The sequence below is a fragment of the Pseudomonas sp. MSSRFD41 genome, from assembly GCF_014230245.1.
Lineage (GTDB): Bacteria > Pseudomonadota > Gammaproteobacteria > Pseudomonadales > Pseudomonadaceae > Aquipseudomonas > Aquipseudomonas piscis.
Genome location: NZ_JACKZK010000009.1, coordinates 1 through 54,399 on the forward strand (window position 1 = coordinate 1; position 54,399 = coordinate 54,399).

Here is a 54,399-nt window from a genome sequence, read left to right on the forward strand (position 1 = left end):
CGCAGCCTCGCTGCGCTCGACAGCGGCTACAGGCTTTGTGCGGCCGCTGGGGTGGAGGGTCAGTCGCGGTAGTCGGGGGCGATGCGCTCGAGCAGGCGCAGCAGCGCGGCCCAGGCCAGCGCCATGGCGTCCGGGTCGCTCAGCTCGCCCTCCTGCAACGGTCGGCCCGGGTCGTTGAACTGGCGCTCGGTATGGGCGCAGACCGCGTCCGGTGGCAGCACGATCTCCCCCGCCGCCTGGGCCGCCAGTTGGATCTCGCAGGCCTTCTCCAGGTAATACATGCGCAAAAATGCCTGGCTGACGGTTTCGCCCACGGTGAGCAGGCCGTGGTTGCGCAGCATCAGCACGCTCTTGTCGCCCAGGTCAGCCACCAGCCGCTGCTGCTCGGCCAGGTCCAGGGCCACGCCTTCGTAATCGTGGTAGGCCACCCGGCCATAGAACTCCATGGAAATCTGGTTCACCGGCAGCAGGCCGCACTTGGGCGCCGCCACCGCGCAACCGGCCTTGGTATGGGTGTGCAGCACGCACTGGGCATCGTCGCGGGCGCTATGGATGGCGCCGTGGATCACGAACCCCGCCGGGTTCACCGGGTACGGCGAAGGCTCCACGGCCTGGCCATCGAGGTCGATCTTCACCAGGTTGGAGGCAGTGATTTCCTCGAACATCAGCCCGTAGGGGTTGATCAGGAAGTGATGCTCGGGCCCGGGCAGGCGCACCGAGATATGGGTGAAGATCAAATCGGTCATGCGAAAGTGCGCGATCAGGCGGTAGCAGGCCGCCAGCTCTTCGCGCAGGCGCTGCTCGGTGGCGCTGCGCGTGGTCAGGGCGTGGGGGCTGGGCACGTTCTTATGCATGATTGGAGTCCTCCAGGCTGTTGGGCTGGCAAACGATAGGGCCGCACATCCGCCGACGTCCAGCCCGTTGGGCTACTTGCTGGCCCAGGCGTTGAAGCGCTCTTCCAGCTCCTCGCCATGATCGACCCAGAACTCCACGTTCATTGCCAGGGCGCCCTTGAGGTTCTGTTCCGAGGTGGGCACCCACTGGGCCAGCGCCGGATCGAGCCGGGCCGCGGCCAGGGTGTTGGTGGGGCCGTAGGGAATGGCGTGCACATAGTCGACCTGGGCCTCGGGGCGGTTGGCGTAGGCGATGAAGCGCTTGGCCTGGGCCACGTGCCTGGAGCCCTTGATGATCGCCCAGTAATCCATGCCATACAGGCTGCCGGGCCAGACCACGGCCAGGGGTGCGCCGTCCTGGGCGGCCGCGGCGATGCGACCGCTGTAGGTCGAGGTCATCACCACATCGCCGGCGCTGAGCCACTGCGCCGGCTGCGCCCCGGCCTCCCACCACTGGATGTACGGCTTGAGCTGGCTGAGCTTGGCGAAGGCCCGCTCCACCCCCTCCGGCGTGGCCAGGACCTGGTACACGTCCTCGACCTTGACCCCATCGGCCAGCAGCGCGAACTCCAGGTTGTACACCGCGCGCTTGCGCAGGCCGCGCTTGCCGGGGAACTGCTCGACGTCCCAGAAATCGGCCCAGGAGGCCGGGGCCCTGGCCAGTTTGTTGCGGTCGTAGGCGATGGCCACGCTCCACACCAGCACTGCCGAGCCACAGGGCTGGGCGGCATCGGCGATCAGTTCGTCGGCGTGGCCCAGGGCCTGCCAGTCCAGGGGTTCGTACATGCCTTCGTCGCAGCCGCGCATCAGGTCCGGACCTTCGATCTGCACCACGTCCCAATCGACGTTGCCGGTGTCGACCATGACCTTGATCCGCGCCATCTCGCCGTTGTACTCGCTCTGGATCAGCTTGCTGCCATCGGCCTTGGCAAAGGGTTGGAACAACGCCACATCCTGGGCTTTCTGGCCGGCTCCGCCGTACCCCACCACGACCATGTCGGGGGCTGCCCGGGCACTGTCCAGGCCCAAGGTCAGGGCGAGGCTCAGGGCCAGGAACGAACAACCATGCTTGCGGGTGAGCGCTTTCATCGGTGATTCCTCGTGACGGTGCCCTGCCGGACAGCTCCGGCACGGCCCTTTTTTATTGTTGTGAGGGACGCCCCGCAGGCTGGGGCGCCAATCGAAGCTACTGCAAGGATCAGTAAAAAAACAAGTTGATTTTTTACTAACGGTAAATTTTTATAGGAAAACAATAACAACGCCAAGGCAGCGCCCTGCCCTTGGCCAGCCTGGAGCCCGCGCCATGACCACCGCCTTCCCGCACCTGTTCGCGCCGTTGCAGATCCGTGGCAAGCGCCTGAAGAACCGCATCATGTCCAGCGGCCACGACACCTCGATGCCCACCGACAACCTGGTCAACGAGCAGTTGATCGCCTATCACCGGGCCCGGGCCGAAGGCGGGGTCGGGCTGATCGTGTTGCAGGTGGCCGGGGTCCACGACAGTGCGCGCTACACCAGCCATGTGCTGATGGCCACCGACGATGCCTGCATCGACGGCTACCGGCGCCTGGCCGAGACCTGCCATGCCCACGGCACGCTGGTGCTGTCCCAGGTGTTTCATCCGGGGCGCGAGATCATGGAGTCCAGCGACGGCCTGCTGGCGGTGGCCTATGCCCCCTCGGGCGTACCCAACGAGCGCTTCCGGGTCATGCCCCGGGCCCTGGACCAGGAGATGATCGACGCGATCATCCAGGGTTACGCCGACGCTGCCCGGCGCCTGCACCAGGCCGGCCTGGACGGCGTGGAGCTGGTGGCCAGCCACGGCTACCTGCCGGCGCAGTTTCTCAACCCGCGGGTCAACCGCCGCAGCGACGGCTACAACGGCGAGCTGGAGCAGCGCCTGCGCTTTATTCGCGAGGTGCTGGCGGCCATGCGCGCCAGCACCGCCGACGACTTCATCATCGGCCTGCGCATCAGCGCCGACGAACGCGACCCCGAGGGCCTGACCGAGGACGAGTCCCTGGCCGCCGCCCAACACCTGCAAGACCAGCTGGACTACCTGCATATCGTCGCCGGCACCTCGGCCTCCCTCGGCGGCGCCGTGCACATCGTCCCGCCCATGGCGGTTGAAGCGGCTTACCTGGCCCGCGAAGCCGGGACCTTCAAGGCCGCGCTGCAGATCCCGCTGTTCGTCACCGGGCGCATCAACCAGCCCCAGGAAGCCGAGGCCATCCTCGCCAAAGGCCAGGCCGACGTGTGCGGTATGACCCGGGCGCTGATCTGCGATCCGCAAATGCCCAACAAGAGCGACAGCGGCCGGGTCGACGACGTGCGCGCCTGCATCGCCTGCAACCAGGCCTGCATCGGCCACTTCCACAAGGGCCTGCCGATTTCCTGCATCCAGCACCCGGAAACCGGCCGCGAACTGCTGTACGCCCAGGCTCGGCCGGCCCGACAGCGCAAGCGCATCCTGGTGGTGGGCGGTGGCCCGGCGGGCATGAAGGCCGCTGCCGTCGCCGCCCAGCGCGGCCACCAGGTAACCCTCTACGAAGCCGGCTCCCAGCTCGGTGGTCAGGTGCTGCTGGCGCAACTGCTGCCCCGGCGCAGCGAATTCGGCGGCGCCAGCACCAACCTACAACGGGAAATGCAACTGGCCGGGGTCGAGGTGGTGCGCAACACTCGGGTCGATCGTGCCCTGGTGGAGCGCGAACAGCCCGATCACGTGATCATCGCCACCGGCGCCCGCCCCTACTGGCCCCCTTTCGAGCGCGCCGGCGAGCTGCAAGTGGTGGACGCCTGGCAAGTGCTGCGCGACGAGGTCCAGCTCGGGCGCTCGGTGGTGGTGGCCGACTGGCGCTGCGACTGGATCGGCCCGGGCATCGCCGAGCGCCTGTTGCGTGCCGGGCACCAGGTGCAACTGGCGGTCAACGGCACCCATTGCGGCGAAAGCCTGCCGCTGTACGTGCGCGACCAACTGGCCGGCGAACTGCACAAGCTGGGGCTGCCGATCATCCCCTACGCCCGCCTCTACGGCTGCGACGACAACACCGTGTACCTGCAGCACACCGCCAGCGGCGAGCCGATGCTGCTGGAAAACGTCGACAGCCTGGTGCTGTGCCAGGGCCACCAGCCGGTGGACGACCTGGGTGAGCAACTCAAGGGCCTGGTGGCCTTCCAGCGCATCGGCGACTGCCTGGCCCCGCGCACCGTCGAAGAAGCCATCCATGAAGGCTTGAAAGTCGCCTGGGCGCTTTGAGGCTGCTTTATACTCCAGGGCTTTTGCAGGACGGGTGCTCGGACGCGCCCGCCTTCCAGGCCTGGAGCCCGCCATGAACAACCGCAGCAAGACGCCGCCCGCCGCCCCGTCGCCCGAGGCCCTGCCCACCAGCGACAGCGACGCCCTGGGCGCTCCCGGCGGCCCGCAGTTTCTCGGCACGCGCATCCGCGGCCTGCGCAAACGCCGCGGCCTGACCCTGAGCGAACTGGCCCAGCAGAGCGAACTCACCGCCGGCTACATCAGCCAGCTGGAACGCAACCTCGCCTACCCCTCCATCCCCGCCCTGTTCAACATCGCCCGCAGCCTGGGCGTGACCATCCAGTGGTTCTTCGCCAGCGAAACCCAGACCGCCCCCGAAGACCAGGGCTACGTGGTGCGCAAGAAACAGCGACTGCAGGTGAACTACGAAAACGGCATCGTCGACCAACTGCTGACCCCGCAACCGACCCAGCAACTGGAATTCTTGCACTCACGCTTTCCCCCGGGCACCTACAGCAAGGAAAGCTACAGCCATGAGGGCGAAGAAGCCGGGTACGTGCTGTCGGGGAGCTTCGAGCTGTGGGTGGGGGAACGGTATTTCCAGCTGAGCGAGGGGGACAGCTTCAGGTTCTCCAGCCAGGAGCCGCATAAGTATGGGAACCCTGGGGAAGAGGATGCGGTGGTGCTGTGGGTGATCACGCCGCCGACGTTTTGAGGTGGGTAACCGACGGCTGTTGCCGGCCAGAAGCAGCCACTCGGCCCACAGCACCAAACGGTCCATTGAGCTCAAAGGTGATGATGAAATCTCGGTTGAGAAAGCCAATTAGCTCGGCAATCAGACACTGGCTGCTCGAAAGCACATTACTACCCAGCATTGAGAAGGCATACTGCCGCTCTGAGAAACTGCTTAGATGGCTAGATGGCATCTGAAAGACAGTTCAATAGAGGTCAAGGAAGGTAGAAATGAAGCTATTGAAATCGGTACTTGCACTGCTCAAAAGCACTTTGTTTTTTAAAATGCTGGCACGTCGATTTCAAACTGAACGATCTCTTCGCAACGATTTTTTTGATTTAGCCCCTATCGATGCTGCTGATCAAGATGGCCTCTATCAAGCAGCGCTTGAGTTTGCCATGCGCAATCCAACGGTGCGAAACGTCGCCATCACAGGTCCTTATGGGTCGGGCAAGACCAGTGTCATCAAGACCTTCGAAAAAAACTCTTCATACCGCTTTCTGAATGTATCCCTAGCGACATTCAGTGATCCCAACGCGTTGAACGCTCAAGATCAAGATCCGGAAAAGGATGTAACTGTAAGGGTCGAACGCAGCATCCTCCAACAAATGCTATACGGTGCCGGGGCCGGAACCTTACCGTATTCACGATTCAAAAGAATTTCCAGACCTCGATGGATTGAACTCAACGCCATCCTATTTGTAGGCTGGGCAGTGGCTATCAGTTTACTTTACAAGAATCATGATGAGTTACTAAAAGCGTTCAGTTCTAGCACGTTAGCTTGGCCTTGGATTTTTACTGTTGCCTATACCTTATTATACTTGGCAAGGTTGATTTCAAAAGCTTTGAGAGCTTCACACTCAATATCGGTAAAGAAGTTGTCTCTACAAAGTGGCTCAGTGGAGCTGGACGGAATACCCGAGAGTTCAATACTTAATAAACACCTTGATGAAATCATCTACTTCTTCGAAGAAAATCATTACGACCTGGTGGTTTTTGAAGATCTGGATCGATTCGGAAATCCCGAGATATTTATAAAGCTACGGGAAATAAATAAAATAATAAATGATCGACCACAACAGTCACCCTTGTTCTTCCCTTCCAGAAAAAGTCAACCGCTGAAGTTTTTTTACGCAATCAAGGATGATATTTTTTTCAATAAAGATAGAGCTAAATTCTTCGACTTTATCGTCCCCATTATCCCGGTAATCAATAATTCTAACTCCCGTGAGATTCTTAAAAAATGCATTCATGCAGCAGGAAATGCTGAGGGTGTAAGCGACAGATTTATCGGAGAAGTTGCGCTGTATCTAGATGATGTGCGTCTAATTAAAAATATAAGCAACGAATTTTTTATCTATGAGAAAAAAATTGGATCAAACAAGCTGAATTTCAGCAAGCTTCTGGCAGCGATCATTTACAAAAATGCTTATCCCAAAGACTTTGAAAACCTACATTATGGAAACGGTGCGCTGTTCGAAATCGTCCAGCAGCGAACATGTATCTTGACCCAGTCAGTAAAGAAAATAGATAGTGAAATTGAATCTTTGAGGAATCTTATTGCAGACTCTGAAGAAGAAAACTGCAAAGACATCATAGAGCTAATCAAGATATTTTGGGGGCACTTGTGTAGCACTTTCACTGAATTTGACATTATTAGCGTGTATGCTGGTGATACCATCTTTACGGCCCACCAAATACTTGAATGGAATAACTTTGAGCAACTTTTCAAAGAGACAAATCTAGCCATCCACGGTAAGGCTAGGAACAGCTATTATAATAACGAGCAAAAATTTCATCTGTCATTGTCGTTTAGAGCGCTTGAAGAAACCATTACACCTGGCACCACCTTTGTCGAGCGACACAAAAACATCATCAACAAGGCCGTTAAAAACAGGATCGAAATCAACTTAAAAATCGAAAATCTGAAAGAGCAGAGATCTTCTCTGGCTCGACAGCCACTATATCAGCTTCTGAACTTAGTAGAGTTTCAGATAGGTAACATAACAGAGTCACACCAGATTATAGATAGCCGCCTACTTAATTACCTGATTCGAAACGGCTATCTTGACGAGACGTATCACCTCTATATATCCATTTTTCACGAAGGTCGGATGTCCCGTAACGATTGGGATTTCATCCTGGCAATCCGCGACTTCAGAACATCTGATCCAACACTGATGATCGATAACCCATCAGAAGTTATAGAAGAGCTTCGTGAAGAAGACTTTGGTTCAGGAACCACTTTAAACGTCAATCTCATTGATTACCAACTTGACGGAGCTCCGGATTCACCAAGAATGCAGTTAATCATCAACTACTTGTCGAAGCACCTGCCGGAAACCAACCAATTCTTCGAGGCGTACTGGCTCATCGGCAAGCACTCGTCGTTATTGACTCAGGCCGTAGCTACACATTGGCCAGGTTACGGAGTAGGGTCTATCGACACGCCCCTTGCAACACAGCACATCGCGCGAATAATTGCCCACCTCGATCCGTCTTATATCTCTAGCCAAATGAATGCTGATTTGGCGTTAACCAACTACATCTCCGCGCAAGCTGCAGTAATATTTTCTGAAAACTTGGTTTTCGAACAAGGGTTCCAGGCACTTGGATCTCTGGGCGTAAAAATTGAGCAACTCAAAGATATTTCGGGCCTCATCGAGCTTTTTGAATATGTTCATCAAAAAGATCTTTATCGACTGTCTGTAGATAATGTCAGATTTTTGCTGACTCATGCTTTCGCACCAACTACTGAGCACAAAGAAAGCACTACTCGCTTCGATCCTGAAAAATCAAACTATACTGCGATCAGAACTTTCGGGAGCGCCTATTTAAAGGCTTACGTTGACAGAGAAATCAATAATTATTTGCGTGATGTCGCATGCGTAATAGAAGGAAATGTACAAGAATCTCCTCAGGCGATACTTAGCTTGGTCAATCATCCAAAAGTTGATGAAAGTCTAGCGATTCAGTTTATCTTACAGCAAGATCACATTTTCTCGACCTTCGATGACTTACCGACCTATCTGTGGGACGACCTTTTGTATGACGAGCACATTGCCATAACGTGGGTCAACATCCTACGCTTCCACGCTGTTGAAGGATTCAACGAATACCGACTCAATGAGGTTCTTAATCGTGAAAATGTCTTTCAAGCACTTTCTGAAAAGAAAATCCCACAATTAAGTGACACTTCCGAACAAACCAAAAATTTGAGCTGGTTCATAGTTTCCAATACAGTGCTGAGCGACAAAAGTTATCGGCACCTTTGTAAAAGCATCCCCTTTAATTATATGAGTTTTCCAAACGACCTTCCTGAAGAGCGGCTATTAGTTTTGGCTGACTTGCTCATTGTCCGCCTTAATGAAAAATCTTTTGCGATGAGCGAGGCTTCAACAGCACTCAGAAAGACGCTAATCATAAAGAATTTCGAGACCTATAAGGGTGGAATAAGCCAGTATCCTCTAAGCCCCGAAATTAAAGGGTTGCTTCTGGCATCCCCTCTCCCGCTAGACCAGAAGTGTTATTTGTTAATTAATTTGACCGTGGATGAACTCAATGCAGATGCATCGCTCGTCCAGTACGCCGGGCAAGTACTTGGGCGAGAAGATCTCAATGAGAGAGCGTTCGATCTCTCATTAATCTCCTATTGCCTCACCCATGTCAAAGAAAAATCTAAACGCAAAGATATCCTTTATAACTTTGTTGACATATTGTCCGCCGAAGAAATTCTTAGCGCATTGTCAGGCTTGGACTATCCTTATTCGGATTTATCACAGCGTAAAAAACGACCCAAACTGGAAAACACCGAACAAAATAGACGCTTTGCAGAGTCTTTAAATAGAAGAAATATCATTTCATCTATAAAGGATGAAGGCTCAGTCATTAGATTAAACACTTATCGGTAAGCTCCGGCCATTAGTGGCGGAAACCTACCTCCTCAAATCAAAAAACGCCGCTTATCAACCACCAACAAGCGGCGTTTCCATCAACTCCCTACCATGCGGCACTAACTCAGAATCACGCCCTCACTTTCTCCATTCCCCAACCCCAAACACACATCATCAATCACCGCCTTCCCCATCTCCGCCAAAAAATACGAAGCCCAGGCATAACGCTCGCCCTGGTCTTCCATGGCGGCATCCAGCGCGAGTTTCTTGGCGTAGTACAGCAATGTCGAGGCCTGCTCCAGTGCCTGTTGCAGAGGCACTCCGGCATTGACGCAAAACAGGCTGTGGTCGGTTTCAGGGCAGTTGCCGAAGGTGACAAAACCTTGGGTCTGGATCGGCTTGCTTGAGTTCAATGGGCACCTCCGGCCATGGGCTGGCGGAGGTTGCGCTTGAGCGCTGGGAAGAGAAACGAATGGCAGAATAAATCGGGCAGATGACCGGCAAACATGATTGAAACTCCTGATCGACAATGTGCCTGCATCTGATCGGGTTCTCAGGCCCGGTCGCTGATTTTGCAGCGACCGCAGCAGGCTAGGCGGCTGTGCCTACCAGGGCAATGCTCAAAGCGTCGCGGGTTATGTCCATCGCGCAAAGCCCCACGCGAACATAGGGCCCGATCCACGACTCAAGCCGTCGAGCAAATGTCGTGCGGTCAACCGCCCCCTCACTCTCCGCGCCCATGGGCCACGGCCAGTGCCAACAAGCGGGTGAAGTGGGCGATGGCGAAATACAGGTCATCCAGGGTGTCGCCATCCCACTCCTCCACCGCTTCGCGCTGGGCGGTCAGCGTGGCGATGCGCGCCTCGATCTCGACGATTTCCGCCTCGCCACACTGCCGGGCGATGGCCTCCCAGGCGGCCTGGGGGATGTTCTGCTGCACAGAGAGGCCAGCCTTGGCCTGAGCGATCAGCGCAGTCAATTTGCTCATGGTTCATCATCCTCAAGAGACTAGGGCTTGCCGCGTTCCGCCCCTGGCGGGTGGCCGAAGTGGGCTTTATAGGCGTGGTTGAAATTGGCGGGGTTGGCGTAGCCCAGGCGATAGGCGATCTGTGCCACTTGCCATTTGCCCTGGCGCAACAGGGTGCGGGCCAGTTCCATGCGCTGCTGGCGCAGGTACTGCAGCATCGACTGGCCGAAGACCTGGACGAAGGCCCGGCGCAGGGTGGTTTCCCCCACGCCCAGTTGCTGGGCCAGGGCCTGGCTGCCGGGCGGCTCGATCAGCTGGGCGTCGAGCAGGCGCCGGGCTTCGTGGGCCAGGTCCAGGCGGCCGCGCACCGTTGGCGGTGGTCCGGGGCGCTGGCCTTGCAGGTGCGCCGCCAGCTCCACCAGCACCGCCAGGCTCAGGCTCTCCTGGTGCAGGCGCTCCAGGGCGCCCTGGTACGGCGACTGGTATAGCCGTCGCAGCAGGTTGCCCAGGGCCTGGCAGCGCTGGAATTCGCTGAAGCACATGCCGTCGTCCAGCAGGCCGAGCAAGGGTTGCAGGCTGGAGTCTTCCTCGGCCAGTTCGCGCAGGTAATGCCCGGCGATGCGCAGCCCGGAGAGGCAGGCGTGGCTGCCGGCGGGCAGTTGGTCCACCGCTTCCATGGTCTCGCTCAGGCCCAGGGCGTGGGGCGCGCCGGGGGTGTAGTGGTTGAGCTGGCCATCGACCCGGTGCCGCCACTGGCCGTCGAGCACCTGGACGATGCACAGGCTGTCCGGCAGCACCTTGTGGATGCGCAGCGGCTCGGGAAATTGCAGGTTGCAGTCGAAGTACTGCACATGGGCGCGCACGGTGCGGGCGCGGTAGTGGCCGATGGCGCTGCCCATCACTCGGCGGGCAGTGGGATCGAAGACCCCGGCACGGGCCAGGGCGCCGGGCCGGTCGAAGCGAAATTGGGTGTCGAGATAGGGGTTCCAGCATTCCATCGGTAAAGCGTGTCCATGACTGCCTGGTGTGCGGGGGGGCAATGGTAACCCACTCACACTTTGCCCATCGCCACTTGTGAGCGACGGCATTTTTAGTGTGCGCAGCGGTCACAGTGCTTGGCAGCGCGGCCAGCGCCGACTTCAATAGCTGCCCCTTTTCAATTTCTCAGGAGCGTGAAGGATGCACTTGTATAGCCGATGGACGGCCGCATGGGCCATGGCGTTGGCCCTGGTGGCCGGGATGGCCCAGGCCGAGGAACGTCCGCAGGTGGCGGACAAGATGGTGGCCTACAACGGCCCGCATGGGGTGAAGGTCTGGACCCTGCGCATCGGCGAGCGCAGCGCCAACCAGGCGCTGGTGCAGGTGGAAGACGCCGACCACGACTGGAACATGCGCATCCAGAAGATGAACGTGGAACAGACCGCCCGCGACACCCGTTATTCCACCCAGGTCGACGGCCAGAAGTTCGTGGTGCTGGTGCTCCAGGATGGCTATGGCGAGCTGCACCTGCCGGGCCAGGCCAAGCCGCTGAAGGTGGGTTATAACGACAACCTGTCCAGCTACGGCAATGCCCAGGCCTTCCTCAACGACTACCTCAAGGCGCAATGACCCTCGAGCGGGCGAGCGCTCCTGCGCGCCGCCCGTGCTTGTTCCCTCCCCTGATCCAAGGCTCCCCCATGACCGATGCCCAACACCCCGACTCCACCCTCCCGCCCATGGCCGAGCATCCCCAGGCCGCCCAGCGCCAGCGAGTGATCGCCGAGCTACAACAGGTGATCGAGCGCGTGCCCGAGCAGAGCGAGTTCACCAACACCCGCCGCTACCAGGTGTTCGGCCCGTTGCTGACCCTCGCGTCCCTCGGCGCCCTGGCCCTGGGCCTGCACCAGGGCAAGACCGGCCTGCTGCTCTGCGGCCTGTTCCTGACCCTGCTGTTCGCCGTGGTCAGCTGGCAGCACCGCAACGCCGGCCAGCAGGTCTTCATGCGCCTGACCCGGCGCCAGTTGTTCGTCGAGCCGTTGAGCGCGCCGGTCAACCTCACCGACGTGGTGGACATCCAGGTCAAGGACGAGCTGCTGCAAACCCTGCAACAACTGACCCTGCGCGCCGACGCCCCGCTGCCCAGCCATCGCCCGGTGCGCCAGCTGTTCGGCAACCAGGCCGTGGCCCTGCGCGACCCGCAACCACAGATCCGCATCCACTCCGCCGGCCTGATGCGCGCCGGGCAAAAACTCAGCGTCGATGACATCTCGGCCCTACTGGACGCCTACTGCCAGGCCGCCAACGCCCAGCAGCAACTGGATGAGCTGCAAGGCCGTGGATAACGCCGGCAAGGAAGCGCTGCTGGAACAACTGCAAGCGGCCGCCGACGGCCCCCAGGGCCAGTGCGAGATTCATGAGCGCTGCCTGGGCCAGGCGGCCCTGCTGGCCCTGCTTTCGGTGCTGTTGCTGGCCCTCGGCGGCTGGTTGGCCAGCCTGCCCACGGCCTGGCAGTTGCACTCGGCCCAGCTGTTGTTCTGGGTGCCTGGCGCGCTGCTGCTCGGCGCCGGGCTCGCCGGCCTGATGGGGGCCGAGGCCCTGCGCCGGCGCCACGGCCAGCGGGTGCTGGCGCTGAGCGCCGACAGCCTGCAGTTCGCCAACGCCGCCGAACCCACGTCCTGGACCTGTTTCGATGCCTTCGAACTGGAGCAGCGCTACCTGAGCCTGGCCGTGGTGTTCTCGGTGAGCGCCGGCCAGCGCGCGCCAGAACTGGCCCCGGCCGGCTTCAAGGCCCTGGCCGCGCCCAACGCGCGGAGCGTGGCGGCGGGCATGCGGGTCCGCCTGTGGCTGTGCAATCCCATGCTCGACGGCCGACGCCTGGGCTTCGAAGACCTGACCGACCTGCTCTACGCCTACCTCGAGGCGGCCCAGGCCCGCCGCACCCTGGGCCAGCTGTTCCCCGAGGTGCAGCGCTTGGGCGCCAAGCCATAGCGGCACAACGCCTGCCCGCTTGCCACAACGGCAGGCGGGCAGGCAAGGCGGTAGAACGCTGGCTGCCTTGCAGCAGGCACAGGTCGACGCTGGGCACTTTTTTACAATCTTTAGCAAAACCACTAAGGCGCGCCACCACGGCGAATTGTTAGGGTGCGGCCCTCTCCAAGCCCATGCCGAGCCCGATGAAACCCACCTCCCTGCCCCGCCTGCTGTGCCTTGCCGGCTGCCTGATGAGCCTTGAGGCCCAGGCCACCAGTTTTGTAATGACCACCGACATTTCCGTGAGCCTGACCCTGGGCGCTACCCGTGGCACCAGCAGCTCGTTCAAGGACGACAAGATCGTGCTGGCCGCCAAGGACGATGCGGCAGCGTTCGTCGCCAGCGATGGTGGTATTCGCGGCGCCCGGATCGAAGCGGCTTTCATCAGGATTCGCCAGGTACTGAATGACCCACGGCTTTCGGACCAGCAACTGGCCCGCGCCATCCTGGTGCTCTGAATGGCAGCGGCCAGCGCCCGAGGCATCAGGGTGGCGCGGGTCGCGTCGCACAAGATCGCCCCCCCTGCCGGGTACCACACCGCGGCAAACAACGCTGTTCCGCGCTCCTCGTGCTGGCGGGCATTGGGGTGGCCGCCCACGTCCTGCAAGAGCCTCGGCAACGCGTGGGGGCTGCTGACGAAAGCATGCTCCAGGCTGGGTTCATCCACCGCTGCCAGGTGAAACGTAGCTTGGCCATGCCGACCGTTCTAGCGAGGCCCAGTGTGCACGGACAGCGACTTGGCTCGAGCGCTTGAAGCCATCGCGGTTGTGCAATCCGGATCGCCCACTCACTGTTCACCGCGCGGATGGACGAGATTGAACTCATCGGCCAGTTCCCCGGCCTTCGAGAAGAGCAGCATTTCGAGATCATCGATGTCGACGCCCAGCTGCCCTGCAACGTTTGTAATCAGCTCGATGTAGCGCGCATACACCTGCCTGGTCCCGATGCGAAGCCACCCTTGCTGCCTGGCCATGGCCTTCAAGCGCGGCCAGCACCCGTTGAGCAGGTTGTTTCGACCCGGCAAATGCGGGAACCAGCAGTGCTGGCCGCTCCCCTGGAGCAATTGAATGACGTTGAGGGAAAACGACACGCGTGCATCGAAGATCGCATGCAAGCCAGGGTTCGAGAACGCCGCCACCTTCGACCATGAAGCGATGCCCTTATGAGTGGCGGGTACGCCTCCCTCCGACACCGCCTGCACATAGCCTTGCATCGTCGTGGCATGGTTTGCGTTAACCCTGCCCCAGGTTCTTACGGCGTAATTGGCAATCTCCGTGCGCTTTTCCGGGAAAAGCGCCCACTCTTGTGAAAGACCGCGCTTGAGCGTGCGTGCTCTTTCGTACCAGTTCGCACCACTGACAGCGAGCCCGAAGGATTCATAAACCATCGCCGCATCGAACGTCCATGCATAGGCATGAGGAAGTGCCGGCAGGTGCCGTTCAGCATAAGAACGCAAGGTTGTCTCTATCGATTGCATGGACCCGATCCAAGGCGTTGAGCAAGCCGGACAGAGTAGTCCAGCTGACCGCTGGATGAATATCCCGGCATTCATCCAACAGGCCCTTCAGGGCGCCCCCAACCCCTCACTGCAAAAAGAAATGCTCCTTGATGCAATCCAGGATCAGCGCCTTGACCACCGGCATCGCTTCATCATGTACGCGCATGCCCCGCATCGGCACGGGACAGGGAAGGGTCTTGAGCGAGGTGTTCCTTTCCATCGCCCGACCGGGACGCCCCTAGCCCTGGGCGTCGAAGCCCGGATGAAAACGCACCTCGCCCACCGGGCAGCGCCCCTGGAACGCCAGCGCCTGGAAGTACTCGGCGGGCACCCCGGGCAATACCGGTCCTTGTCCGGCCTTGAAGCCGAAACGCACGTAGTAGACCGGGTCGCCCAGCACCACGCAGCCGGCGGCGCCCTGCTCCTGCAACTGCGCCAGCAACTGGCGGATCAAGCGTGAGCCGATCCCCTGGCCCTGGCGCTCCGGCACCACCGAGACCGGCGCCAGGCCAAACCAGCCGGGCTCGCCACCGCTGAAGACCACGGGGGAGATCGATCCATGGCCGAGCAGTGCATCGCCCTCTTCGGCCACCAGGGACAGGGTCAGGGCTCCGGCACTGCGCAGCGCGTTGACGATGTACTGCTCGGTATGGCTGGAGTGAGGGGCATCGCGAAAGGCTTCGCGGGTCAGTTGTTCGATGGCCGGGATATCGCCGGGACGTTCGGCGCGCAGGATCGGGTTCATGGGCTGCGGATACTCTCTGCAAGGGACCGGCGCTCAGCCAGCCGCGTCGATGTGGCGCCGGGTGTCGTGGTCGATCTGCTCGCGCAGGGCGCGGAACAGCGGCGTGGCACTGGTGTAGCGCCGGCCGTAGTCGAGGTTGAAACGGTAGTCGAAATCCGTCGGGTTGCGCCCCTGGTTGTGCTGCAGCAGGGTCTCCAGCTTGTCCAGGGCCTTGACCGCCCGGGCCTCGGCCGAGCTGGCGTTCTCGTACTCGTCCCACAGGGCCAGCAGGCGCTGGCGGGCCGGGGCATCGAGGCAACTGGCGAGGGTCTGCAGGTCTTCGCGTTCCTGCTGGCCCTTGTGCGGATGGGCCGCCTGCTGCACTGCCGGGATGTCGCCATGGAGGGCTTCGCCCAGGTCGTGGACGATGCACAGCTTGAGCACGTGCAAGAGGTCCAGCTCGCCCAGCTGGTCTTCCAGCAGCAAGGCCATCAGGCTCAGGCGCCAGCTGTGTTCGGCGGTGCTTTCCTGGCGACCGCTGGAGGTGTGGGCACTGCGCAGTACGTCCTTGAGGCGCTCCGCCTGGCGCAGGAATTCGAGGCGACCGCCGAGGAGTTGATCGTTCATGGCTAAACCTGGATGAAATGACAGCCCAGCCTAGCCGGCCCGGATTCGACAGGCCACGGATAAAATATCCGTGGCGCCGGAGCAGGCTGGAGTCAGAGGGTTTCCACCAGCCGCACCGCGTTGCCGTCGGACAGGTTCAGGCGGGTCCAGCGGCACTGGCTGGCGGCAATGGGCACGATGGCCGAATCGTTGTGGCCGCTGAAGAACTCCAGCGCCGGGGGCGCCAGCACTTCGCGCCAGCCGAGGTCGTCGAGAGCCCTCTCCTTGCGCACGATTTCCTCGGTACAGAAGCCCCACAAGGATTGCCCCAGCAACTCGCTCAAGGGCACGCCGAATTCCCCGGCGCGAGTGGCCGAGCAGGCCAGCAGGCGGTGGGTCAGGTCGCAGACCAAATGCACCGCGCGCGGGCTGTCGTTCACCAACCGGGCCAGGGCCTGGTCGGCGGCGGCGCTGAGGTTGGCCGCCAGCAGTTGCTCCAGCTTGGCGCGCTCGCTGGGTTCCATGGCTTGCTGGCCGTTTTCCCAGCGGGAAATGCTCGACTGCGCCACCCCGAACAGCTCGGCGGCGTGCTGTTGCTTGACCCGGTGCAGCAGGCGCCAGCGGCGCAAGGCCAGGCCCAGGTGCGGGGAGGTGAACAAGGAGGCGGACATGAAAGCGACAGGTCCCGGCTGGAAATACGCGACAGTTTGCCCGGGGCCGCAGCCTGCGGGCAAATCGGCCTGACCGAGCGCACCAACGCTGGACAAGCGGACCGAAGCCGCGAAAACTCTCGGCCCTCGCCCGCCATCACGGCGGCACCATCAGCCAGGGAACCCGGCAGAATGCTCAATGTGTTGTTCGTCTGCAGCCAGAACAAGCTGCGCAGCCCCACCGCCGAACAGGTGTTCGCCGATTGGCCGGGGATCGTCACCGCGTCCGCCGGGCTCAACCACGATGCCCAGGTGCCCCTGGGCCCGGAGCTGGTGCAATGGGCCGGGCTGATCCTGGTGATGGAAACCCGGCACCGGGAAAAACTGCGCAAGCGCTTCAAGCAGCACCTGCACAAGCAACAGGTGGTGTGCCTGAACATTCCCGATGACTACGAGTTCATGGACCCGCAACTGATCCAGCTGCTGCAACAACGGGTGCCATCCTTCCTGCCCGAATCCTGACGGCCGCTACGCGCCCGTGCGCAGCCTGCGGCAGCGGCTACACCAAACCTGTAGCCGCTGCTGAGCCCGCGAAGCTGTGACAAGGCCCGCAGGGCCTTCAGCGATCGACCGTATCACCCACTACAGAAGCGCCTGGGCCAGTTCCGGGGAGGCGTTGTACAGCGGGGTATGGCCTTGCAGCAGGATCTGCGCGCTGCGCCGGTAGGCGGCGCCGTCGATTGAAAGCTCGCCGCCGTGCTGGCGGGCGCTGATCAGGGTCTCGAGGATGCCCGCAGGGTTTTCGATGGCCAGCGGGTACTCGCTGCGGGTCGCGCTCAATTGCCGGGGCTGGGCCAGCAGTTGCTGGGCCACGGTGCCCTCGGCCAGGCAGGCCGCCGCCAGGCAGCAACCGCCGGATACCGCCAGGGACGGATGGGCGTTTTGCGGGGTGAAGTAGCGGGTGGCGATGTCACCGCCGCTGCGGGCCGGGCCGACAATGCAGATCTTGGGAATGGTCTCGCTGCGCCGCAGTTCCTCGGCCGTCAACAGATGACCATCGCGTCCACGCAGTCCCATGCGCAGGCCGCCCTCGACCATCAGCCCCAGCAGACGCTCCTTGAACAGCGGGTCGGCGTCCAGCTGTGCCGGGGTTTCCTGGCCGGTCTTGCCCAGGTCCGCGGCCCGCACGATCACCATGGGCACCGCCACGTCGATGCAGGTGGCGGCGATGCCCTGAAGCAGGTCGACCCGCTGCCCAGTGGGAAACAGCGCCCCGGTCTTGGCCCCTACCGGGTCATCGAGGAACAGATCGACCCCGGGAAACACGCCGTTGACCCCGGGGATCCGCGTGTCGCTGAGCAGCCGGCCGTCGCGCAGGCTCAGGCGCGCATACATCGTGGTCTGGGTGTTGCTGTTGAAGATCTCGATCTGCCCGCCGTCCTCCCCGGGCGTCAGCCAACCGCGCTGCCAGGCATACAGCGGCAACGCCGCGGACATGTTGCCGCAGTTGACGCTCCAGTCGATGGTGCTCTTGCCCGCCGCCAGCTGCGCCAGGGTGCTGATCATCCGCGTCTCGCCGGGGCGGCGCTCGACGATGAACACCTTGTTGCTGGTGGGGCCGCCCCGGCCCAAGCCGGTGATCTGGCTGTTGCCCGGCCACTCGCCGTGCAGGGGCACGCCCATCAAGTGGCGCAGCAGTTCTTCCACCAAGGCCTCGTCGCCAGGCAGCGATTCGCGGGCCAGGATCAGCCCGGTGGAGGTGCCGCCACGGGCGTGGCACACCGGGAATTCAGGGAGGCTGGCTGGGCAGGCAGGCAGCTTGTGCAGATCGGACATGGCGGACCTCCACGGTGGGCGAAAGGAGCGGCCCCTTGTCGGGCAGGCAACGAGAGGCAGCGCAGCATGATAAACCCTGGCGGCCGATTCCGGGGCGCCAGCATGGCAAGCCAGTGTCGCCTGAGGCAGCGCTTGCTCGCAGGACCCGGGCACCGTATTTTCTAGCGCCGCCGCGCGGCCCTGCTGTCAGCGCGAGGGTTTTATCCGCCGCCCATGGACCAGGAGCGATGTCATGTCACAAGCCCCCCAACAACTGCTGTTTCTGCCCGGTGCCTCGGGCAATCGTCAATTCTGGCAACCCCTGGCCACGCGGCTGCGCCATCCGGCGCGCCACGTGCATCTGGGCTGGCCGGGGTTTGGCGACACCCCGGCACAGCCAGACGTCCAGGGCATGGACGACCTGGTGGACCTGGTGCTGCAACGCATCGACCAACCGACAGCGCTAGTGGCTCAATCCATGGGCGGCATCATTGCGGTGCGTGCGGCCCTTGAGCGGCCGGAGCGGGTCACCCACCTGGTCTTGAGCGTCACCTCTGGCGGCGTGGACATGAGCGACCTGGGCGCCGCCGACTGGCGCAACGATTACCGCACGGCCTACCCGCAACTGCCCCGCTGGTTTGTCGACGATCACAGCGACCTTGGTCCGCGCCTGGGGGAGTTGCGCATGCCGGTGCTGCTGCTCTGGGGCGACCGCGACCCCATCAGCCCAGTGGCGGTAGGCCAGCGTCTGGCCCGCCTGTTGCCACAGGCCCTCTTGCGCATCGTGCCCGAGGCCGAGCACGACCTGGGCCTGACCCATGCCACTGAGGCGGCGCAGTGGCTCGATCAGTTCCTGGGCAACCACCGGGCCGAGAGCGCCACAGCGAGCGCCTAACCCTGGCCTTGCACCGCTCGTCTTGCGCTCGCGCTTTTTAGGGCTGGCCATTTGACTAACCGTCTTGAGGATCTAGATTCCACTCGCGACTTCATGGAAGTGCATCCAGCCCGCTGTCGGCATGCCGGGCCAGAGACCCGATGCTCGGTGGTCGTCCCCCGGAAAAGGTGATCAACCATGCGCCTGGACAACCGGGCGTCCAACCTGACAGCAGGGAGCTGGATATGAGCTACGAAAACGAAAAAGTCGTCGACATCATGATCGTCATCGATGTCATCACGATCTTGCAGTGCGCCGAACAGGGCGTTTTCCTGAACGGCCTGAGCCCGCACCCCGACCGACCGACTCAGCTGTACAGTTTTTACATGCCCAACTCGTCCACCCGGGTTTCCGACCAGGTCGTCTGCATGTACACCACCCGCAACTACGTCAGCGGCGGCAGCAACAGTGAAGGCACCGCCGAGCTCTCGGTGGACCTGAACCAGGATGATTACGTCCACTGGCGCACCACCACCCTGACCAAGGACATGAAATACGCGGCAATCCTCTACCAATACACCCAGACCTATCCCGATCCCACCACGGACAGCAATGTCTACCTGGATCAGATCACCGCCGATGTCACGCAGAACACCCCGATGCCCATCATCAACAACAGCAAGCCTACGGGCAGCTACTGCGAACAGCCGTTCCAGCAGAAGGTCACGACCTACTACTGGAGCGCGCGTGCCGCCCAGGCCTGCAGCAACCTGAGGTACAACTGGTCGTTCATGATCGTCGATCCGAACAACAAGATCCTCGGCTATTGCGCCTGGGATCCCTACTTCGTCATCAGCTAGTGCCTGGAGCCATGGCCCCCTCCTCCTTGCCAGAGAGGGGGCGACATAGCCGAGGCCGGCAGCCAAAAGCATTGAAATCAGCGTTATGCGGTCGATAACCGCAAGCTGACCGACACACGCAGTCCGCTGCGCGTGGCTTCATCCGCAAAACCCAACTCGACAGTGGCGCCAGAGCGCTCGGCGATCGCAGCGACAATCGACAAGCCCAGCCCTGAGCCTGTCTCGCCAGTGCCCAGGCTGCGGTAGAACGGATCAAATACCAAGGCTTGCTCCTCGACGCTAATGCCGGGGCCAGAGTCTTTGACCTCGAGGGTCACGCCCTCCAGCCCTGCTTGCACCGCCAAGTCGATGCGCCCGCCTGGGGGAGTAAAGCGAATGGCGTTGTCCAGCAGATTCCTGACGAGGATGAACAGGTCCATGTCGTTGATCATGACCTGCACATCCCGGGTGCTTTCAACGCCGATATCGATGTCCTTGTGCTCTGCCAGTGGCAGCAAGTCCTCCAGGACCCGCCGAAAGACTTCATGGACCGATACCGATGCCTGCACCCGCGGCACGCTCGACTGGGCAGCCGCCAGGGCGAGCAATTGCTCGATCAGCTTGCGACTGCGCTCGATGCCCTGGGCCAACGGCACAAGGCATTCTCGAGCGGCCACCGACATCTGCGTGGATGCCAGGCGTTCCGCCTGCAAGGACAGGGCCGTCATAGGTGAGCGCAGCTCATGGGCAGCGTCGGCGATGAAACGGCGCTGCACCTCCATGCCCCGGGCCACACGTTCGAGCAGGCGATTGATCGCCACCACGAAGGGCCGGACCTCCGTCGGCAGGTGGTGTTCATCGATGGCATGCAGCGCCTGCTGGTCACGCTGGTCGATCTCGGCCGAAAGCACGGCGATGGGACGAAACAGCTTGCGGACCAGATCGCCTACCACCAGCAGCAACACCGGAAACAGAATGAGAAATGGCAACAGGCTGCGCCAGGCACTTTCGCGCGCTTCCTTGTCCCGCAGGTCCATCTCCTGGGCAACGACTATGCGCTCGCCCCCCGCCGTAGTCCTGACCAGTACCCGAAACTGTTCGCCGACGACGTTCAACGTTGCCAGGCCATCGGCCAGCGTCGGGGGAAACGGCAAAGGCATGCTGGTATCGTCATCGCCCGTGGCTTTGCTGCTATCGGCCAGGTACTGCACGATGACCCGCGACTCTTCGTCGTCTCCGGCGATCGGCTCGCCCATGCGATAGCGCAGGGTCATTTGCTGTCGATCGAACAGCAGCGCGACCTGGCGCAGGGTCTCGTCCTGCATCTCATGGGCTTCATCGAGCGCGCGGATGAAAGCGAACGCGCCAGACAGCAAGGCGACCAGGAAAATGGCCAGGGACAACACCACGCTAAGCCTTAGCTGCACCGAATCCCTCAGGCGCCTTTTGAAACCATCCATCCCATTCCCCTGACATTCTTGATGACCTGGCTTCCCAACTTGCGCCGCAGGGCATGGATCAGGAACTCCACGGCATTGCTTTCCACTTCATTGCCCCAGCCATAGATCCGGTCTTCGAGTTCACTGCGCGAGAGGATCGCGCCAGGACGGATCAGCAGGGCCTGCAACAGCGCGAACTCGCGGGCGGACAACTGGACGTCGGCCCGCCCGGCGGTACTGGCCAGCTTGGAGACAAGGTCCAGCGACACCTGGCCATTGCCCAGTACCGATTGAGCGCTGCCGCCGCGACGCCGCAGCACTGCGCGCATGCGCGCCAGCAACTCGGCCATGGCGAAGGGTTTGAGCAAAAAGTCGTCGGCACCTGCGTCCAGGCCGCGCAGGCGATCATCCAGGGCATCCCGAGCCGTGATGATCAGCAGCGGCACCGGATTGTCGCCAGCACGAATGTCATCGAGCACATCGAGCCCGTCCTGGCCGGGCAGACCAAGATCGAGCAGCACCAAGTCATAGGCCTGGGTGCCCAGCGCCGCCAGTGCGTGCGGCCCGTTCTTCACCCAGTCGGTGGCGTAGCTGGCATCGTTGAGCGCGCCCTGGATGGCGTCGCCAATCATCAGATCATCTTCGACCAACAGAATCCGCATGCTGCGCTCCGATAGAAAAAAGGCGCGGCGGTCATGACCGTCGCGCCTGTATTGAAGCATCTGGATCGGGGGTTGTCCGCCGGCCCGGGGTCGTGTCAGCGCGGCGCTTGCATCGAGTCGAAGGTCTTGAGCAAATCGTCCATCGCCGCCTTGCAGGCGCCTTGCTGCGGCGAGCTTGCGCGCAGGGCATCGAGGGCGCGGTCGATGGCCTTGTCCAGCACATGCCAATCGCTGGCGGCACGCGGCTTGATGCCGGCTTCGGCGGAGTCCCAGGAGGTTTCCAGGTCCTTGATCCGGGTCTTGGCGGCGGGCAGGTCGTTATGCTCGACCAGGGTACTGACCTGGGCGGCGATGCTGCGGAACTCGCTCAAGTCCCCGAGCTTCGAGCCCGCCTGGGCCGAGACACTTGAAGAGATGGTCGGCGTGGCGGTCGCGGGCTTGTCCCCGGGTTTCGAGCAACCGGCCAGGCTGCCCAGCAAGACGATGGACGAGACGAGTACGACGCGGTTAAAGGCAAATCGCAAAGAGCGCATGTTGATTCCTTGATAGGTGCCCGAAGGGCTACGGGGTGACGGTTCTACGATGGCTGAGGGTGATTTGCGCGACCGCCACCAACAGGACGATGACCGTCAGGAAGATGGCGCTGGTCCAGGGTGCTCCCAGGCCCAGGCCGCCGTATTGCTTGGCCTGGGTCAGCAAGTCACCGAGGGACGCGCCGAATGGCCGGGTAAGGATGTAGGCGACCCAGAACGCCAGTACCGTATTGCCCCCCAGGCGCCAGGCCACCAGGGTTGCGGCGATCAGCGCAGCGAAGATCATCGCGCCGAGCGTGAACCCCAGCCCCAGCGCTTCGGTAGCCAGGTCGCCGGCGGCGGTACCCAGGGCAAAGGTGCAGAGCACCGTTGACCAGTAGAAACACTCGCGCCGCGGGGTGTCGATTTCGCGGATCGACAGGTTGCGCTCCACCTTGAACCAGAGCAGGAAATTGATCGCCAACAGCGCCGAGAACACCGCGGTGCTGGTGTACAGGCTGATATCGAGCATGTCGGTCATGATGTCGGTGATCTGCGTCCCGACGATGCTGACCAAGACCACGGTCAACCAATAGATCCAGGGCGAATAGGCACTTTTGCGCATCTGCAAGAACAAGGCGCAGGCCAGTAGCAGCGCCATGCCGATGCTGGTCCAGCCGGCACCGAAACCGGCATCGACGGCCAGGAAATCGGCCCCGGTCTCCCCCACTGTCGTCGACAGGATCTTGATGACCCAGAACGACAGGGTGACCTCAGGTACTTTGTTGAGCCATCCGGCTCTTGCGTGATTCATGTGCGGCTAGCCTCTCCTGGTCTGCACTGAATGTGTGTAGAGGAGAAGATACGCAGTGAAACTTAGCTGGGACTGAGCATGCCCCGGCCCCTGGCTCTATCGCCGGTTAGGCTCGCCGCGCCAGCAGCAGGAGCGAGGCCGCGCCCGAAAGCAAGGCCGCGCAACCACGGTTGAACCAGCGGCGCCCGGCCGGTTGGCCGAACCAGCGGCGCATGTGCAGGCCCATGCCGGCATAGGCCATGATCGCCACGCACTCCAGCGCCAGGAACAAGCCTCCCAGCATCAGGAACTGCCCCGTTACCGGCGCGGCGGGATCGACGAACTGCGGCAGGAATGCGCTGAACACCAGGATCGCCTTGGGATTGCCGATGGCGATCAGGAACTCCTGGCGGGCCAGGGCCGACAGTCCGCTCGCCGCGTCCTGGCCTTCGACCGCGACGCGGGTATCGGCCGTCCACAGCCGATATGCCAGGTACAGCAGGTAGCCCGCGCCCAATAGCTTGATCCCGTGGAACAGCAGCTGCGAAGCCTGCAGCACCGCCGCCAGCCCCACCGAGGCCAGGCCGATCATCACCGTGAAGGCCAGCAGCCGCCCCACGCCGGCCAGGCAGGAAACCCGGAAGCCGTAGGTGGTGGCGTTCTTGACCGAAAGCAGGTTGTTGGGGCCGGGCGCCATGTTCAGCGCAAAACAGGCAGGCAGGAACAAAACCAGGGTCGCGAGGTTCATCGGCGGTGCACCTTGGGCTGGGCTTCGAGGCGGCTCAGCCGCGACTATAAAAGAGCGCCAGGGCGCCACACAACCTGCCGCCCCTAGCGCTGGCGCGCCGTGCGTTCGATGGCCGCCAGCACCTGGGGCTGGCAGGCCGGGGGCAGGTCATGGCCCATGCCCGGGATCAGCAACCACTCGGCATCGGCGATCGAACGCGCGGTGTCTTCCCCACAGGCCACGGGCACCAGCGGGTCGTCGGCGCCATGGACCACCAGGGTCGGCAGCCGGATGCCGGCCAGCTGGGGCCGGCGATCCCCGGCGCAGGCCAGGGCCGCCAGCTGGCGCATGAAGCCTGCGGGGTTCCAGCCCCGGCGCAGTTCCTCCAGCACCAGCTCGCGCTGGGCCGCTTCGTCGAATGCCCGGGCTCCGCCGGCGATGCAGCGGGCCAGGGCCAGGCGCTGGGCCACATGGCCCTCCAGGTCGAGCGCCGGGTCTGCCGCCGGCGCCGTCAGCAAGGCCATGACCTGCGGCGCGGGTGGCGGCAAGGCCGGGTTGCCGCTGCTGGCCATGATCGAGGTCAACGAGCGCACCCGCTGCGGATACTCGCAGGCCAGGACCTGGGCGATCACCCCGCCCATGGAACGCCCCACCACATGGGCTCGCTCGATGCCCAGGTGATCCAGCAGCCCCAGGGCATCGGCGGCCATGTCTTGCAAGCTGTAGGGCAACGCCGGCGGCCGGCCGGCCAGCAGTGCCGCCAGGTCCGGAACCTCGGCGTCGACCAAATGCGTCGAAGCGCCAACATCGCGATTGTCGAAACGAATCACCCGGAACCCACGGGCCACCAGGGCCCGGCAGAACGCCGGGGTCCAGCGCACCATCTGGGTACCCAGGCCGGCGATCAGCAGGATCGCCTCGGCGGCCTCATCACCCTGACTGTCCCAAGCCAGCTCGATGCCATTGACCGATGCGCGCTGCAAGCCGGCATCCGGCCAGGACCTCACTGCCCTGCCCCGGCGAACTGGACCCCAGTGGCCAGGCGCAGGGCATGCTCGCGGATGTCTTCGGGCCAACCTTGCAACTGCTGGCCCAGGCCCTCGAGATCACCGGCGAACAAGGCGCGGGTGGCTTCTTCGTAGCCGGGCAAATCCCCGGCCAGCGCCAGCATGAACTGATAGGCCGCCTCTTGCGCCATGCGTCGTTGCTGCGCCGCATCGGGATTGCGCCGGGCCTCGTCCACCAGCCGCCGCAGCACCGCCGAGGCACCACCGGGCTGGCTGGCCAACCAATCCCACTGGCGTGGCAGCAAGGTCACCTCGCGGGCGATCACCCCCAGCTTGGGCCGACCACGGCCACGGGGCGAATCGGCCGCAACCTCCACCTCGGTCTCGACAGCCGCGGCCGAACGGTAACGCCCGCGACCCGGTGCGGGGGCCTGCGCCAGGCGTTGCGTCAGTTCGGCCTCGCTGCCCCGCAGGTCGAGGTCGATGACCCGCCCCGTAGCATCGTCGAATACCAACAGGCTGGCGCAAGCCGGGTCCCGGGACGCGTCGCGCACCGCCAGGGCGACTTCCAGCAACGGGCCACGGGCCAGCAAGCGCTGGGCCTGGAAGGCGGTGACGGGTTTGGTGAGGATGTCGGACATGGCAACGGTCTCATGAAGATGAAGCCAAATAATACCCGGGTAATAAAACCCCGATCAATATATCCGGGTAAAAATATTCGATCCGCCGTCTCCGGTCCTTCCCGACTCAGTGGGTATCGCGCTCCGGCGCGGCTGGCTCGGCACTGGCCGGGATGTCGAAACCCCAGTCGCCATGCAGGTACCAGTCTTCACCGAGCGTTTCGCTAGGATGCATGGTGCGATCCGAGCCGTTGCCACAAGACAGGGCATTGGCGGCGCAGTAACGGTCGCAGCCCCAGCAGATGCGCTCGGGATGCTTGGGGGAAAGGGGAAAGGGCTTGGCCATGGGAACTCCCGGTGCCGGGGAAAGGAGCTTCACGTTAGAACGTGCCATGCGCCGCGACCTTGATCCCGATCAAGCCCGGCCCGCCAGCGTGGCAAGGCCGGCGGGGTTGTCGGGGTTTCCCGGGGCACAGCGGCCCTGGCACTGGGCCCATTGGCAGAACCGGGCCTCTAACTAGTCCATCTGTACTAATGACGGGCCGTTTTCGGCGTCGCTATAGTCCTGCCCACACCCCTTCCTTGTGTTCCACCTCCCTCTCACCGCAGCCCTGCGGTGCGAGGGTTCCCTCCCCCCTTTCCAAGACTGCCGGGCCGTTGCCGGCCCGGTGCAGATTTAGCTGCGAAAGCCCGCGCGCCGCCGCTATGATGGATCCCCATGAATCCAAGCCCTGCGATCCGCCAACCCTGCCCGCCCGGTGCCTGCGTCTGCCAGCGCGAGCAGTTGCTGGACACTCCCGGAGCCGACCTGCGCATCCTCAATCTCACGCGCCAGGAAGAAAAGCGCCTGGTGCAGCGCCTGGAGAACCTCAAGGACCTGGCCGACCTGGAGCACATGCAGCGCCGGATGTACCAGCAACTGGGAATCCGCCTGGAAATCACCCCCAGCGACAATGAAGTGCGCAGCATGCGCGGCATCACCATCGTCCTGGCCGAGCATCCCGGGCTGTGCCGCAAGACCCGGCAGAACATACCCGCCGCGATCCGCAGGGCCATGGAGAACCGTCCGGAAATCGCCTACCGCCTGCTCGACTCCCAGGACTTGCTGCGCGACGCCTGAAACGCCCCGGTGCTTGCAGCCACAACGCCAAGGCTCGAGAATCGCCGCTGTTTTTCCCTGGAATGCCCATCATGCAGAACACGCCCCTGAACGCCGCCGACTTCGAGACGCTCGAAGACACCCTGCTCAAGTACGGCGACGACCACTCGGTACTCAACCCCTGTGAGCTGGACGGCTACTTCACCGCCCTGGTGTCGGGCCCGGCCCAGGTCGATATCGCCCAATGGTTCCCGGCGATCTGGGGCGGCGAGAACCCGGCCTGGGAAACCCCGCAGGAGTGCCGGCAGTTCATCGACCTGTGCGTACGCCACATCAACAGCCTGGCGGTGCAACTGGACAGCGACGCCGCAGGCTTCAAGGCGCGCCTGGAAGCCACCGAGCACCAGGGCCAATCGTTGATGCTGGCCGAGGAATGGTGCTTCGGCTACCTGCGCGGGGTCGCGGTGGGCAACTGGCCGCAGATGCCGGCGCCGCAGACCGCCTTGCTGCAGACCATCATCGACTGCGCCGAGCAGGACCACTTCGAGCTGCCGGCGGACTTGGATATCGCCCGGCACCAGCAGCAGGTGGCGAGCATCGAACCCGCCGCCCGCCAGTTGCACCAGTACTGGTCGAGCCAGCGCTAACCAGGCTTGCAGCCCTCATGCTTGCGGGGGCATGCCTGGGCAGCATCACTGGAAACAGCCCTCGCTGGCCTCCAGCAAGTTGAGTAGCAGTTGCTCGTCGATCTGCTCGTCGTCCAGGCCGATGGGGCCGGCCTGGTCCGGGTCCGAGCTGCACTCCAGCACCCGCAAGGGCACCTGGGCGGCGCCGAAGAACGCCAGGATGTCGCGCAGCTCCTGTTCCCGCTGTACATGGTCGTTGTGGAACAGCCAGGCGCTGTAGAACAGGCCCTGGGGCCCCTGCCGCAGATGCTCGCGGGCGATGCGCAGCGACAGGCCCAGGCGCTGGTGGAGGAATTTCACCAGCGCCAGGTCGGTGCTGGGCGCCATCAAGGCGATGCTGATCCTGGACATGTCCTGATCCTGAGAAAAAGTCGGTGGGGCTCGGCCCTAGTCCGGGCGCCAGGGCTGCACGCCCTGCAGATACCGTTCGATGTCGTCCATGTCATCCTCGCCCAGGGTCAGGTCGAAGGGCTCGGTGAGGATCCTGCGCACCTGCGCCAAACGCCCGGTGACGCGCTCGTTATCGATGAAGTCGGTGGTCGCGCGCTGGTAGTCCGCCACGGGCTTGTCCGCGTAGTGGCTGCCCATGCGGTGCAGCGACAGCACGATGAACTCCAGCTGCGCCAGGGCTTGCAGCGCCTGGTCTGCGCTGAGCGTGATCTTGCGGTTGTTCTCGCGTATCGGTCCTGCTGCCATCGCCCTGCCCTCAATCGCCCTGGGGGCCCTTGAACGGCGGCGCACCCAAGCGTGCCGCATCGATGCCACAGGCCATGTTGCGCAGCTCGCCGATCACCGACTGCCGGGGAAACGCCGTCCATTGCGCGTGGGCCTCCTTGCGCATGACCTCCACGCCCTGGGCGAAGGGTTCGGAGAAATACACCCGGCCCAGTTGCGCCGACTCATCGCGCTCGCAGTTGATGATCCGCACCACCCGCGAGCTATGGATCAGGGGTTTGGAATCGCCCGGGTCGGTGGGCTTGCTGTAGTTGTTGATCAGGTAGAACTGCCGCAGATGCGGGTTGTTCTGGTACAGGGCCAGGGAGTTGGCCGCGAAGTAAGTCGCCGACTCCGGAGTGTCCAGCACTTTGAACATGGCCTCGGGACGTGCCCCGCCAACATCGCGGGCCTGGTCATGGGCGCACCCCGCCAGCAGGAACAGGCCACCCAGCCACCACAGGCGCTTCATCGGGCTGCTCCCTGGGTCATGTCTGGCCGCTCCTGGCGCAACAACGTGACATCGACGCTGCCTTGCAACGAACAGAGCATGCGGGTCTTGCCGCCCTCCACGCTGAGCATGAGGATCTTCTCCGCGGAACCCGGGGCCGGGGCGATCTCGGAAACCGCCGCCGGGTTGTCCTGCCAGGGCGCCTGGGCGCTGGGCTTGATCTGCGGCCGGGAGATGAAGTACTCGCCCGCCTCCTGCCAGCCGGCCTGGGGCATGGCGGCCATCACCGCTTCCCGGCTGGCATCGATCTCCAGGCCCCAGAAGTAGTAGATGCCCTCGCTGCCCAGGTCGAACACGCTGTCGTAGTAGCCGGTCAGCTTCAGGCCCTTGTCTTGCAGCGGGCGGGAGAAGGTGGCGGTGGAGGTCGAGCTGTCGTGCCGGTCGGGCACCGGAATCCAGGCGATGCCTTGCTGGTCGTCGTGCTTGAGGGCCACGACCCGGCCGAGTTCGGCGCGCTGCTGGTACAGGTCCTTGAAGAACGCCGGCTGGCATTGCATCAGGCTGTCGCTCAGGCTGGCCGCCAGCGAACTACCGGCCCACAGGCTCAACACGAGTGCCAGGGGCTTGGGTGAATGGCGGGAGAAGGCGCGGATCAAATCCATTGTCAGAAGCTTCCGGGTCAGGCGAAAAAATCGCGACTCTAAACCTCGCCAGCTGCCGACACAAATAATCCCGGGAGCCCAGGCTCCCGGGAACCGCCTCAGAGGAAAATGCTGCCACGCAGGTACAGGGCGCCATGGCCGCTGATGATCACCCGCCCGTTGTCCAGCACCTGGCAGTGCAATTGGCCCTTGCGCGCCCCACCCTGCTGCGCCCGCAGTTGGCTCTTGCCCAGGCGCGCGGCCCAATAGGGGGCCAGCGAGGTGTGGGCGGAACCGGTGACCGGGTCTTCGTTGACCCCGACGCTGGGACCGAACCAGCGGGAAACGAAATCGAACTCCCGGGACGGCGCGGTCACCGCGATGCCCCGCACGCCGAACTGGGCCAGGGCCACGAAGTCCGGCTTGAGCTCATCCAGCAGGCGCTCGTCGTCCACCACCAGCAGGTAGTCGTCGGTGCGATACAGCGCCTCGGCCCGGTTCAAGCCCAGGGCTTGCAACAAGGCCGCAGGGATCGCCACCGCTTCGGGCTGCTTGGCCGGGAAGTCCATGGACAGCAAGCCACCCTCGCGGCTGACGCGCAACTCGCCACTGCGGGTGAAAAAGCGCAGCACGTCGCGCTGCTCGCCCAATTGCTCGAACAGTACCCAGGCCGCGGCCAGGGTGGCATGGCCGCACAGGTCGACCTCTACCGTGGGGGTGAACCAGCGCAGCTCGAATCCCTCGTCCTTGGGCACGAAGTAGGCGGTTTCGGACAGGTTGTTCTCCTCGGCGATGCGTTGCAGCACCGCGTCCGGCAGCCAGGCCTGCAGCGGGCAGACCGCCGCCGGGTTGCCGCCGAAGACACTGGAGGTAAAGGCATCCACTTGAAAGATATCGATCTGCATCGCGGTCATTCCTCAGCGCCTTGGGCGCGGATCTGGTCCAGGTAGTTGTAGATGGTGTAGCGAGTCACGCCGAGGGCCGCGGCGGCCTTCTCGATCCCGCCCTTGACGATGAACAGGCCGCGCTCCTGCATCTGGCGCACGGCTTCGAGCTTGTGCTGCTTGGTCAACCGCGCCCCGGGTTCCGGGCAAGCCGCCTGGATGATCTGGGCCAGCAGTTGTTCCATGTCCTGGGGCTCATCGCCCCGTGGCTCGGGCGCGCCGCCCAGGCCCAGCATCCGGCCCAGGCAGGCATGGGCCGCGGCGATCCCGCTCAGGTCGCTGTTGCTGCACAGGCTGGCGAACGGCTGCCCGCCGCTGTCGCGAAAGACCACGGTAGAGCTGCGCAGCTCACGGCCATCGGGCGCCAGGGTCGGGTAGTTCTCCAGCACCAGCGGGGTACTGCCGGAGCGGTCGTGCAAGGCCCGCAACACCGCGGCGAAGCCCAGGTCCTGGCGCGGTCCGCCCAGCACCGGGCCACCGACCCGGCGCCCGGTGACATGGCCGTTGGCAATGGCGATGATCGAGCGCTCGGGCTGGTCGAGATCATGCAGGACGATCTCCACATGGGGCCCCACCACACCGGCCAGCATCTGCAAGGTACTGCGCAGCACCTGCAGGACCCGTTGGCGCTCGACCAGGACGGCGGAAGAAGGCTGGCTCATGGACACTCCGGGAAAAATCTTCGGCGAAGATATCAACGAAGTGTTGAATTTTCAACTTTTTGTTTAAGTGACGTCGATCAACCCTGGCCACCATGGCAATTGCATCGCCAGGGGCATTGCTGCACTATTCGCGGATGCTAAATATTCTCATTTAAACCCTCTCCCCCAGCCGCTTGTGCAAAGTACCCCACCCATGACCCCCAATCTGCTTCTCGTGGAAGACGACGCCCGGCTGCGCCAGGACCTGGACCGACATTTCCGCCAGCGCGGCTTCGCCGTCAGCGCCTGCGTCGATGGCCGCGAAGGACTGGCGACACTGCGCGCCGGACGCTTCGACCTGGTGCTGCTGGACATCATGCTGCCCGGCCTCGATGGCCTGGCCCTGCTCGATACCCTGCGCCACGAACAAGACGTCCCGGTGATGCTGATGTCGGCCCTGGGCGCCGAGCAGGACCGCATCACCGGGTTCACCCGGGGCGCCGACGACTACCTGCCCAAGCCCTTCAGCCTGGCCGAGCTGGATGCCCGGGTCGATGCGCTGCTGCGGCGCATGGCCCGGGTCCAGCCGCCCCCCAGCCAACGCCAGGACCCGTTGCTCGCCTTCGACGACCAGGCCCAGGATGTGCTCAGCCAAGGCCGCGCCGCCGGCCTCACCGGCTCCGAATACCGCCTGCTGGTGACCCTGCGCGAGCATCCCGGGCAGACCCTGAGCAAGCCCTTCCTCTACCAGCAGGTGCTGCACCGCATCTACACCCGCCTGGATCGCGGCCTGGACGTGCACGTCTGCAACCTGCGGCGCAAGCTGGCCGAAATTGGCGTACAGCACTTGCAGATCCAGGCCGTGCGCGGTGCCGGCTACATCCTGGTACAAGCGGACCGCTGCTGATGCGCCGCCACCCCCTGTTGTGGAAGCTGGCGCTGTTGCAGATCGGCTTCTGCCTGCTGCTGACCTGGATCATCTGGACCTGGGGCCTGTCGGCCGAACGCAGCACTTACTTTCTCGACCCGGCCGACCGCCAGTACCTGGCCGGCTACGCTCAGCAGGCCGAACGCGCCTGGCGCCAGGACGGCGCGGCCGGGGTCGACACCTTCCAGCGCCAGCTGGCCGCCCGGGAACACACCTGGGTCGCGGTGATCGGCGAGCGCCTGCAAAGCCTCGGCAGTACGCCTTTGAGCGCCGAGGAGGCCAGCCACCTGACGTTCATGCGCAAGCTGGACTGGCCCATGAGCCGGCGCCTGCAGGATGAATTGCCCTACGTCAGCATCCAGTTCCCGGAACATCCCGAACAGGGCCGGCTGGTGCTGCAGCTGCCCGAACGCCTGCTGCCCAGCGGCCTCACGCCCTGGACCCACGTGCTCAGCCACGGGGTGGTGCCGACCTTGCTGGCCGCCCTGCTCGGCTTGTTGCTCTACCGTCATCTGGTGCTGCCGTTGAACCGCCTGCGCGACCGCGCCGATGCCCTGCGCGCCGACGACCTGGAGAGCACGGGGCTGGGTACGCCCCTGGCCCGGCGCAGCGACGAACTAGGCGAGCTGGCCCTGGCCTTCGAGCACATGGCCGAGCGCCTGCGCCAGAGCCTGGCCCAGCAACGCCTGCTGCTGCGGACCTTGTCCCATGAGCTGCGCACGCCCCTGGCCCGCCTGCGCATCGCCCATGACAGCCGGCTACCGCCGGAGCAACTGCGCCAGCGCCTGGACCGCGAGATCCTCGACATGCAGCGCCTGCTGGAAGACACCCTGGACCTGGCCTGGCTCGACACCGAACGCCCGCAACTGTCCACCGAGCCGGTGCAGGTGCTGTCGATCTGGGAGGCCCTGCGCGAAGACGCCTGCTTCGAGAGCGGCTGGAACCTCGAGCGCCTGCCCTGCCTGCTGGACGCCGATTGCCGGGTCCAGGTGCACCTGGACAGCATTGCCCAGGCCCTGGAGAACCTGTTGCGCAACGCCATCCGTCATTCCCCCGCGGGCGGCCGGGTCAGCCTGCGCGGCTGGCGCGAGGGCAGCCACTGGCACCTGTGCCTGGAGGATCAGGGCCCGGGGGTCGCCGAACAGGACCTGCAGCGGATCTTCCAGCCCTACCAGCGCCTGGGCTCGGCCCAGGGCGAGGGTTTCGGCCTGGGCCTGGCTATCGCCCAGCGCGCCGTGGAGCTGCACCAGGGGCGAATCTGGGCCAGCAACGGCCACCCGGGATTGTGCATGCACTTGCTGTTGCCGGCGGCCTGAAGGCAAGCGCTGCCGGCCCGTGGACCGCCCCGTCGCCGCCGAAGTGTTTAGAAAGTTAATGCGCTTTACTCGCAAATAGCAGTCATTATCATTCGTGATCTTCCTGTTCCAGCTTCCGTCCCGGAGATCACCGATGTCCATGCGTTCGATGCGTCCTTTCGCGCCCTTCCTGCTGTCCAGCTGCTGCCTGCTCAGCCATGCCGTCCAGGCGGCCAATGCCGAGGCGCCGCAGCCGGTCCTGGAACTCCAGCCCCAGAGCATCGTCGCCACCGCCAAGGAAGAAACCAAGCAAGCCCCGGGGGTCTCGGTGATCACCGCCGAGGACATCCAGAAGCGCCCGCCGGCCAACGACCTGTCGCAGATCATCCGCACCATGCCCGGGGTCAACCTCACCGGTAACTCCACCAGCGGCCAGCGCGGCAACAACCGGCAGATCGACATCCGTGGCATGGGCCCGGAGAACACCCTGATCCTGGTGGACGGCAAGCCGGTGGGCAGCCGCAACTCGGTGCGCTATGGCTGGCGCGGCGAGCGCGATACCCGGGGCGACACTAACTGGGTACCGGCCGACCAGGTGGAGCGCATCGAGGTGATCCGTGGCCCGGCCGCCGCCCGCTACGGCAACGGCGCTGCCGGCGGGGTGATCAACATCATCACCAAGCAGGCCGGCAGCCAGACCCACGGCAATGCCACGCTCTACAGCTCGTTCCCCGCCCACAAGGACGAAGGCGCGACCCAGCGCATGAGCTTCGGCCTCAACGGGCCACTGACCGACAAGCTCAGCTACCGGGTCTACGGCAACATGGCCCGCACCGATTCCGACGACGCCGACATCAACGCCGGCCACGAGTCGCTGCGCACCGGCAAGCAGGCCGGCACCCTGCCCGCTGGCCGTGAGGGCGTGCGCAACAAGGACCTCAACGGCCTCTTGAGCTGGCAGCTGACCCCGGACCAGAGCCTGGACTTCGAAGCCGGCTTCAGCCGCCAGGGCAACATCTATACCGGCGACACCCAGAACACCAACAGCAACAAGAACGTGAAGAGCCTCCTGGGTCACGAGACCAACCGCACCTACCGCAAGACGTACTCGCTGACCCACCGCGGCGAGTGGGACTTCGGCAGTTCCATGGCCTACCTGCAATACGAGAAGACCCGCAATACACGGATCAACGAAGGCCTGGCCGGCGGTACCGAAGGCATCTTCAGCGACGCCAACTTCTACACCTCGGTGCTGCGCGACCTGACCGCCCATGGCGAGCTCAACCTGCCGCTGCATGCAGGCTTCGAGCAGACCCTGACCCTGGGCAGCGAGTGGTCGCAGCAAAAGCTCGACGACCCCAGCTCCAACACCCAGGACACCAAGGAGGCCGGCGCCATCGCCGGCCTGGCCTCGAACAACCGCAGCAGCCAGATCGGCGCGCAGATCTTCTCGCTGTTCGCCGAGGACAACATCGAGCTGGCGCCCGGCACCATGCTCACCCCCGGCTTGCGCTTCGATCACCACAGCATCGTCGGCGACAACTGGAGCCCGTCGCTGAACCTGTCCCATGCCCTGAGCGACAGCCTGACCCTCAAGGCCGGGATCGCCCGGGCCTACAAGGCGCCGAACCTGTACCAGCTCAACCCCGACTACCTGCTCTACAGCCGTGGCCAGGGCTGCTACGGCCAGACCACCAGCTGCTACCTGCGGGGCAACGACAAGCTGGGGGCGGAAACCAGCGTCAACAAGGAACTGGGCCTGGAGTACAAGGCCGACGGCTGGGTGGCCGGCCTGACCTACTTCCGCAACGACTACAAGAACAAGGTCGAGTCGGGCCTGGCGCCGACCGGCCGGGCCAGCGGTGGCAGTTCGGCGCAATACAAGAACGCCGCGGTGTATGAGTGGGAAAACGTGCCCAAGGCCGTGGTCGAAGGCCTGGAAGGCACCCTGACCGTGCCCCTGGCCAGCCAGCTGACCTGGAACAACAACTTCACCTACATGCTGCAATCGAAGAACAAGGAAACCGGCGATTACCTCTCGGTGACCCCGCGCTTCACCCTCAACTCGATGCTCGACTGGCAAGCCACCCAGGACCTGTCGCTGCAGATGAACGTGGCCTGGTACGGCAAGCAGACACCGAAGAAATTCGACTACCACGGCGACCGGGTCACCGGCAGCGCCACCCAGCAACTGGCCCCCTACGCCATCGCCGGCATCAGCGGCACCTACGCCTTGACTCGCCACCTGAGCCTGACCGCCGGGGTCGACAACCTGTTCGACAAGCGCCTGTACCGCGAAGGCAATGCCCAGGGCGTGGTGGATATCGCCGGGGCCGGCGCCGCCACCTACAACGAACCGGGGCGCACCCTGTACACCAGCCTGAGCGCGTCGTTCTAAGCCCCTAACGAGAAAGCCTGATGAGAACCACGACCTTGCGCCTGGCCCTGGGCTGGGCGCTGGCCGCCGCCAGTGGCCTGGCGACGGCCCAACCGGCTCCCGAGCAACGGATGGACAGCAGCCTGCTGCAACGCCAGGACCTGCCCTATCGCTTCAGCAGCCTGCAACTGGACTCCACCGACGGCCAGCGCCACTACCAGGTGTGGATCGGCCAACCGCTCAAGGCCGCCCCCAAACACGGCTATCCGGTGCTGTGGATGCTCGATGGCAACGCCGCCATCGGCGCCCTCGACCCGCAACAGCTCAAGCAGCTGGACCAGGGCCAGGCGCCGTTGCTGGTGGCGGTGGGCTACCAGACCCCGCTACGCATCGAGCGTACCGCCAGGACCTACGACTACACCCCGCGCCAGCCTGGCCGCGAGGTGCAGCAAGACCCCTTGACCGGCCAACCCAGCGGTGGCGGCGAAGCGTTCCTCGAACTGTTGCGCGAGCGCCTGCGCCCAGCGGTGGCCGCCCGGGTAGCGATCGACCCTGCGCAGCAGACCTTGTGGGGGCACTCCTATGGTGGCCTGCTGGTGCTGCAGGCATTGTTCCAGCGTCCCGGGGAGTTTCGTCACTACGCCGCCGCCAGCCCCTCATTGTGGTGGGGCGACGGGCTGATCCTCGACCAGGCCCGGGGCCTGGCTGAGCGCATGCAGGGGCATCGGGCACAGCTGCTGCTGATGCGCGGTGATGCCGAGCCGGGGGACCCACGCCAGGCTCCGGCTTCGTACCCAGCCCCGGGGGCCGACCTGCGGGCCCGGCAGTTACGCGAGCAACTGGCGCCGGTTCCCGGCCTGGCCCTGGACGTCCACACCTTCGAGACGCTCGGCCATGGCCAGACCCTGGCGGCGTCCCTGCACTATGTGCTGGAGCGCCTGTACCTGCCCCCGGACCCGCCTTGAGCCACGAATTCCAGCGCAAGGGACCGGGTGCCAGAACCGCCGCCAGCGGCTAACCTGCCAGGCGTCCCGCCCCTTGCCCCGGATTACCGATGCCCGCCAGTCCCGATTTCGCCAGCACCTTCCTCGCCGCCCTGGATGCCGATTGGGCGCGGCATATCGCCGCCATCGGCCCCTGCCTGCACCAGCCCCGGCCGGAGCGCGAACCCTACCAGGCGCTGGTGCGCGCGGTGGCCTACCAGCAATTGCATGCCAAGGCCGGCGACGCGATCCTCGCCCGGCTGCGGGCGCTGTTTCCCGGCCAGGACTTTCCCAGCCCCGGGCAGCTCTGCGCCAGCAGCGTCGAACAGCTGCGCGGCTGCGGTTTTTCCGCGCGCAAGGCGGCCGCCCTGCAGGGTATCGCCCAGGCCACCCTGGACGGCCTGGTGCCGTCGGCGGACGCCGCACGGGAGCTGGACGACCAACAGCTGGTCGAACGGCTGACGCCACTGCCCGGGATCGGTCGCTGGACCGTGGAGATGCTGTTGATCTACAGCCTGGAGCGCCAGGACGTACTGCCGGTGGACGACTTCGGCGTACGCGAGGGTTACCGGCGCCTCAAGGGCCTGGAGCGCCAGCCCAGCCCGCGCCAGATGCGTGAGCTGGGCCAGGCCTGGAGCCCCTGGCGCACCACCGCCGCCTGGTACTTGTGGCGAGTACCGGCGACCTGACCGGCCCATGGGCATGGGTCGTTGCACCGAACCCGGCAGGCCACTGCGCTATCCATACAGGAGCTGGCTTGCCAGCGATGGGAGCGCTACATGCCCAACCCGTTGGGCAAGGCCAGGGAGATCAGCGGGACGTAGGTCACCAGGATCAGGAACAGCAGCAGGATCATCAGCCACGGCAGGGCCGCGCGGATGGTCTGGCCCAGGGTCAGGCCAGTCACCGCCGAGGTCACGAACAGGTTCAGGCCCACCGGCGGGTGCACCAGACCGATCTCCATGTTGACCACCATGACGATACCCAGGTGAATCGGGTCGATTCCCAGCTTCATGGCAATCGGGAAGAAGATCGGCGCCAGGATCAGCACGATCGCCGAGGGCTCCATGAAGCTGCCCGCCACCAGCAACACCACGTTGACCATCAGCAGGAAACCGATCGGCGTCAGGCCTTCGGAAATCACCCAGGCGGTGATTTCCTGGGGGATCTGTTCAGTGGTCAGCACATGGGCGAAGAGCATGGCGTTGGCGATGATGAACATCAGCATGATCGACAGCCGGCCCGACTCCAGCAGCACCTTGGGGCAGTCGCGCAGCTTCATGTCGCGGTACACGAACAGGGCGACGAAGGCCGAGTACACCGCCGCCACCGCCGCCGCTTCAGTGGGGGTGAACATGCCGCTGTAGATACCGCCAAGGATGATCACCAGCAACAGCAGCCCCCAGAACGCCCGGCGCGCGTAGCTCAGCCACTCGCAAAAGGTGGCCCGTGGCTGGGCCGGCAGCTTTTTCACCCGGGCCACGATGTAGATCGCCACCATCAGCAGCAGGCCCAGCAGCAACCCGGGCACTACGCCGGCCATGAACAGCTTGCCCACCGAAGTCTCGGTGGCCGCCGAGTACACCACCATGACGATCGACGGCGGAATCAGGATGCCCAGGGTCCCGGCGTTGCAGATGATCCCGGCGCCGAATTCCTTGGGATAGCCGGAGCGCACCATGCCCGCCACGGCAATCGAGCCGACCGCCGCCACGGTGGCTGGCGACGAGCCTGACAGCGCGGCGAACAGCATGCAGGCCAGTACCGCGGCAATCGCCAGGCCGCCACGGATGTGCCCGACACAGGCGTTGGCGAAGTCGATCAGGCGCTGGGCCACGCCACCGGTGGTCATGAAGGCCCCGGACAAGAGGAAGAACGGAATCGCCAGGAAGGTGTAGGCGTCGGAGGTCTCGAACAGCTTGATCGCCAGGGAGCTCAGGGAGTCCGGGCTGAACATCAGGATCGACACCGCCCCCGACAGGCCCAGGGCGATGGCGATGGGCACGCCGAGGAACATGAACACGAACAGCAGCAGAAACAGACAGAGCACGGCCATCAGTGACGCTCCTCACGGCTGCCCGCCAGCTTGCTGGCCTCGCCCGCCTCGTCGGCCAGCCCCAGGCCGAACTGCCGTCGGGTGAAGATGCGGTAGAAGATTTCCAGGTAACGGATCAGCACCAGGGCGAAGCCGATGGGCACTATCACCACGATATGGCTGATCTGGATGCCGAAGCGGTCCAGGTCTTCGGCGCCGATATGGACGGTCATGATCGCGCTCAGCCACTTGAAGCTGGCGACCATGAACAGCCCGGCGTACACCAGGCAGCAGAAGCAGGCAAGCAGCGCCAGGTGACGCTGCACCGGGAGCGGGGTCAGGCGTACCAGAGCATCCACCCCCAGGTGCCCGGCGGTGCGCACGCCATAGGAGATGCCGAAGAAGATCAACCAGCCGAACATCGCCTTGGTCAGGGCCACGCCCCAGGTCATGTCCTGGGCCAGGCCCATGGTGGCGTCGCCCAGAGCGTTGAAGAAAGCGCTGCTGGCGGCCGATGTGTCGGCCAGGGCGAAGAACAGGGTGTAGATGTTGTTGAGCATCACGTAGACGAAGGTCACCAGGGTCATGGTCGCCAGCAGCAGGGCAATCAGGCCCTCCTCCAGGTGCTCCCAGATACGTCTCAGGGACTGCATAGAGATACCTCGCGAACAGGCAGTGGCCGTCCGCCTCGGACGGCCGGGAGGGTGTATCAGTGGCGCTGGTTGGCGGCGTCGGCGGCCTCGATCAGGTCGGCGCCGATCTCGTCCTCGAACTTGTTCCACACCGGGCGCATGGTGTCGCGCCAGGCCTGGCGCTGCTCGGGGGTCAGTTCGATGATTTCGCTGGTCTTGGCCTCGACGATCTTCTGCCTCGCGCTCTGGTTCAGCGCTTCGGCCTGTTTGTTCACCTGCACCGAGACCTCGGCCATGATCTTTTCCAGCTCGCCGCGCACGTCTGCCGGCAGGCCGTTCCAGAAGCTCGCGTTGGTGATCACCATATAGTCGATCAGGCCGTGGTTGGACGCGGTGAAGTACTTCTGCACCTCATTGACCTTCTGGCTTTCATAGTTCGACCAGGTGTTCTCGGTGCCGTTGACGGTGCCGGTCTGCAGGCCCTGGTAGACCTCGGCGAAACTCATCTTGCGCGGGTTGGCGCGCATCGCCTTGGATTGCTCTTCGAGTACGCTGGAGGCCTGCACGCGGAACTTCAGGCCACGGGCGTCCTTGGGTTCGTGGAGGGGCTTGTTGGCTGATAGCTGCTTCAGACCGTTGTGCCAGTAGGCCAGGCCGAGAATGCCCTTGCCCTGCATCGAGGTCAGCAACTGCTTGCCCTCGGCGGCCTGGAAGCGGTCCACCGCCGCCAGGTCGTCGAACAGGAACGGCAGGTCGTAGATCTGGATCTTTTTGGTGTACTGCTCGAATTTGGCCAGCGACGGCGCCAGCATCTGCACATCCCCCAGCAGCAGTGCCTCCATTTCCTTGCCATCGCCGAACAGCGAAGAGTTGGGGTAGACCTCAACCTTGACCCGTCCCGGCAGGCGCTCCTCGGCGAGCCTCTTGAACAGTAACGCGCCCTGGCCCTTGGGGGTGTTCTCGGCCACCACGTGGGCGAACTTGATGATGATCGGGTTGCCGGTGGATTCGGCGGCCTGAGCCAACCCGGCAGCGAGCAATGCGGCGGCACAGAACAGCGCTGTTGAGAGCTTGGACATGGACTTCACCTTTTTATTGTTGTGATTGAAGGAAGAGTGCCCAAGGCATGGCGTATAGAGAATTTCGAATTTTTGATACCCGCGTTCATCCCCACCGAACGCCCCTCCCCATGGAGAAGCCGGCTTGCCGGCGAAAGGCTCCCGAGCCCTACGCTGCCCCCGCCAACGCCTGCAAGGAGCAATTGAACCGCGGGCGCGTAACCCCTAAAGTCACGCCTTTCCGATTCCTGCTTCGAGATCGTCGATGGCCGCCCTTCGCCTGACCACCCTGCATACCACCCAAGCAGTACTGGACGCCTTTCGCGACAGCGGTGTCCCGGCCCAGGTGTTGCTGGAAGGTAGCGGCATCCAGCTGGCGGACCTGGAACTGCCCAACAGCCTGATCAACATCAGCCAGGAAATGCGCGTATTCCGCAATGCCGTGGCCTTTCGCCAGGACCTCGGGCTGGTGCTGGGACGCAACCTGCACGTCTGCGCCTATGGCATGTTCGGCCTGACCCTGCTGACCAGCGCCACCCTGCGCGAGGGTTGGTCCCTGGCGCTGCGCTACCCGTTGCTGCTGGGCACCTTCTTCCACCTCGACCTGGAACTGCGCGATGGCCTGGCCTGGCTCACTGCCGACCAGTACAGCGAGAGCGAGCTGGAAGTGTTCAACACCGATTTCTGCATGTCGTCCTACCGGGTCACCTGCCAGGACCTGCTGGGCTGTTCGCTGCCACTGCGCGAAGTGCACCTCAAGCATGGGCCGCAGCCCTACCTGGACAGCTACGAGCAAGCCTTCGATTGCCCCGTGCAATTCAATGCCGGGCGCAACGCCATCGGTTTCGACCCGGAGTGGCTGGACCGGCGCCTGCCCCTGGCGGACCTGGTGACCCAGAACGACATGCTGCAGCGCTGCATCCGCCTGAACGAGGAACTCAGCGCCCGCCCCACCTGGATCGACCAGGTGCGGCGCATCCTCAACGAACAGCTGCACGCCGTGCCGGACTTCGACAGCCTGGCGCGCCAGGTGCACTGCTCCCCCAGCACCCTGCGCCGGCGCCTGCGGGCCCAGCACACCAGCTACCAGCAATTGCTCGACGAGCTGCGCTACGCCCGGGCCCGCCAGTTGCTTGAACAGCACAGCCTGCCCATCTACCGCATCGCCGAGGCCCTGGGTTTCAAGGAAACCGCCAGCTTCCGCCATGCCTTCCAACGCTGGAGCGGCGTCGCTCCGGGGCGTTTCCGGCAACTGGCCGGCCAGCTGGGTCCGTTGTCAGACAATTCGCAAGAATGACGTCAAATATCCCCTATTGACCGTTGCCAACATTCTCTGTGGGACACTTCCGGCGAAAAATGACGCCCGGAAGGTTTCGCTTTCTTCAAGACATGGAGCTGTCGCATGAAATCGCTGCATACCGCGTTCACCAGCCTGGTCCTGGCCCTGGGCCTGACCTGTTCTTCCGGTGCCACGGCCGCCGCCGAGCGCACGGTAAACATCTTCAACTGGTCGGAATACATCGCCCCCGACACCATCAAGGATTTCCAGGCCAGCAGCGGGATCAAGGTCAAGTACGACATCTTCGAGAGCAACGAAGTGCTCGAGGCCAAGCTGCTCACCGGCAATAGCGGCTACGACGTGGTGGTGCCCTCCAGTGGCTTCGTCAGCAAGCAGATCAGTGCCGGAGCCTTCCAACCCCTGGACCGCGCCCAGTTGCCGAACTGGAAGAACCTCGACCCGGCGGTGATGAAGCTGCTGGAACAGAGCGACCCGGGCAACCGCTACGTGATCCCCTACATGTGGGGCACCAACCTGATCGGTTACGACCGCGACAAGGTCCGCCAGTTGCTGGGCGACGATGCACCGGTCAACAGCTGGGACCTGGTGTTCAAGGAGGAGAACCTGAAGAAGCTCGGCCAGTGCGGCGTGACCTTCCTCGACTCGCCTACCGAGATGCTGCCCCTGGCCCTGCACTACCTGGGCCTTGACCCCAACAGCCAGAACCCTGCGGACTACCGCAAGGCCGAGGCCCTGCTGCTGAAGCTGCGTCCCTATGTGCGCTATTTCCACAGCGCCAAGTGGATGGGCGATATCGCCAACGGCAACATCTGCGTGGCGGTGGGCTATTCCGGTGGTTTCCTGCAGGCCGCCAACCGCGCCAACGAAGCCAAGAACGGCGTGCATATCGAGATGCGCATTCCCAAGGAAGGCACCCTGGCCTGGATCGATACAGTGGCCATCCCCAGCGGCGCCAAGCACGTGGACACCGCCCATGTCTTCCTCAACTACCTGATGGAACCCAAGGTCATCGCCTCCATCAGCAACTTCGTCGGCTACCCCAACGGCATCACGGACTCCAAGCCGTTCATCCAGCAGTCGCTGCTGGACAACCCGGACCTGTTCCCCAGCGCCGAGACCATGACCCGCCTGTTCCCCCTGGCGCCGCTGCCGGCCAAGGCCGAACGCACCCGCACCCGGACCTGGATCAAGGTCACCAGCGGACGCTGAACCACTTACCCCGAAAGCCTTGCGGCCTGGTAGGGAACCGGCCCGCAAGCTTTCGCCGCCGACTTGCCCTGCGCATCCGGCGCCCTGGAAAAAAGAGTTGTCCATGTCGTCAGCCACACCCAGCCATCCACCCCTGCACCAGCTGTCGATCGAGGCCTTGCTGCACGGTTTCGCCACCTTGCGGTTCACCCCGGTAGACCTGCTGCGCGACCTCTTGGCCCGCATCGAGCAGCATGAGCCACGGCTCAACGCCCTGTGCGAACGCCAGGACGCGGCGGCGTTGCTGGCCGCCCAGGCCAGTGCCGAGCGCTGGGCAGCCGGGCAACCCATGGGCCGCCTGGACGGCATCGCGGTGCTGGTCAAGGACAACCACGACATCCAGGGCTGGCACACCCGCAACGGCTCCAGGGCCCTGGCCAGCCGCCCGCCCCTGGAGCACGACTGCGCCCTGGTGGCACGGTTGCGCGAAGCCGGGGCGATCTTCATCGCCAAGACCACCTTGCCGGAACTGGCTTGTACGCCGCTGACCGACAGTCCCCTGACCGGGGTCACCCGCAATCCGTGGAACCTCGCCCTGCATGCCGCCGGTAGCAGCGGTGGCAGTACCGCCGGGGTGGCGGCCGGTTATGCCCCGGCCGCCACGGCCAACGACGCGGCCGGCTCGATCCGCACCCCGGCGAGCTTCTGCGGGGTTATCGGCTTCAAGCCCAGCCACGGCCTGGTTTCGACCAGCCCGGCCATCGATCCAGGCGGCTTGACCGCCGAGGGTCCGATCGCCCGCCATGTGCGCGACATCGCCTTGCTGCTGGAGTACATGAGCGCCTATGAACCCAGCGAGCCCTTTGCCTGGCCCCATGCCCCCCTGGGCTTCCTGGAACGGATCGAGGAGGGTGTCCAGGGCTTGCGCATCGCCTTCAGCGCCGACCTGGGTTATGCCGCCCATGTCGACCCGCAGATCGCCGCCAGTTGCCTGGCTGCGGCCCGACGCCTGGAGGCTGCCGGCGCGACCCTGGTGCTGGCCTCGCCGGACCTCGGCAACCCGGCCCCCGGTTTCGTGCGCTCCTGGCCCGTGGAAGCGGCCAGCACCGTGGACCTGGAGATCCCCGCTGAGCAACAGCACTTGATGGGCGACTTTCTCCAGCAGGCCCAGGTGCGAGCCCGCCAGCTCAATGCCCTGGACTATGCCAATGCCGTGCAGGAACGACACCAGGTAGCCCAGGTCCTGCATGCCTTTCTCAGCGACTACGACCTGCTACTGACCCCGACCGCGGTGGTCGAGCCGTTCGCCGTGGAATTGTCGAGCCCGCCCGACTGGCCACAACAGGCCAGCAGCATGTGGCAGCCGACCACGTTCCCATTCAACTACAGCCGCCAGCCGGCACTGAGCATGCCTTGCGGCCTGAGCGCCGCCGGCCTGCCCATCGGCTTGCAGATCGCCGCGCGCTTCGGACGCGACGACCTGGTGCTGCGAGCGGCCAGGGCCCTGGAAAAACTCCAGCCCATGGCGCCCTTCGCACATCCCCACGGCCTGGCCGACGCCCCTGAGGCGTCGGGTATCGAACAATAACGTACAAGCACAACCTGTCGGCGCCAGCCAGCGATGCGACACGGACAAGGAGGTGGACCATGGATTCTTCAAGCAGTTGGTACCAAGACACCCAGTTCGAGCATGACATCTATGTGATGGTCATTCGCGAGCCCAGTTCGCCAAGCCTCGACCCGCACCAGACCGGCTCCAGCTACAGCTATGTCGGGCGCCTGGCCGGCCAGGGCCAGCATCCGTGCTTTTCCCTGCACTTCGCCTGCCCGCCCTATGGCAACGACTACGCCAGTACCGACGCCGCCCTGCAAGCCGGCATGGCCCATGGCCGGGCGCTGGTGGAGCACTGGCGGACCCGTGGGCGCAAGCTGCCGGTCGGCGGCGAGATAGCCCTGCCCAGCTACAGCAGCTGACACACCAAGGCCCATGGCTGGCAGGAGGGCAGCGGCTGTCGTAGGCTGCCCCGCCGTCCGTCCATGCGCCATCTCCTGGAGTGTCGATCCATACACGCAAGAGGTGCAGGATGTAGGGCGCGCCCCCTTGTCGACTTGCCCGGCATGGGCCAATCGCGATGGTCCGCTCCAGGCTGCTCATCGGACGCTACCGCAGGGGGCGGGGCTGGGATGTGCATGCTGAGACCGCGGCCGTTCTACCTGCACGCCGGCCCTGGCACAGGGTCAGGCCATCGCCAGCAAGCGCTGGGCCCGCAGCAGCACCGGGGCATCGACCATCTGCCCATCCACCTGGTAGGCCCCGACACCCTCGCGCCCGCCCTCCACCACCCGTTGGGCCCAGGCCAATTCCTCGGCGCTGGGCGCCAGGGCTTGATGGATCACCGGCACCTGGACCGGGTGGATGCACAGCGCACCGGCAAAGCCCATGGCGTAGGCGTGACGGACCGAGGCGGCCAGGCCCTGGCTGTCGGCGATGCCGGGAAACACCCCGTCCAGCGGCGCCTGCAGCCCCGCCGCCCGAGAGTGCAGGATCAGCGCCAACCGCGCTTGGTCCAGGGCGAACTGGGCAGCCGCCGAGCCGCTGCTGAGGTTGAGATCCAGGGCCAGGTCCAGGCCGCCGAACGACAGGCGATGGACCCCGGGTGCGCTGGCGATCTCGCCCAGGGCCAACAAGCCCCGGGCACTTTCGATGATCGGCCAGACCAGACGGCCGCTGGTCGCTACTCGCGCCACCTGGGCAGCGCACTCGACTTTCGGCAGGAGAATGCCCACCACCCCGGCATGAGCCTGGCAGAACGCCAGATCGGCCAGGTGCTGGGGGTGCTCGGGGGCGTTGATTCGTACCCAGGCCCGGACCTGGGGCTGCGCCAGCAGGAAACGCCCCAGGTGCTCTCGCGCCTGCACCTTGAGGGGTTCCTCAACCGCGTCCTCGAAATCGACGATCACCGCATCGGCGCCACAGGCCAAGGCCTTGGCGAAACGCTCGGGGCGGCTGCCGGGGACGAACAGCGCGGAGCGGACAATGGGGTTGGACATGTTCGGATCCTTGTTATTGGAAGACCAGTGGCGGCCAGGCTTACTGCCCAGCTCCTGCGATAAGAGCCTGGTGTTGCCCTGCCCTCTGCAGGAGCCGGCTTGCCAGCACAGGCGATCTCACACGCCAGCTCCTACGCGCAGGTGGGGTTCAGATGACTCCGCGGGTCTGCAATTGCTCGATGCTTTGCAGGCTCAGGCCCAGCTCGGCGAGTATCGCTACGCTGTGCTGGCCCAGCGCCGGGACTGCGTCCATGCGCGGGGCATAGGCACTGTTGCGCGCTGGTGGCAACAACGCCGGCAGGCGGCCCGCCGGGCTGTCCACCTGGCGCCAGGCATCCCGGGCCGCCAGCTGCGGGTGCTGCCATACGCTCTGCATGTCGTTGACCCGGGCGTTGGCGATCTGCGCCTGCTCCAGCCGTTCGATCACCTGGGCGACGCTGAGCCGGGCAAAGCGCTCGACGATGATCTGGCGCAGCGCCTCGCGGTTGGCCGAACGCTTGAAGTTGGCGCCAAAGCGCTCGTCCGTGGCCAGTTCGGGCAGCGCCAGCACCTTGTCGCAGAAGGCCGCCCACTCTCGTTCGTTCTGCAGGCCTAGCATCACCGTGCCGCCGTCACCGGCGGGAAACGGCCCGTAGGGATAGATGGTGGAATGGGCCGCGCCGGCCCGGGGTGGCGGTTCGGCACCTTCGAAGGCGTAGTACAGGGGGTAGCCCATCCACTCCACCAGGCTTTCCAGCATGCTGATGTCGATGCGGCTGCCCAGGCCGGTGCGCCCACGCAGCAGCAGGGCCGAAAGAATGCCGCTGTAGGCGTACATGCCGGCGGCAATGTCGGCGATCGAGCAACCGGCCTTGGCCATCTGCTCTGGTTCGGGGCCGCCGGTCACCGATACAAAGCCGCCTTCGCTCTGGATCAGCAGGTCATAGGCCTTTTTCCGCTCATAAGGGCCGCCTTCGCCGTAGCCGGAAATATCGCAGACTATCAGCCGTGGAAACCGCTCATGCAGCGCCTCGAAGGACAGCCCCATGCGTGCCGCCGCCCCTGGAGCCAGGTTCTGCACCAGCACGTCGGCCCCAGCCAGCAGGCTCTCCAGCACGCTCTCGGCTGCGGGCTGCTTGAGATCCAGGCTCAGGCTTTCCTTGGAGCGGTTGGTCCACACGAAGTGCGAGGCCAGGCCCTTGACCCGCTGATCGTAGCCCCGGGCGAAATCGCCGCTGCCGGGGCGCTCGACCTTGATCACCCGGGCTCCCAGGTCCGCCAGCTGGCGGGTGCAGAACGGCGCGGCAATAGCGTGTTCCAGGCTGACCACGGTGATGCCGTCCAAGGGTCGTGGCGGTGCTGTGTTGTCGGTCATGTTCGGTCCTCGCCCTGTTCGATGTCGGGCATTCAGAGCAGTGAGTTGAGGTCGGCAGCGTCCCGCAGGGCCCAGACCCGGCGGATCAAGGCATCGCCTTGCTCCGGGGTGCGGGCGCCGGAGAACTGCAGCAGGCGCTGGAACTTGTCTTCCAGCTCGGCCCGGGACAGGCCATTGCCCGGATCGCCCTTGGGCTCGTCGATGGCACCTTGCAGGATGCGGCCATCCACGCACTGCACCTCGATCCGGCCCAGCCAACGCGTTGGATAGCCAGCATCGACTTCAGGGTCCAGCTGCATGCCGACCTTGTCGCGAAACGCCGCGACCCGGGGGTCGCTTAGCGCATGGCGCTGGAACTCCGGCAGCCCGGCCTTGCCGTACACCGCGATCAGGCCGAGCACGGTGCCCATTGAAAACTTGGCCTGGTGCACGGTCTGCGGCACCTGGACCCGGCCCAGCACATCGATGGCGCCCTGGTGTACCCGGGTCACTACCCGGGCAATCTGCCGATGTTCCAGGCCTTCACGCTGCATCACCTCAAGCAAGGCATCGGCGGCGGGATGGGTGTGGCGGCACGAGGCGTGGAACTTGAACGAGGTTTCCAGCAGCGCCCAGCGGCTGCCCAGGCGGGCACTCAGCAGTGCCGGCTCGGCATTCCGGGACATACCGGCGGCCATGCCCTGCTCGCCTTCGAGGATATTGCGCGCGCCGCTCAGGCCGTCCCGGGTCAGGTAGGCGGCCAGCAGGCCATCGGCGGCGGCCTTGGCAGTGTGCAGTTGCTTGGAATCGGCGGCGTCACGCAAGAATTCCCAGAGCCCGGCGGCCTGGGTCCCGGCGCTGCCCAGAAGGTTGATGAACTGCTCACTGTCGAATTCCATCAGCTTGCCCACCGCCACCGCAGCGGCCAGGGTGCCGACGGTGGCCGTGGTGTGGAAGATCCGGTAGTGAGAACGACCCATGAATTCGCCGATGCGGATTCCCGCCTCATAACCGGCCACCGCTGCCAGCAGCAGCTCGCGGCCGGACTTGCCCAGGTCCTGGGCCGCCGCCAGCGCCGCCGGGAACACCACGGTGGCCGGGTGCAGCACGGAGCTATTGTGCAGGTCGTCCTGCTCCACCAGGTGTGACGAGGCGGCATTGACCAGGGCGGCGAAATACGCCGAGCTGCCGGCCCCATTGACCAGGATGCGCGCAGGGCCACTGGCCGGGCCCATGTGCCGGGCATAGGCCTCGAACAAGGGGATCGGGTGCGCGCCCTGGGCGGCAAGGGCCGAGCCCAGCCAGTCCAGGAACAGCTCTTGGGTACGCAGCAGGACGTTTTCCGGCAGCTCGGCGTAGCGCAGGCCGGCGAGGAACCCGGCCAGATCGTGGGTATGGCTCATGGGGGCTCCTTAGAAGCTGCGGGGCAGTTCCAGCAAATGCTCGGCGACGTAGGACAGGATCAGGTTGGTGGAGATCGGCGCCACTTGGTACAGCCGGGTCTCGCGGAATTTGCGCTCGACGTCATACTCGCAGGCAAAGCCGAAGCCGCCGTGGGTCTGCAGGCAGGCATTGGCCGCTTCCCAGGAAGCCTTGGCCGCCAGGTACTTGGCCATGTTGGCGCTGGCCCCGGCGTTGCGGCCGCTGTCGTATTCCTCGCAGGCGCGCCAACGCATCAGGTCGGCAGCCTCGATCTCGATATGGGCCTCGGCAATCGGGAACTGCACGCCCTGGTTCTGGCCGATGGGCCGGCCGAACACCTCCCGGTCGCGGGCATAGGCGCTGGCCTTCTCGATGAACCAGCGGCCATCACCGATGCATTCGGCGGCGATCAGTGTGCGCTCGGCGTTGAGGCCGTCGAGGATGTACTTGAAGCCCTTGCCCTCCTCGCCGATCAAGCTGTCGGCGGGCAGCTCCAGGTTGTCGAAGAACAGCTCGTTGGTCTCGTGGTTGACCATGTTGGCAATGGGCTGCACGGTCAGGCCATTGCCGATGGCCTGGCGCAGGTCCACCAGGAAGATCGACATGCCCTCGGATTTTTTCTGCACCTGGGCCAGTGGCGTGGTGCGGGCCAGCAGGATCATCAGGTCGGAATGCTGAATGCGCGAGATCCACACCTTCTGCCCGTTGATCACATACTTGTCGCCGCGGCGAATGGCGGTGGTCTTGATCTTGGTGGTATCGGTGCCGGTGGTGGGCTCGGTGACGCCCATCGATTGCAGGCGCAATTCGCCGCTGGCGAACTTGGGCAGGTAGTAGCGCCTTTGCGCTTCGCTGCCATGCCGCAGCAGGGTGAACATGTTGTACATCTGCCCATGCACGGTGCCGGAGTTGCCGCCGCAGCGGTTCACTTCTTCGAGGATCACCGAGGCTTCGGCCAGCCCCAGGCCAGAGCCGCCATACTCGCCAGGGATCATCGCCGCCAGCCAGCCGGCCTCGGTCAGGGCCTTGACGAAAGCTTCCGGGAAGCCCTTGCGCTCATCGATGCCGCGCCAGTAGGCGGCGTCGAACCCGGTGCACAGTGCGCGCACGCCTTCCCGGATGGCATGGAGTTCTTCAGTGTCATGGGGGTTCATCACTCGGCACTCCGCCTTTGCTTATTGTTGAGATTCAGTCGAACTGCACTTCGCCGCGCTGGGCCAGCCCGGAGCCATCGCCAGCCCACAGCTCGGCGTGTCCAGGGGCGCTGATGCGCCCGCCGACCTCGAAAGGCTGCGGGACCATCAAGGGCCGCAGGCCGCGGTAGGCGAAATGGTGCAGGCGCGCCTCGGGGTGGGCCCGGCAGAAGGCCCCCAGGCTCAGGGTGGCGATCAGTGGGCCATGCACCACCAGCCCCGGGTAGCCCTCGGTGGCGGTGACGTAGGGATAGTCGTAGTGGATGCGATGGCCGTTGAAGGTCACTGCGCTGTAGCGAAACAGCAGGGTCGGCGTGGGCTCTACCGGCTCGCGCCAGTTACCTTCGGGCAGCGGCTCGCCACTGCTCATTTTGGGCGGAGTCGGTTCGCGGTAGACGATGTCCTGTTCTTCACGCAACGCCAGTTGGCCGTCCTGAAAGTATTCGTGGCACAGGGTGACGAACAGCAGCTTGCCGGTGCGCCCGGCCTTTTCCTCGACCTGGAGAATGGTGCTGGTGCAGCTGGCCTCGGCGCCGACCCGCAGCGGCTGATGAAACGCCAGGCGGCCACCGGCCCACATGCGGTTGCGGTTGTTCGCCGGCGGCAGGAAACCGCCCCGCGCCGGATGCCCGTCGTCGCCCAGGGTCGAGGCCGGCTGCGGCTGCTGGAAGAAACACCAGTGCCACAACGGCGGCAGGGCTTCGCCCGGAGCCGGGACGGGCTGGCCGAACGTGGCGGCGATGCGGGCCAGCAGGTGATGGCTGAGGTGGTCGTCGATCCGCTGGCTGCGGCCGATCCAGGCGCTGGGGTCGGTGGCACTCATGGTGGCAAGGTCCTGTGGCACGAAGGTGATGGCGACCATCATGCAAGGGGCTGGCGCGTATGGAGAATTTGCATTTCTATAAACCGGCGTTCGTTTATGCTGAACGCTATTCATCCCTATCCCTGCCTTCAGGAGCCCGGACATGCATTTCGATCTGGCGGACCTGCGCCTGTTTATCCATATTGCCGAATCCCCGAGCCTGACCCAGGGCGCGCGTCGCGCCTTCCTCTCGCCAGCGGCCGCCAGCGCACGAATCAAGGCCTTGGAAGGCCAGCTCGACACCCGCCTGCTGTACCGCGACAGCCGCGGCGTGGAAGCCACACCCGCCGGCGAACGGCTGCTGCAGCACGCGCGGCTGATCATGCGCCAGGTGGATTACCTGAAAAGCGAATTCACCCAGTACGGCGGCGATTCTTCCGGGCACATCCGCATCTTCGCCAACACCACGGCGGTCACCGAATTCCTGCCGGAAGTGCTGGCGAAATTTCTCTCGGTACACCCTGGAGTCACAGTGGACCTGCAGGAGCGCCTGTCCCGGGACATCGTTCGCGGCGTGCTGGACGGCACCAGCGACATGGGCATCATCGCCGGCCCGGTGGAAGCCAGCGGCCTGCAGGTCCTGCACTTCAGCACCGACCACCTGGTGTTGATGGTGCCCGTGGACCACCCACTGTCGGGGCAGGCCTCGGTGACCCTGGAACAGACCCTGGCCTACCAGCACATCGGCCTGCATGAAGGCAGCACCCTCTTGACCTTCCTGCGCGAGCATGTGGAACGCCTGGGCAAGCAACTGTCGCTGCGCATCCAGATGTCGAGCTTCGAGGCGATCTGCCGCATGGTGGAAGCCGGGGTCGGCATCGGAATCATTCCCGAGTCCGCGGCCTTGCGGCACAGTCGCACCATGCAGTTAGTGACGGTGAAGCTGGATGAAAGCTGGGCCGTGCGCGAACGCAGCGTCATCGTCCGCGAACTAGAGGCCCTGCCCGGCAGCGTGCGGGCGCTGATCGCGACACTGATGCCCGATAACCGGAGCCCACAGCCTCGTGACCGGTGATCGCCCTGGCCGGCAGCACAAGCAAAGACATTGATGCCGGTCAAGCAATCGCCCCGCCACAAGGATGAAGCTTTGGGCAACCAGGGCTGTGGTTGCAGCCCGCCCTTTGGCTCCACGGAGACTTGACCATGTCCAGCAGCGCTCTCGATATGCTCCCTCACCCGCCGTTCCCGGCGCAGCAAGGCCAGTACTGGATCGACGCCTTGAGCGACGGCAGCCATGTGTTGATCCGCCCACTGCGCCCGCAGGATCGCCAGCGGGAAAAAGCCTTCATCGAAAACCTTTCGCCCATCACCCGGCACCAGCGCTTTCTCGGCGAAGTCAAGGAAGTGGGTGGTCAACTGCTCGACCAGTTGATGGATGTCGGCACCGCGCAACGGGTGGCCTACGTGGCCCTGGTGCATGACAACGGCGAGCTGCGGGAAGTCGGTATCAGCCGTTATGCCCAGGTGGACGACCAGCCCTGGCGCTGCGAATTCGCCGTGACCGTCGCCGATCAATGGCAAGGCAAGGGCCTCGGCGCCCTGCTGATGCAGCACCTGATCGACGAGGCCCGCCACAACGGCTACCAGCAGATGTACTCGGTGGACTCGGCCACCAACTACAGCATGCGCCGCCTGGCCAAGCTCCTGGGCATGCGTAGCGCCATCGACCCCGACGACGCCACCCAGGTGATCCACAGCCTGGCGTTGTAACCCTCCTGGCCGCGCCTCGGGTCGAGGCGCGGCCGCATTACCCGCAGAACCTCGCTTGCGCCCAGCTTTGCCTCTGCCTGAACAGCCCAATCCAGAGCGCTCCGAGCTTTGCTGGCAGGTGGCTTAACACTCTTTGACATTTTCCTGACAAAGCTGCCAAAGACTGGCCGCACGCCCTTCCCTAGCATTTCCGGCATTCAATCCTTGTGCCCGGGTGTTTCATGTCCGCCAAACTCTTTGGCCTGCCGCTGTTGGGCATCCTGCTGAGCAGCCTGGGCTGCAATGGCCAGCCGCCGGCGCCGCCCACCATCACCCGGGGCGACTACGCCAGCATCATTCGCTACCTGAAGCAGTACATCCCGCAGCAGATGGCCGAGCACCAGGTGCCCGGCTTGTCCATCGCCCTGGTAGACGGCCAGGAGCTGATCTGGACCCGGGGCTTTGGTTTCGCCGACAAGGAGCGGGGCCTGCAAGTGACCGAGAACACCGCATTTCGTGCCGGAGCCCTGTCGCAGTTGCTGACGGCCACGGCGGTGATGCAACTGGTGGAGCAAGGCCGCTTGCAACTGGATGCGCCCCTGCAGGCGACGCTCAAGGAGTTCTACGTCCGTTCGCGCTTCCATGACGACCAGGACGCCGCCGACCGGGCGGTGACCTTGCGCCGCTTGCTCAGCCACCAGGCCGGCATGCCCGCCGAATACCTGCATGACCTGCGTACGCCCCATGTCCTGGGCCAGCTACCGCAAAAGGTCAGCGGCGTGTGGTTGAACAATGCCCCCGGTACCCGGACCGCCTATTCAAATCTGGGCTACGCCTTGCTGGGCGCGGCCATCGAACGCAGCACCGGCCAGGACTTCGAGCAGCACCTGCAAAGCAGCCTGCTGCGCCCCCTGGGCATGCGCCAGTCGAGTTTCATCGGTGACAGCCGCCAGGAGCCCTATCGCGCCCTGGGTTACCAGGACGGCGCCGCCAGTGCGCATGGCCCGGAGCGCGACATTCCCGCCAGCGGCCTGTGGACCAGCCCACGGGACCTGAGCCAGTTCGTCCGGATGCTGTTCGCCCAGGGCCGCTACAAGCAGCGCCAACTGTTGTCGGCCAACTCGGTGCAGGAGATGACCCGCCCGCAGAACATCGGCAATGCCCTGGATTTCGACTGTGAAGTGGGCCTGGGCTGGTTCCTCTCGCCATGCGGCGATGAGTGGGTGCGCCCCGGCATTCGTACCTGGCAGCACAGTGCCATCGGCAACAGCTTCCATGCCCAGGTCAGCGTGCTGGCGGAACAACAGCTGGCGGTGATCGTGATGAGCAACTCCGACACTGGCGAGGCACTGGTTCCGGACCTGGTGACCCAGGCCCTGCGCATGCTGCTGCAGGCCCATGGCGCTCCCGAGGAACAACAGGCGAGCACTGGCCAGCCACACCTGGAACCGGCCGTAAGGCGCCGGGTGCCCGAGGCCGCCGACCGCCAGCAACTGGCCGGTTTCTATGCCACGGCCTATGGGGTGCTGCGGATCAGGGACCAGGGCCAACGGTTGTTCGGCGAGGTGGCCGGCACCCGCTTCGAACTGCTGCGCGACGAAGATGGCTGGCTGCGCGCCCAGAAAAAAATCCTTGGCCTCTGGCTCCAGGACTTGGGCGACCTGGGCCGGGTGCAACTGGACGTCATCAGCATCCAGGGACACCGGGTGTTCGCCGCCAAGAGCCACGGCCAGTTGCTGGCGGTGGGCGAGCGCATCGACCCGGTACCGCTGCCCGACAACTGGCTGGCCACGGTGGGTACCTACGAAGCCCTTGGCGACAGAGAGCAAAACACTCCCGTGAGCGAAATCAGCATCGCCCTGGAAGAGGGCTTCCTGATGATCCGCAGCCTGCAGCAAGGCCGCATCCTGACTGACTACATCCTGGCGCCGGTGGATAACGCGCATGCGGTGATCGCCGGCCACGGTCCCGGCCTGGGCGACACCGTGCGACGCCAGATCAACGGTATCAACGTGCTGGGCTACTCGTTCAAGCGCTCCTACAACTCCCACTACCTGAGGTTTTAAATCGCTATGAAAATCCTGAAACGCTCCACCACCGCGCTCTGGCTCGGCACCCTGGGCCTGACCACGGCTTCTGTCGTCGCCCATGCCGAGGATTGGAAATTCGGCGTCAACGCCGGGGTGGCCAGCGTTCCACGCTACAGCGGCAGCGACCAGCGCACCGTGATGCCGATCTTCGGCGCCGAGATCGTCAGCCCCTACGGCATCTTCCTCAACACCGAGCAGGGCCTGGGCTGGGGCAACAAGTGGGGCGACCTGTCGTTCAGCACCTGGGTCGGCCCAAGCGAGTCGCGCCGC

At 64.3% G+C, this 54,399-nt stretch carries 58 protein-coding genes (1 of these 58 only partly in view); 25 read left to right on the forward strand and 33 right to left on the reverse strand.

Annotation, left to right across the window (positions count from 1 at the left end; translation table 11 throughout):
* Nucleotides 1-59: 59 nt before the first annotated feature.
* Both H7A76_RS15205 and H7A76_RS15210 read right to left on the reverse strand, forming a co-directional pair.
* Nucleotides 60-854 carry a class II aldolase/adducin family protein gene (locus H7A76_RS15205; protein ID WP_185699245.1) on the reverse strand — a complete coding sequence of 265 codons (795 nt, stop codon included), beginning with the start codon at nt 852-854 and terminating at the stop codon, nt 60-62.
* A gap of 72 nt (nt 855-926) precedes the next feature.
* Complete coding sequence (locus H7A76_RS15210; protein WP_185699246.1) at nt 927-1,982, reverse strand: ABC transporter substrate-binding protein; 1,056 nt, start codon at nt 1,980-1,982, stop codon at nt 927-929.
* 214 nt (nt 1,983-2,196) lie between these two features.
* On the opposite strand from H7A76_RS15210, the gene H7A76_RS15215 reads away from it, so the two are divergent.
* The 3 genes from H7A76_RS15215 (at nt 2,197) to H7A76_RS15225 (ending at nt 8,793) form a co-directional block, all read left to right on the forward strand.
* Nucleotides 2,197-4,149 carry an FAD-dependent oxidoreductase gene (locus H7A76_RS15215; protein ID WP_185699247.1) on the forward strand — a complete coding sequence of 651 codons (1,953 nt, stop codon included), beginning with the start codon at nt 2,197-2,199 and terminating at the stop codon, nt 4,147-4,149.
* A 73-nt stretch (nt 4,150-4,222) separates the two neighbouring features.
* Nucleotides 4,223-4,864: a cupin domain-containing protein gene (locus H7A76_RS15220; RefSeq protein ID WP_260497984.1), complete on the forward strand. Its 642-nt coding sequence runs from the start codon at nt 4,223-4,225 to the stop codon at nt 4,862-4,864.
* A 248-nt stretch (nt 4,865-5,112) separates the two neighbouring features.
* Nucleotides 5,113-8,793, forward strand: a complete 3,681-nt coding sequence (locus tag H7A76_RS15225; protein ID WP_185699248.1) for a hypothetical protein — start codon at nt 5,113-5,115, stop codon at nt 8,791-8,793.
* Nucleotides 8,794-8,894: 101 nt separating this feature from the next.
* Here the strand turns inward: H7A76_RS15225 and H7A76_RS15230 are convergent, their stop codons facing one another.
* The 3 genes from H7A76_RS15230 to H7A76_RS15240 form a co-directional block, all read right to left on the reverse strand.
* On the reverse strand, nt 8,895-9,188 hold the full coding sequence (locus H7A76_RS15230; RefSeq protein WP_185699249.1) for a DUF3077 domain-containing protein: 294 nt from the start codon (nt 9,186-9,188) through the stop codon (nt 8,895-8,897).
* Nucleotides 9,189-9,499: 311 nt separating this feature from the next.
* Nucleotides 9,500-9,763: a hypothetical protein gene (locus H7A76_RS15235; RefSeq protein WP_185699250.1), complete on the reverse strand. Its 264-nt coding sequence runs from the start codon at nt 9,761-9,763 to the stop codon at nt 9,500-9,502.
* A gap of 20 nt (nt 9,764-9,783) precedes the next feature.
* A complete protein-coding gene (locus H7A76_RS15240) occupies nt 9,784-10,740 on the reverse strand; it encodes an AraC family transcriptional regulator (RefSeq protein WP_185699251.1) in 957 nt (318 codons plus the stop codon).
* A 181-nt stretch (nt 10,741-10,921) separates the two neighbouring features.
* On the opposite strand from H7A76_RS15240, the gene H7A76_RS15245 reads away from it, so the two are divergent.
* The 4 genes from H7A76_RS15245 to H7A76_RS15260 all read left to right on the forward strand — a co-directional run bounded on the left by H7A76_RS15245 (nt 10,922) and on the right by H7A76_RS15260 (nt 13,209).
* Nucleotides 10,922-11,350, forward strand: coding sequence for a hypothetical protein (locus tag H7A76_RS15245; protein WP_185699252.1), 429 nt, complete (start codon nt 10,922-10,924; stop codon nt 11,348-11,350).
* A 68-nt stretch (nt 11,351-11,418) separates the two neighbouring features.
* Entirely contained in the window at nt 11,419-12,063 is a 645-nt protein-coding gene (locus H7A76_RS15250; RefSeq protein WP_185699253.1) for a hypothetical protein, read from the forward strand.
* Nucleotides 12,041-12,709 (forward strand): hypothetical protein, encoded by a 669-nt coding sequence (locus H7A76_RS15255; RefSeq protein WP_185699254.1) that lies wholly within the window; start codon nt 12,041-12,043, stop codon nt 12,707-12,709. The genes H7A76_RS15250 and H7A76_RS15255 overlap by 23 nt, the downstream gene beginning before the upstream one ends.
* Before the next feature lie 185 nt (nt 12,710-12,894).
* A complete protein-coding gene (locus tag H7A76_RS15260; RefSeq protein ID WP_185699255.1) occupies nt 12,895-13,209 on the forward strand; it encodes a DUF2388 domain-containing protein in 315 nt (104 codons plus the stop codon).
* Nucleotides 13,210-13,538: 329 nt separating this feature from the next.
* Here H7A76_RS15260 and H7A76_RS15265 read toward each other — a convergent pair whose 3' ends face one another.
* The 5 genes from H7A76_RS15265 to H7A76_RS15280 form a co-directional block, all read right to left on the reverse strand.
* Nucleotides 13,539-14,228, reverse strand: coding sequence for a hypothetical protein (locus H7A76_RS15265; protein ID WP_185699256.1), 690 nt, complete (start codon nt 14,226-14,228; stop codon nt 13,539-13,541).
* 106 nt (nt 14,229-14,334) lie between these two features.
* Entirely contained in the window at nt 14,335-14,469 is a 135-nt protein-coding gene (locus H7A76_RS32340; RefSeq protein ID WP_260497985.1) for a hypothetical protein, read from the reverse strand.
* Nucleotides 14,470-14,487: 18 nt separating this feature from the next.
* Complete coding sequence (locus H7A76_RS15270; protein WP_185699257.1) at nt 14,488-14,994, reverse strand: GNAT family N-acetyltransferase; 507 nt, start codon at nt 14,992-14,994, stop codon at nt 14,488-14,490.
* Nucleotides 14,995-15,027: 33 nt separating this feature from the next.
* The gene (locus H7A76_RS15275; protein ID WP_185699258.1) at nt 15,028-15,600 is read right to left on the reverse strand and encodes an HD domain-containing protein; all 573 of its coding nucleotides are present in this window, start codon (nt 15,598-15,600) and stop codon (nt 15,028-15,030) included.
* Nucleotides 15,601-15,692: 92 nt separating this feature from the next.
* Nucleotides 15,693-16,250, reverse strand: coding sequence for a helix-turn-helix domain-containing protein (locus H7A76_RS15280; RefSeq protein ID WP_053130558.1), 558 nt, complete (start codon nt 16,248-16,250; stop codon nt 15,693-15,695).
* A gap of 171 nt (nt 16,251-16,421) precedes the next feature.
* Here H7A76_RS15280 and H7A76_RS15285 point away from each other — a divergent pair, with 171 nt between their 5' ends.
* Nucleotides 16,422-16,751, forward strand: a complete 330-nt coding sequence (locus H7A76_RS15285; RefSeq protein ID WP_185699259.1) for a low molecular weight protein tyrosine phosphatase family protein — start codon at nt 16,422-16,424, stop codon at nt 16,749-16,751.
* A gap of 120 nt (nt 16,752-16,871) precedes the next feature.
* Here the strand turns inward: H7A76_RS15285 and H7A76_RS15290 are convergent, their stop codons facing one another.
* Complete coding sequence (locus tag H7A76_RS15290) at nt 16,872-18,065, reverse strand: PrpF domain-containing protein (protein ID WP_185699260.1); 1,194 nt, start codon at nt 18,063-18,065, stop codon at nt 16,872-16,874.
* Nucleotides 18,066-18,297: 232 nt separating this feature from the next.
* Between H7A76_RS15290 and H7A76_RS15295 the strand changes: the two genes are divergently transcribed.
* Nucleotides 18,298-18,939 carry an alpha/beta fold hydrolase gene (locus H7A76_RS15295; RefSeq protein ID WP_185699261.1) on the forward strand — a complete coding sequence of 214 codons (642 nt, stop codon included), beginning with the start codon at nt 18,298-18,300 and terminating at the stop codon, nt 18,937-18,939.
* A 224-nt stretch (nt 18,940-19,163) separates the two neighbouring features.
* The gene (locus H7A76_RS15300) at nt 19,164-19,778 is read left to right on the forward strand and encodes an AidA/PixA family protein (protein ID WP_185699262.1); all 615 of its coding nucleotides are present in this window, start codon (nt 19,164-19,166) and stop codon (nt 19,776-19,778) included.
* Nucleotides 19,779-19,861: 83 nt separating this feature from the next.
* Here H7A76_RS15300 and H7A76_RS15305 read toward each other — a convergent pair whose 3' ends face one another.
* The 8 genes from H7A76_RS15305 to H7A76_RS15340 all read right to left on the reverse strand — a co-directional run bounded on the left by H7A76_RS15305 (nt 19,862) and on the right by H7A76_RS15340 (nt 25,863).
* Nucleotides 19,862-21,217 (reverse strand): ATP-binding protein, encoded by a 1,356-nt coding sequence (locus H7A76_RS15305; RefSeq protein WP_185699263.1) that lies wholly within the window; start codon nt 21,215-21,217, stop codon nt 19,862-19,864.
* Nucleotides 21,193-21,858, reverse strand: a complete 666-nt coding sequence (locus tag H7A76_RS15310; RefSeq protein ID WP_185699264.1) for a response regulator — start codon at nt 21,856-21,858, stop codon at nt 21,193-21,195. The genes H7A76_RS15305 and H7A76_RS15310 overlap by 25 nt, the downstream gene beginning before the upstream one ends.
* Nucleotides 21,859-21,953: 95 nt before the next feature.
* The gene (locus tag H7A76_RS15315; protein ID WP_185699265.1) at nt 21,954-22,391 is read right to left on the reverse strand and encodes a hypothetical protein; all 438 of its coding nucleotides are present in this window, start codon (nt 22,389-22,391) and stop codon (nt 21,954-21,956) included.
* A 28-nt stretch (nt 22,392-22,419) separates the two neighbouring features.
* Complete coding sequence (locus tag H7A76_RS15320; RefSeq protein WP_185699266.1) at nt 22,420-23,184, reverse strand: hypothetical protein; 765 nt, start codon at nt 23,182-23,184, stop codon at nt 22,420-22,422.
* A gap of 106 nt (nt 23,185-23,290) precedes the next feature.
* A complete protein-coding gene (locus tag H7A76_RS15325; protein WP_185699267.1) occupies nt 23,291-23,911 on the reverse strand; it encodes a LysE family translocator in 621 nt (206 codons plus the stop codon).
* 83 nt (nt 23,912-23,994) lie between these two features.
* Nucleotides 23,995-24,873, reverse strand: a complete 879-nt coding sequence (locus H7A76_RS15330; protein ID WP_185699268.1) for an alpha/beta fold hydrolase — start codon at nt 24,871-24,873, stop codon at nt 23,995-23,997.
* A 20-nt stretch (nt 24,874-24,893) separates the two neighbouring features.
* The gene (locus tag H7A76_RS15335; protein WP_185699269.1) at nt 24,894-25,538 is read right to left on the reverse strand and encodes a DUF2239 family protein; all 645 of its coding nucleotides are present in this window, start codon (nt 25,536-25,538) and stop codon (nt 24,894-24,896) included.
* Nucleotides 25,539-25,644: 106 nt separating this feature from the next.
* On the reverse strand, nt 25,645-25,863 hold the full coding sequence (locus tag H7A76_RS15340; RefSeq protein WP_185699464.1) for a DUF3079 domain-containing protein: 219 nt from the start codon (nt 25,861-25,863) through the stop codon (nt 25,645-25,647).
* Between the two features lie 372 nt (nt 25,864-26,235).
* Here H7A76_RS15340 and H7A76_RS15345 point away from each other — a divergent pair, with 372 nt between their 5' ends.
* Nucleotides 26,236-26,637, forward strand: a complete 402-nt coding sequence (locus H7A76_RS15345; protein ID WP_185699270.1) for a hypothetical protein — start codon at nt 26,236-26,238, stop codon at nt 26,635-26,637.
* Nucleotides 26,638-26,708: 71 nt separating this feature from the next.
* Nucleotides 26,709-27,263 carry a UPF0149 family protein gene (locus H7A76_RS15350; RefSeq protein ID WP_185699271.1) on the forward strand — a complete coding sequence of 185 codons (555 nt, stop codon included), beginning with the start codon at nt 26,709-26,711 and terminating at the stop codon, nt 27,261-27,263.
* 45 nt (nt 27,264-27,308) lie between these two features.
* Here H7A76_RS15350 and H7A76_RS15355 read toward each other — a convergent pair whose 3' ends face one another.
* The 6 genes from H7A76_RS15355 to H7A76_RS15380 form a co-directional block, all read right to left on the reverse strand.
* Nucleotides 27,309-27,653, reverse strand: a complete 345-nt coding sequence (locus tag H7A76_RS15355) for a hypothetical protein (protein ID WP_185699272.1) — start codon at nt 27,651-27,653, stop codon at nt 27,309-27,311.
* Nucleotides 27,654-27,689: 36 nt separating this feature from the next.
* The gene (locus H7A76_RS15360) at nt 27,690-27,998 is read right to left on the reverse strand and encodes a hypothetical protein (RefSeq protein ID WP_221775244.1); all 309 of its coding nucleotides are present in this window, start codon (nt 27,996-27,998) and stop codon (nt 27,690-27,692) included.
* Nucleotides 27,999-28,008: 10 nt separating this feature from the next.
* Nucleotides 28,009-28,488, reverse strand: a complete 480-nt coding sequence (locus H7A76_RS15365; protein ID WP_185699273.1) for a surface-adhesin E family protein — start codon at nt 28,486-28,488, stop codon at nt 28,009-28,011.
* Complete coding sequence (locus tag H7A76_RS15370) at nt 28,485-29,129, reverse strand: hypothetical protein (protein ID WP_185699274.1); 645 nt, start codon at nt 29,127-29,129, stop codon at nt 28,485-28,487. The genes H7A76_RS15365 and H7A76_RS15370 overlap by 4 nt, the downstream gene beginning before the upstream one ends.
* Nucleotides 29,130-29,227: 98 nt before the next feature.
* On the reverse strand, nt 29,228-30,013 hold the full coding sequence (locus H7A76_RS15375; protein ID WP_185699466.1) for a PhzF family phenazine biosynthesis protein: 786 nt from the start codon (nt 30,011-30,013) through the stop codon (nt 29,228-29,230).
* Between the two features lie 5 nt (nt 30,014-30,018).
* Entirely contained in the window at nt 30,019-30,714 is a 696-nt protein-coding gene (locus H7A76_RS15380; protein WP_185699275.1) for a transcriptional regulator, read from the reverse strand.
* A 193-nt stretch (nt 30,715-30,907) separates the two neighbouring features.
* Between H7A76_RS15380 and H7A76_RS15385 the strand changes: the two genes are divergently transcribed.
* The 5 genes from H7A76_RS15385 (at nt 30,908) to H7A76_RS15405 (ending at nt 36,965) form a co-directional block, all read left to right on the forward strand.
* Nucleotides 30,908-31,600 (forward strand): response regulator transcription factor, encoded by a 693-nt coding sequence (locus tag H7A76_RS15385; protein ID WP_185699276.1) that lies wholly within the window; start codon nt 30,908-30,910, stop codon nt 31,598-31,600.
* Complete coding sequence (locus H7A76_RS15390; RefSeq protein ID WP_185699277.1) at nt 31,600-32,937, forward strand: sensor histidine kinase; 1,338 nt, start codon at nt 31,600-31,602, stop codon at nt 32,935-32,937. Before H7A76_RS15385 ends, H7A76_RS15390 begins: the two co-directional genes overlap by 1 nt.
* Nucleotides 32,938-33,076: 139 nt before the next feature.
* Nucleotides 33,077-35,314, forward strand: a complete 2,238-nt coding sequence (locus H7A76_RS15395) for a TonB-dependent siderophore receptor (protein WP_409519189.1) — start codon at nt 33,077-33,079, stop codon at nt 35,312-35,314.
* 20 nt (nt 35,315-35,334) lie between these two features.
* Entirely contained in the window at nt 35,335-36,258 is a 924-nt protein-coding gene (locus H7A76_RS15400) for an alpha/beta hydrolase (RefSeq protein WP_185699279.1), read from the forward strand.
* An 89-nt stretch (nt 36,259-36,347) separates the two neighbouring features.
* Nucleotides 36,348-36,965, forward strand: coding sequence for a DNA-3-methyladenine glycosylase (locus tag H7A76_RS15405; RefSeq protein WP_185699280.1), 618 nt, complete (start codon nt 36,348-36,350; stop codon nt 36,963-36,965).
* Nucleotides 36,966-37,051: 86 nt separating this feature from the next.
* On the opposite strand, the gene dctM is transcribed toward H7A76_RS15405, so the two are convergent.
* From dctM to H7A76_RS15420, 3 genes are read right to left on the reverse strand one after another with little or no spacing between them, the layout of a single operon-like run.
* Entirely contained in the window at nt 37,052-38,332 is a 1,281-nt protein-coding gene (gene dctM, locus H7A76_RS15410; protein ID WP_185699281.1) for a C4-dicarboxylate TRAP transporter large permease protein DctM, read from the reverse strand.
* The gene (locus H7A76_RS15415; RefSeq protein ID WP_185699282.1) at nt 38,332-38,964 is read right to left on the reverse strand and encodes a TRAP transporter small permease; all 633 of its coding nucleotides are present in this window, start codon (nt 38,962-38,964) and stop codon (nt 38,332-38,334) included. Before H7A76_RS15415 ends, dctM begins: the two co-directional genes overlap by 1 nt.
* Before the next feature lie 56 nt (nt 38,965-39,020).
* Nucleotides 39,021-40,022 carry a TRAP transporter substrate-binding protein gene (locus H7A76_RS15420; protein ID WP_185699283.1) on the reverse strand — a complete coding sequence of 334 codons (1,002 nt, stop codon included), beginning with the start codon at nt 40,020-40,022 and terminating at the stop codon, nt 39,021-39,023.
* Between the two features lie 244 nt (nt 40,023-40,266).
* On the opposite strand from H7A76_RS15420, the gene H7A76_RS15425 reads away from it, so the two are divergent.
* The 4 genes from H7A76_RS15425 to H7A76_RS15440 all read left to right on the forward strand — a co-directional run bounded on the left by H7A76_RS15425 (nt 40,267) and on the right by H7A76_RS15440 (nt 44,463).
* Entirely contained in the window at nt 40,267-41,298 is a 1,032-nt protein-coding gene (locus H7A76_RS15425) for an AraC family transcriptional regulator (protein WP_185699284.1), read from the forward strand.
* A 105-nt stretch (nt 41,299-41,403) separates the two neighbouring features.
* Nucleotides 41,404-42,510: a polyamine ABC transporter substrate-binding protein gene (locus H7A76_RS15430; RefSeq protein WP_185699285.1), complete on the forward strand. Its 1,107-nt coding sequence runs from the start codon at nt 41,404-41,406 to the stop codon at nt 42,508-42,510.
* 103 nt (nt 42,511-42,613) lie between these two features.
* On the forward strand, nt 42,614-44,077 hold the full coding sequence (locus H7A76_RS15435; RefSeq protein WP_185699286.1) for an amidase: 1,464 nt from the start codon (nt 42,614-42,616) through the stop codon (nt 44,075-44,077).
* Nucleotides 44,078-44,136: 59 nt separating this feature from the next.
* Nucleotides 44,137-44,463, forward strand: a complete 327-nt coding sequence (locus H7A76_RS15440; RefSeq protein ID WP_185699287.1) for a hypothetical protein — start codon at nt 44,137-44,139, stop codon at nt 44,461-44,463.
* A gap of 264 nt (nt 44,464-44,727) precedes the next feature.
* On the opposite strand, the gene H7A76_RS15445 is transcribed toward H7A76_RS15440, so the two are convergent.
* From H7A76_RS15445 to H7A76_RS15465, 5 genes are all read right to left on the reverse strand, one after another.
* Nucleotides 44,728-45,540, reverse strand: a complete 813-nt coding sequence (locus H7A76_RS15445) for a CoA ester lyase (RefSeq protein WP_185699288.1) — start codon at nt 45,538-45,540, stop codon at nt 44,728-44,730.
* A gap of 148 nt (nt 45,541-45,688) precedes the next feature.
* Nucleotides 45,689-46,894 carry a CaiB/BaiF CoA transferase family protein gene (locus H7A76_RS15450; protein WP_185699289.1) on the reverse strand — a complete coding sequence of 402 codons (1,206 nt, stop codon included), beginning with the start codon at nt 46,892-46,894 and terminating at the stop codon, nt 45,689-45,691.
* A 32-nt stretch (nt 46,895-46,926) separates the two neighbouring features.
* A complete protein-coding gene (locus H7A76_RS15455) occupies nt 46,927-48,276 on the reverse strand; it encodes an MmgE/PrpD family protein (RefSeq protein ID WP_185699290.1) in 1,350 nt (449 codons plus the stop codon).
* A 9-nt stretch (nt 48,277-48,285) separates the two neighbouring features.
* Nucleotides 48,286-49,449, reverse strand: coding sequence for an acyl-CoA dehydrogenase family protein (locus H7A76_RS15460; protein WP_185699291.1), 1,164 nt, complete (start codon nt 49,447-49,449; stop codon nt 48,286-48,288).
* A gap of 34 nt (nt 49,450-49,483) precedes the next feature.
* A complete protein-coding gene (locus H7A76_RS15465; protein WP_185699292.1) occupies nt 49,484-50,311 on the reverse strand; it encodes a MaoC family dehydratase N-terminal domain-containing protein in 828 nt (275 codons plus the stop codon).
* A gap of 142 nt (nt 50,312-50,453) precedes the next feature.
* Here H7A76_RS15465 and H7A76_RS15470 point away from each other — a divergent pair, with 142 nt between their 5' ends.
* The 4 genes from H7A76_RS15470 to H7A76_RS15485 all read left to right on the forward strand — a co-directional run.
* Nucleotides 50,454-51,365, forward strand: coding sequence for a LysR family transcriptional regulator (locus tag H7A76_RS15470; RefSeq protein WP_185699293.1), 912 nt, complete (start codon nt 50,454-50,456; stop codon nt 51,363-51,365).
* A 128-nt stretch (nt 51,366-51,493) separates the two neighbouring features.
* Nucleotides 51,494-52,060 (forward strand): GNAT family N-acetyltransferase, encoded by a 567-nt coding sequence (locus H7A76_RS15475; RefSeq protein ID WP_185699294.1) that lies wholly within the window; start codon nt 51,494-51,496, stop codon nt 52,058-52,060.
* Between the two features lie 221 nt (nt 52,061-52,281).
* Nucleotides 52,282-54,105 (forward strand): serine hydrolase domain-containing protein, encoded by a 1,824-nt coding sequence (locus H7A76_RS15480; protein WP_185699295.1) that lies wholly within the window; start codon nt 52,282-52,284, stop codon nt 54,103-54,105.
* Nucleotides 54,106-54,111: 6 nt separating this feature from the next.
* A protein-coding gene (locus tag H7A76_RS15485) for a MipA/OmpV family protein (protein WP_185699296.1) crosses the window boundary here: on the forward strand, nt 54,112-54,399 show its start. Its footprint extends 510 nt past the window's final position; only the first 288 of its 798 coding nucleotides appear in the window; its start codon is at nt 54,112-54,114; the stop codon falls past the right edge of the window.

Excerpts from the sequence above, each read along its gene's own strand:
- H7A76_RS15205 (WP_185699245.1), bottom strand. The coding sequence starts at position 854 with ATGCATAAGAACGTGCCCAGCCCCCACGCCCTGACCACGCGCAGCGCC.
- H7A76_RS15210 (WP_185699246.1), bottom strand. The coding sequence starts at position 1,982 with ATGAAAGCGCTCACCCGCAAGCATGGTTGTTCGTTCCTGGCCCTGAGC.
- H7A76_RS15215 (WP_185699247.1), top strand. The coding sequence starts at position 2,197 with ATGACCACCGCCTTCCCGCACCTGTTCGCGCCGTTGCAGATCCGTGGC.
- H7A76_RS15220 (WP_260497984.1), top strand. The coding sequence starts at position 4,223 with ATGAACAACCGCAGCAAGACGCCGCCCGCCGCCCCGTCGCCCGAGGCC.
- H7A76_RS15225 (WP_185699248.1), top strand. The coding sequence starts at position 5,113 with ATGAAGCTATTGAAATCGGTACTTGCACTGCTCAAAAGCACTTTGTTT.
- H7A76_RS15235 (WP_185699250.1), bottom strand. The coding sequence starts at position 9,763 with ATGAGCAAATTGACTGCGCTGATCGCTCAGGCCAAGGCTGGCCTCTCT.
- H7A76_RS15240 (WP_185699251.1), bottom strand. The coding sequence starts at position 10,740 with ATGGAATGCTGGAACCCCTATCTCGACACCCAATTTCGCTTCGACCGG.
- H7A76_RS15245 (WP_185699252.1), top strand. The coding sequence starts at position 10,922 with ATGCACTTGTATAGCCGATGGACGGCCGCATGGGCCATGGCGTTGGCC.
- H7A76_RS15250 (WP_185699253.1), top strand. The coding sequence starts at position 11,419 with ATGACCGATGCCCAACACCCCGACTCCACCCTCCCGCCCATGGCCGAG.
- H7A76_RS15255 (WP_185699254.1), top strand. The coding sequence starts at position 12,041 with ATGAGCTGCAAGGCCGTGGATAACGCCGGCAAGGAAGCGCTGCTGGAA.
- H7A76_RS15260 (WP_185699255.1), top strand. The coding sequence starts at position 12,895 with ATGAAACCCACCTCCCTGCCCCGCCTGCTGTGCCTTGCCGGCTGCCTG.
- H7A76_RS15265 (WP_185699256.1), bottom strand. The coding sequence starts at position 14,228 with ATGCAATCGATAGAGACAACCTTGCGTTCTTATGCTGAACGGCACCTG.
- H7A76_RS32340 (WP_260497985.1), bottom strand. The coding sequence starts at position 14,469 with ATGGAAAGGAACACCTCGCTCAAGACCCTTCCCTGTCCCGTGCCGATG.
- H7A76_RS15270 (WP_185699257.1), bottom strand. The coding sequence starts at position 14,994 with ATGAACCCGATCCTGCGCGCCGAACGTCCCGGCGATATCCCGGCCATC.
- H7A76_RS15275 (WP_185699258.1), bottom strand. The coding sequence starts at position 15,600 with ATGAACGATCAACTCCTCGGCGGTCGCCTCGAATTCCTGCGCCAGGCG.
- H7A76_RS15280 (WP_053130558.1), bottom strand. The coding sequence starts at position 16,250 with ATGTCCGCCTCCTTGTTCACCTCCCCGCACCTGGGCCTGGCCTTGCGC.
- H7A76_RS15285 (WP_185699259.1), top strand. The coding sequence starts at position 16,422 with ATGCTCAATGTGTTGTTCGTCTGCAGCCAGAACAAGCTGCGCAGCCCC.
- H7A76_RS15290 (WP_185699260.1), bottom strand. The coding sequence starts at position 18,065 with ATGTCCGATCTGCACAAGCTGCCTGCCTGCCCAGCCAGCCTCCCTGAA.
- H7A76_RS15295 (WP_185699261.1), top strand. The coding sequence starts at position 18,298 with ATGTCACAAGCCCCCCAACAACTGCTGTTTCTGCCCGGTGCCTCGGGC.
- H7A76_RS15300 (WP_185699262.1), top strand. The coding sequence starts at position 19,164 with ATGAGCTACGAAAACGAAAAAGTCGTCGACATCATGATCGTCATCGAT.
- H7A76_RS15305 (WP_185699263.1), bottom strand. The coding sequence starts at position 21,217 with ATGGATGGTTTCAAAAGGCGCCTGAGGGATTCGGTGCAGCTAAGGCTT.
- H7A76_RS15310 (WP_185699264.1), bottom strand. The coding sequence starts at position 21,858 with ATGCGGATTCTGTTGGTCGAAGATGATCTGATGATTGGCGACGCCATC.
- H7A76_RS15315 (WP_185699265.1), bottom strand. The coding sequence starts at position 22,391 with ATGCGCTCTTTGCGATTTGCCTTTAACCGCGTCGTACTCGTCTCGTCC.
- H7A76_RS15320 (WP_185699266.1), bottom strand. The coding sequence starts at position 23,184 with ATGAATCACGCAAGAGCCGGATGGCTCAACAAAGTACCTGAGGTCACC.
- H7A76_RS15325 (WP_185699267.1), bottom strand. The coding sequence starts at position 23,911 with ATGAACCTCGCGACCCTGGTTTTGTTCCTGCCTGCCTGTTTTGCGCTG.
- H7A76_RS15335 (WP_185699269.1), bottom strand. The coding sequence starts at position 25,538 with ATGTCCGACATCCTCACCAAACCCGTCACCGCCTTCCAGGCCCAGCGC.
- H7A76_RS15340 (WP_185699464.1), bottom strand. The coding sequence starts at position 25,863 with ATGGCCAAGCCCTTTCCCCTTTCCCCCAAGCATCCCGAGCGCATCTGC.
- H7A76_RS15345 (WP_185699270.1), top strand. The coding sequence starts at position 26,236 with ATGAATCCAAGCCCTGCGATCCGCCAACCCTGCCCGCCCGGTGCCTGC.
- H7A76_RS15350 (WP_185699271.1), top strand. The coding sequence starts at position 26,709 with ATGCAGAACACGCCCCTGAACGCCGCCGACTTCGAGACGCTCGAAGAC.
- H7A76_RS15355 (WP_185699272.1), bottom strand. The coding sequence starts at position 27,653 with ATGTCCAGGATCAGCATCGCCTTGATGGCGCCCAGCACCGACCTGGCG.
- H7A76_RS15360 (WP_221775244.1), bottom strand. The coding sequence starts at position 27,998 with ATGGCAGCAGGACCGATACGCGAGAACAACCGCAAGATCACGCTCAGC.
- H7A76_RS15365 (WP_185699273.1), bottom strand. The coding sequence starts at position 28,488 with ATGAAGCGCCTGTGGTGGCTGGGTGGCCTGTTCCTGCTGGCGGGGTGC.
- H7A76_RS15370 (WP_185699274.1), bottom strand. The coding sequence starts at position 29,129 with ATGGATTTGATCCGCGCCTTCTCCCGCCATTCACCCAAGCCCCTGGCA.
- H7A76_RS15375 (WP_185699466.1), bottom strand. The coding sequence starts at position 30,013 with ATGCAGATCGATATCTTTCAAGTGGATGCCTTTACCTCCAGTGTCTTC.
- H7A76_RS15380 (WP_185699275.1), bottom strand. The coding sequence starts at position 30,714 with ATGAGCCAGCCTTCTTCCGCCGTCCTGGTCGAGCGCCAACGGGTCCTG.
- H7A76_RS15385 (WP_185699276.1), top strand. The coding sequence starts at position 30,908 with ATGACCCCCAATCTGCTTCTCGTGGAAGACGACGCCCGGCTGCGCCAG.
- H7A76_RS15390 (WP_185699277.1), top strand. The coding sequence starts at position 31,600 with ATGCGCCGCCACCCCCTGTTGTGGAAGCTGGCGCTGTTGCAGATCGGC.
- H7A76_RS15395 (WP_409519189.1), top strand. The coding sequence starts at position 33,077 with ATGCGTTCGATGCGTCCTTTCGCGCCCTTCCTGCTGTCCAGCTGCTGC.
- H7A76_RS15400 (WP_185699279.1), top strand. The coding sequence starts at position 35,335 with ATGAGAACCACGACCTTGCGCCTGGCCCTGGGCTGGGCGCTGGCCGCC.
- H7A76_RS15405 (WP_185699280.1), top strand. The coding sequence starts at position 36,348 with ATGCCCGCCAGTCCCGATTTCGCCAGCACCTTCCTCGCCGCCCTGGAT.
- dctM (WP_185699281.1), bottom strand. The coding sequence starts at position 38,332 with ATGGCCGTGCTCTGTCTGTTTCTGCTGCTGTTCGTGTTCATGTTCCTC.
- H7A76_RS15415 (WP_185699282.1), bottom strand. The coding sequence starts at position 38,964 with ATGCAGTCCCTGAGACGTATCTGGGAGCACCTGGAGGAGGGCCTGATT.
- H7A76_RS15420 (WP_185699283.1), bottom strand. The coding sequence starts at position 40,022 with ATGTCCAAGCTCTCAACAGCGCTGTTCTGTGCCGCCGCATTGCTCGCT.
- H7A76_RS15425 (WP_185699284.1), top strand. The coding sequence starts at position 40,267 with ATGGCCGCCCTTCGCCTGACCACCCTGCATACCACCCAAGCAGTACTG.
- H7A76_RS15430 (WP_185699285.1), top strand. The coding sequence starts at position 41,404 with ATGAAATCGCTGCATACCGCGTTCACCAGCCTGGTCCTGGCCCTGGGC.
- H7A76_RS15435 (WP_185699286.1), top strand. The coding sequence starts at position 42,614 with ATGTCGTCAGCCACACCCAGCCATCCACCCCTGCACCAGCTGTCGATC.
- H7A76_RS15440 (WP_185699287.1), top strand. The coding sequence starts at position 44,137 with ATGGATTCTTCAAGCAGTTGGTACCAAGACACCCAGTTCGAGCATGAC.
- H7A76_RS15445 (WP_185699288.1), bottom strand. The coding sequence starts at position 45,540 with ATGTCCAACCCCATTGTCCGCTCCGCGCTGTTCGTCCCCGGCAGCCGC.
- H7A76_RS15450 (WP_185699289.1), bottom strand. The coding sequence starts at position 46,894 with ATGACCGACAACACAGCACCGCCACGACCCTTGGACGGCATCACCGTG.
- H7A76_RS15455 (WP_185699290.1), bottom strand. The coding sequence starts at position 48,276 with ATGAGCCATACCCACGATCTGGCCGGGTTCCTCGCCGGCCTGCGCTAC.
- H7A76_RS15460 (WP_185699291.1), bottom strand. The coding sequence starts at position 49,449 with ATGAACCCCCATGACACTGAAGAACTCCATGCCATCCGGGAAGGCGTG.
- H7A76_RS15465 (WP_185699292.1), bottom strand. The coding sequence starts at position 50,311 with ATGAGTGCCACCGACCCCAGCGCCTGGATCGGCCGCAGCCAGCGGATC.
- H7A76_RS15470 (WP_185699293.1), top strand. The coding sequence starts at position 50,454 with ATGCATTTCGATCTGGCGGACCTGCGCCTGTTTATCCATATTGCCGAA.
- H7A76_RS15475 (WP_185699294.1), top strand. The coding sequence starts at position 51,494 with ATGTCCAGCAGCGCTCTCGATATGCTCCCTCACCCGCCGTTCCCGGCG.
- H7A76_RS15480 (WP_185699295.1), top strand. The coding sequence starts at position 52,282 with ATGTCCGCCAAACTCTTTGGCCTGCCGCTGTTGGGCATCCTGCTGAGC.